Source organism: Gluconobacter sp. Dm-44, from assembly GCF_018256175.1.
GTDB classification, from domain to species: domain Bacteria; phylum Pseudomonadota; class Alphaproteobacteria; order Acetobacterales; family Acetobacteraceae; genus Gluconobacter; species Gluconobacter cadivus.
This window is the reverse complement of the sequence record NZ_JAERLZ010000010.1, coordinates 56,713-110,530: the sequence shown is the minus strand read 5'-3', so window position 1 is coordinate 110,530 and position 53,818 is coordinate 56,713. Positions and strand designations below refer to the sequence as shown.

Genomic DNA, 53,818 nt, shown 5'->3' with positions numbered 1-53,818 from the left:
GTATGTGCCCGTCGCCGTGGCCTTTCCGTCATACGATCCGGTCTGGCTGATCGTGACGGTCTGATCCTGCATCCACTCACGGACACCAAGGATTTTCGAGCCCATCTGGCCGTCAGTCGTCTGGCGGGAGACAGTGTTGCCAGGGTTGAACATGCCCATCATGCCCGCAACCGTGTTGGCGTCCGTCATCGGGTCCAGAACGGCGAAGCGGTCATCAAGCGGCGCGTTGCATGCCGTCAGGATTGCTTTGGCCTGAAGCCACGTCTGCGAGGAGGGCGCGATCAGATTGCCGTTGTCGTCGGTGTTGACCACCATGTTCGACGCCTGAAGAGCGAGCGTCATGGCGTCAGATGCGACCTGACCGACGAGAGCGTTCACCGCAGGCGCGATGTAGCGGCCCGAGAAATCGTCCATGTTCAAGGTCCGCTCCTGCGTGGAGAAGGACATCGGGACGTTCTTGCGGAAGTTGATCGTCAGCGGAATTGAGCGCTCAGCGGTCGCTTCCGGGTTCACGGTCGGGCCGTCCTGAACGACATAATCGTTCGGCAGGCGGACGTTGATCGTGTCGCCGATCTTGGCGCCACGCTGCGCGAACTGATCCTGATATTCGCGCGAGACGTTCTGAATGAAATCGTTGGTGTTACGGCGGAGCATGAGCGCTTCGCGCGTGATCATGCTGTTGTTGATCAGATTGTTTGCCACGGATAGGGCTCTCACACATGGCGCTCTTGCGCCTCATGACCCGCTCTCGGCATTGCCAGAACGTGTGCCGGTTACGACCGGAAACCGCCCGTGGCTATCGCGCCAGTCAGCGCCCGGTTATGCGACACCGGGAAACGCCAGCTTAGAGCCCTTCGGCTTACTTCTTGGATCTCAGCTTGATGTAGTCTTCCATGCTGAGATCGCCATCATAAATCGAGCGGCTTGAGGTCGTCCGTCCAGAGCCAGACGTTGCGGCGACAGGAGGTGGAGCTTTCGAGATGGCCGGTGCGGTCCGAGGAGCAGGTTGTGCAGCCTGTTCCTGTTCCTTTGCGGGCACCTTGTCAGCAAACCTCTGGAGCATGGCGAACTGCTTGCGCTCGGGAGCTTCGAGTAGTTCGCTTGCCGCATCTGGATCGTTGGCGAGAGCATAATACACCGCGCCACTGTTCGGCAACTCCGATATGTCGCGAATAATCTGCTGGTGTGACTTGTTAGCAAAATCGAGACCAGCACGCGCCACGAGCGACTGCGTAGCCGTTTGGATCGCCTCTACACCATGCAATGCAGTGAGGGATTGCGCCACGCGCTGCGTAGCTGATCCAAAGTCCTGCGCCTCAGCCTGTTGTGCCTGCTGGCGCGCAAAGTTCTCGCGCTCCTGCTGACGGATCTGGTCCGGCGTCAGCTCGGGTTCCGGCTCCACCTCACTACGCGAAGCGGCTAGGGCGCGCTTGTATTCTGCAAGCTCCTGCTCGGCGCGGGATGCGCGTTCCTCGGCCTCTTTACGCTTAGCCGTGACGCTGCCGATGCGCTTGACGTACCAGGTCGGCTCTTGAGGCTCGGCTTTTTCTTCCGGCTCAGGCTTCGACTGTTCACCCCCTGGCAGCTCCGCGGGCAGGGGTGGCGCGTCGGTCTTCGTCTCGCTGCCGAAATCCACGCCCGCAAAACGGTCGGTCGGGGCTTCTGGCGTCTCGACAATGGGGGCTTCTAGGGTTTCGCTCATGCGTCAACGGCTCCTGTCACTGGATTGGGGGCGTGGATAGGGCCGCCCGGGGGATTGGTGGAGGGAAGGCGGCGCAGGTCTTCTGGCGCCGCGTCCGGCTGTGCTGCGGGACCGTGATAGCCCTGCTCCTGAAGGACCTCCCGGACGAGAGCCGCCAGCACGGGGCGAAGCTCATCCGGCGCGATGGAACCAAGAGCGGCCATGCGATCCGTCTCTGCCTTGTCGCGGTCGGAATGCGCGTCCATGAGGTCAATGACCTGATCGTGGCGCTGTTTGTCAGCGCGCAACGCGAGATCCGCCTGCTTGTCTTTCAACTGCTGCCCGACCTGCTGCAACTGCGCCTTTAGCTGCTGGATCGTCTGCTCCGCCTGTCCAAGGCGCGGATCATCCGACGCAGGCTTGAGCCGGTCGGCAATCTCGTCAGCAAGCGGGAAGTCAGCGGCCTTGAAGAACAGATCACCGATCTGCGCCATGATGGCGGGATTGGCTTGCAGGACCTGCATCAGGCTATTGAACGTATCCTGGCGGCGTGTGGCGAAGGCTGGTCCAACGTCTGCCTCGACATCATAGCGCCCGATCGTCGGATTGACCGCGAGGATCGCGCCTTCCTGCGCAAGCTGCTGCTCGAACGTCAGGTTCTGCTGCGGCTGTGCGGGCTGACCATCGGGTCCGGGGGGCAGGACAACCTGCGCAGCCTGTGCGGCCTGAGGGTCCACAATGGCACTGGACTGCGTGCCATCCATGCCGAGCACCTGAACGGCGCGGGCCGTGTCGTACACGAGCGGAATGGCGGCAATCAGGATGCGGCCCAAGAGACGGAGTGCCATGCCCTGATTGTCGGTGTAATGATAGTTCGCAGTATCGGACTGGCGCTGGCGCTCATTGATTGCCTTGCCGGATTTCTCATTCCCCGGCGCGCCCATCTCGGCCTGATACTGACCCGTGACCATCTGCATTTGCAGATCGGCGTTCTGCATGGCCTGCATGTGGCCCGTGCTGCCGGTTGGCGGGTCAAGCCGTTGCGGGGCCTGCAATGCTTCTGATGTGTCTGGATCTATGGAGCGATACGGCAACCACGCCTGATTGGACGTGTTCGCGTTGGCCCATTGGTTCTCGTATCCCTCAATAGACCGCTCATCGACCAGCCAGGGCGATTTCGTCTGTGTGGCGATGCTCTCCACGAACGCCGACGCGCTGTAATTGAACATGCGCTGTGGATCGATGAGGGAACGGACCAAGCCACAGCGGTCTAGGCGGCCATCGATCACGCTTTCGACGCCGACGAACGGCACCAACGGAATATGCTGGAACACGGTCAGGCCGGAAGAAATGACCTCATTCCCTGCGATCAAGAAGAACTCAACCTGCGGACGCGTGATGGAACGTGACTGCGCCTTCATCACCCGGCACATGTCCACCATCTCAGGCGGCATCTCGCTCTCGCGCATCGGCTGCGTGACGACGGAGCCATCCGGCTGCGGGATCGGACAGGCCCAGAGCGTGTCTTTCTCTTCGCTTCTTCGGTAGTAGCGAAACACCCGCACAATATCGCGCTCGGTCGCATCCGTCCGATCATCACTGTCCGTCGCGATAGACAGCGGTGCGCCCTTGACGTCCTCATGCCCGGGATAAAGCCGCTCAAACTCAGCGCGCGGCATTTCTTCCACAATCATCGCCCACTGCATGTCCGAATGATCGGGCTCTTGCGTGTTTGGATCTGAATAGACTGAGCGTGGGTCAGGCACGGACTTGATGAAGAAGTCCTGGTCGAAGCTGTCTTGCCCACGCACGTAGTCTGTGACGACATGGACCCAGCCCATGCCTTGGCGAACCTGCCCTTGAATGGCGCAGTTATAGGCATTCTGCTGAGCATTCGACTGGTACTCGATATGCCGAATAATGCCTTCGATCACGTCGGCCGCTTTTTCGGTCGAGCCAAAGCCGGTCGCATTGACCTTCATGCCCATTTGCGACTGCCGCGCGTCGTTCTCGATCTGGAAGACGTGCTGCTGAACTTTGTTGATCGTCAGACATGGGCGAGGGGAGCCGCCAAACGTGCCGGAACGCGCCTGATAGACTGCGCTGTCCCATTGCGCATGATTATAGGCATCCGCATGGAAGAACCGCAGATCCTCAAGCGCACGCTTACGCCACTGCGCCTCGAAATCACGAGCTGCTTCAAACCGCTCCTGTACTTCGTGGAGGACGTCATCTGTTTCTTGGAGGCGTGCGCTCATGAGGTATTCAAATACCACATGAGATTCCGTCAGTACAACCAAATTCAATAGGCTGAGACGATTACATTCCCATCCATCCGCCAGAATTCCCTATGAACGATGGACGCGCGATCGGTTTGCGTTCTGCTCGTGGTTTCGGGTCATTGATCGCCACAGCCAACTGCCGGAATGCGTCGGCTCCATGTGAGGCATCATCGTGCAGCGGCTTCTTGCTGAACTGCCCCGTCTGCTGGTCCACATCGTAGCGGTACCGTCGCAGGGCGTTCATTCCGTCCGCTGTGGCTTGCTCATCAAACCACACGCGAGGAAACAAGGTACGAGCCGCGCTTATTCCTGCCGATATAGGAAGCTGAGGCAGAACCGTGATCGGCATCGAACGCGCACGTAGTTGGGCCGCAATCGTTTTTCCGGCCGCCGAGAGCTGGCCTTGATTAGCATCATGCGGAAGGAAATGCCGCTCGTACTTGTAGCCGCGCCGCTCCAGCACGCTGACGTAATGGTCGAGGCCTTCCATTCGGTTCTGATAGAAGTCGATCACCCGAATATCGAAGCCGATCTTCTGCCAGAACCAGATGCTGGTCATGTCAGACCAACCCAGATCCCAAGCTGTGAAGACAGGCGCAGAAGGGTCATATTCCACGCGGCAAATGCGCTGCTCGTCCGTGGCCTGTCTGATCTCGCTGGCATAGATCGCGCCCTCAAGAACCTGCTTGGGATTGCCCTGCCAGACGTTCAGCCATGCGTCGTAATCCGCGGCCTTGAGCTGCTCCATTTCTTCGCGCAACACGGCAGGGAAGAACGGGTTCTGATCCCAGTTCACCTTCCGAACAATCGCATTGCGCGGAGGGTTCAGAACGAACCGACGATAGACTTCATCCTCAGCAAGCTCGGGATTGAAGCCAAGCCAGATCTCAGAGCCTTCCTTACGGATCGTCGGAATGAGAATATCGAGGCTGCCTTTGGTGATCGTCTGCGCTTCCTCGATCCAGCAACGATCAATGCCTTCGATAGATTTGATCGATGCGATGTTGTGCCGCAGACCCGCGAAGATGAACTCCGTCCCGTTGCGCCCGATGATCGTCGTGTTCTGGACCGTGTAGAAGCTCGCCAGGGCGGGATTACGCGCAATATGGTCAGCCAGCAGCGAGTGAACAGAGTCAGAGATGGACTTCTGAAACTCACGCGCGCACAGAACGCGGATCGGCTTCTCAGCACCTTGGATCAGCAGAGCAAGAGCCATGCCCCAAGACTTGCCCGATCCTCGACCGCCATACGCGACCTTGTAACGCGCAGACTCGAACAGGAAGGCGAGGCTCTCAGGGAACTGGACCTCACTCACTCGGTCGAACCACGGTCACGACGAGGCCGAGCGGGGCGCCATCCTGTCCACTGATCTCGACAGTCTCTTTCGCCTTACCCCAAGCGCGGTCGAGCAGAGCATTGGCGGCAGAGACGCGCGCACTTTCCGGAGAGGCCGGACTGCCAGCAATTTCCGCAAGCGCCGTAATGGCCGTGACTGTGTGCGAACGGGCGAGGGCGATCACCTCGCGAATGTCTTTTGGAAGGCCCGAAGGATTGCCGCTCTGGCCTTTCTGAAACGGCCGACCAACAGGCATTTTCTTCCGCTGCTTACCGCTGTTGGCAGGGGGTTTGTTCATAGGTCCAGCCTATCATCAGGCTGGGTTTGGTACAAGCAAAACCGGTAACAGGATACCGCTGAATGGCAAATCGTAGATCGACTATTCATCTACATGTTTTTTCCAAATCACGTCTTCATCTATGCTGCTCATGTTGCTGACCCATTCTACTATTTCCTTCGCCGTCATATTTTTTTTGTAAGGAGTTTCTGCATTTTTTTTGGCTTTGATATGAGCTGTGGATTCATCTTTGTAATTTCCACTAATCATATTTTCTTCTAATAAATTCATTCTGTGAGATAATCCGCGAGTTGATGCAAGTATTTCCTTAAGTATGTCAGAGTCAGATCTTACAGGTGATTGTGTTGATTTTTGATTTATAGATATAGATTTCGCTAGCCTATCTTTGAATTTTTCCCAAAAAACTTCGAATGTCGCGTCTAAAACAGTTGGCTTCAAAAACTCTGACGGAGAATGACTATTAATGGCTTGAAAAAGTCTTTTCATTCCTTGTTGATCTGGAGTTATACAATTAAATTGAGATAATGGCGGCTGGATATCCGAAGAAGATAAATCGCACAACAAAACAACAACCTTGTTATTGGATATTCCTTTAGCGAGAGCTCCGGCTTCGAATAATATCCAAGGTTTATCTTTATTTTCATTTGTAAGGCATATTATTCCTATCGATGTATCAGCCAGTTGGGTTTGAATTTCGCTAAACCAGACAGAGCCGGCATCTATATTGTTTGAGGATAGCCACGGATCGCTTGACTGTATGACGCAAGCTATCCATTCTTGTAGTAATTTTGCTACCTCGTGGCTTTTTTTTCCAGACCAGCTTAAAAATACCTTCATTTGAAATATCCCATACGGCAATAAAATTATGTAAAAAAACGTATACCGTGACCGCAAAGAATCTCAATTGTCGAATCAAGTTTCCTGGTCGAATAATTCCCGCCAAACAAAAGGGAATATAATATGCCTCAGATCACGCCTGAATGGATATTCGGTGCTTTGTGCGTTCTGATCTACGCCGTTTATTATGCGGGAAGTAGAATTGAAAAAGCCTTATTGAGGGTTCAGGCCGAAATATCCAATATAGATACGAACATGCGAAAAATATTCTATGATCAGACAAATGGGAGCGCGCTAGAGAACATACACGAAAGCATTCTCGACCTACAAAGTCGCGTCGAAAAAATTGACAGGAAAATCGAAGAACCATTCAGACTTCCGCCTGAGCCGAACCTCTAGCCTTCCATTGTCTCTAACCCTTTCTGGATCAAGCGGCGAATAGCTTCAGAGCGACTGACGCCTTTCGCAGCCGCCCACTCAGCCACAGCCTTGATCATTTCGGCAGGAACTCGGCCAGCCAACATCGGGTCGGTTCCCGTCGGCGGCCGCCCCTTTTTACGTATTACGTTTTTTGTTGACGTATTCATGCTTTTACGTCTAACGTAAAAACAGGCCGGAGGGAAGCACCACCTTCCAACCGGCCCTAACCACCAACCGGAGGCTCCCGGCCATGGCTAAGGCCATTCATACCACAATTGCGACTTTTCGTCTTCTGTTCGACCGGAAGTTTTCCGTGTCGATCATGCCGATCATGGTGAAGGGAGACGAAGCATGAGCGCGTCTCTCGCCAATATCGCCGTTACGATGTCCTCCCGCGAGATCGCGGAACTGACGGGAAAACCGCATCGCCACGTCCTGCGCGATATTCGGAAGATGCTTTCGGATCTGAATTTGGACGAAAAGGGGTATGCCCAAACTTGGGCAGACCCCCAGAACGGGCAGCAATACGAAGAATATGCCCTCCCCAAAAACCTGACCATGAACCTGATCACCGGCTATAGGGCCGATCTGCGCCTCAAGGTGATTGACCGCCTGATGGAACTAGAAACCGCTACCTCTCAGATCGCCGTCCCGAAAACCATGACCGAGGCACTCCGTCTCGCGGCTGAGTTGTCCGAGAAGAACGACATCCTCCTCAACACAGTTGCGATCCGGCAGCGGGAGTTGGCAGAAGCAGCGCCCAAGGTAGCCGCCCTGGACCGGATCAGCACGGCAGACGGCTCATACGGCCTGACGGAAGCGGCGAAGATCCTGCAAGTGAAGCCCAAGGCGCTGATCGCGTTCATGGCGACGTCGCAGTGGATCTATCGTCGGAACAACGCGAAGAACTGGCTGGCCTATCAGGCCAAGATCGACGCCGGGTATCTCTGGCACAAGATCGGCACCTACACAGATCCGAACGGCGAGGAAAAGACCCGCGATACGGTAAAGGTCCTGCCGAAAGGTCTGGCAAAGCTGGCCCAGATCGTGCCGGGCGCGAAGATTGATCCGAACCTGATGCAGATGGAGACCCGCTCCACGGTGGCGCGGGGTTCCGAAGTCATGGAATACGTGCCGCTCGACACGACTGAACGTCAGCAGGAGCGCGCCCAAACCAAGGCCCCGTTCATCACCACAGACATGATCCTGATGACGGCCATGGATCGCTGGGAAGCCATGCGATGGTCAGGTGCCCCGCAGTCTCAGGAAGACGCAGACATGTGGTACGAGATCAATGATTACACACCGAAAACACCCTACGCTCAGAAACGAAAAGAGCGGTTTCTGGGGCTTTTTCCTCATACCGCAATCAAGCGAAGCATTATCCCGGCATGAATACCTTAACCGCCCTTCGGGGCATTTTTTTGTAGATATTTTCTACGAAAATTATAGGCTCATTTGCGCTAATTGAAATTTGAAGGAATTGTCATTCATGAATGAAGAAATTCTCGCTCCGGGTAATTACCGCGTCACTTTCAAAGCAAACGACGAAGAAATGAATAATACAATTTGGCTAGATGACATTGCCATGTATGGAAAAAAGCAAATTCCGGCTGTGGATGATAATATATTGCGACATACACGCAATTATTTGATTCAGAGTGCATATGAAACACTACCTGTCACCGGCGAAGCTGAGAAACTTCCACTGGCTGACTACGAGGTAAAAGTAGAGAAAGTAGGGTGAAAGCGAGGCTATCCGCTGCACATCCACCCTGGCCTCGGAAACTCATCTACCACGTGACGCCGCACACTTCTCCTGAAGCCGCTGCATAGCGTCTGGCGGCATAGGCGCGGTCATCATAGCCCGGTAGTTCATGCAGGCCGCCGTTTCATGGTGCTGCGGCTTGTGTGAATTGCAGGTGCATCCTGCGAGAATTACCACGGTTAGCGATGCAAGAATGAGGCGCATGAAGCTTTCCCAAATTTTCTGTTTTTTGTAAGAGCGCAAGATCGTCCGTAGAGTTTGAAATCAACAGATTTTATGACTTTGGAGCGCCTTTGCACGCCTCAGAACAATATCGGACCTGATTCCAGTCCTTCGCCCGTTGCTGCCTGCAATTCCCGGATCACGGCGTCGGCCAGCGCACCAGCCCGAGCCATCTCCTGCGCATCAGGCCGCTTGCGCTCCGGCTCATGCGGCTGTTCCGCCATGGCGAGTATTTCCCGCAGGCCAGTGACCTCGGACCGGATCTGCTCGGCATAGGGGCGGAGATGCGCATACAGCTCGCCCGGTGCAGGCCAGCGTGATCCGACGGGATAGCCGTTGCGGTCTGCCTGCCGGGTCCATGCGATCCGGGTTTCTGGCGTCCAGGCGCCGTCCGGAATGTCCGAGCAAACCTCCGCGAAAACCGCGCAGATTTCGCCAGACGGGACAGGGGCGTTCGACACCAGCGTTGCGAGCTTGGCCAGCCAGGTCTTGATCCCCTCGAACGGAGGCGGGTTCGCGGCGGCTTCGGCCCTGGCAAGCTGCTGACGGACCGCTGCAAGGCGATCGGGCGTCAGGTCGGACCGCCAGAGATACCCTTCGCGCTTTGCCGAGATCAGGGCCCTGAGGTCGCCGCTTACCGGGACGTAGGCCGCAGTCTTGGCGATGGCCCCACGGTGGATTTTTGCGATGTCTGCCATGGTCAGTACCCCTCCAGCATCACGCCGGATTTCCACGCTTCCGCGTTGTCAGCCCGTTGCTGCGCCTTGCTCGGAGCGGCCGGAATCCGCATTCCATCCTCACGCCGAACCCAGTTCCGCCACGTCGCGTTCCAGTCAGTTTTGCGGCCTTTGGGATCGGGAACTCCGAGCCAATAATCGCGGAAAACTGCGGCTGTTCGCTCAGGATCGACGCCGTTTGATCGGGCAAACTCGGCCATCTCCAGCGATGGCTGCCAGCCGGCAGGGAGGCGGGAAGCGCGTTTCGACTTTTCCGATTTCGGTGCGGGGGCGGGCGGCGCGTCGGCAGGCGCGCTTTCTAACTCACGCAGTGAGTTCTTTCTTTCTGTATCTGCTTCTGCTTCTGTTTCTTGGTGTTTAAGGGGAGGGGTTGCGTTTGCCTTAAGGGAGGGGGTTAACCCCTCTGCGTCTTCACCCTTAACCTTGCGCTTTGCCTTTCCGGTAATGTTGGGATTACCCCCTTTCTTACCGTTGGCGGCGGCTTCATCACTGATGGCCTTATCCCTGACCATGCGGCGGCTGAAGATTGTTCCGGCATCTGTACGGCTGAAAACTCCGTTTTCTTCGAGTTCAGCCACCAGCTTTGTGGCCTCACGTTCGGAGCATCCCAGCACGGCTGAAAGCTGCCGCATATTTGGCGAACGTCCATTGACCAGTAGGTGTCCGACCGGATCAGCGTCTGCCATCAGGCAAAGCATCTCGATCCAAGCGCCGCGTGCTGCGAGCGAGCACATTCGCAGCGCCGGATCGCGTTGCCAGTCCTGCCACCAGAATTTTGCCCATCTGCGTGCGCTCATGCCAGCACCTCCCCACGCAAAGAAATGCCCTCGCGGGACAGGAAGCCGATCACGTCATCCAGGCACCGGCACACAGCGACAGGTGCGCCCGTGGACTTGAGGCGCTTGTGCAGCGCTCGCTGCTCTTTCGATACGGTGCCCGTAGGCGTCTTGATCTCGACGTAGAGCGTGCGGCCTGCGTGCGTGAACTGCATGTCCGGCACACCCGCGATGCAGCCGCGCGCCTTGCGTCGTGCACCTTCGCGCTGTCCGTTGCGCCGGTTCTCATTACTCCAGGCCACAACGTCCTCCGGCAGAAGGATCTGCAGGGCGCGCCAGATGTGGGTATGGAGCCTATCCTCTTCGTTGCTCATGGCGTCACATCCCCAAAGCACGGCGGTAAACGTCGAGCAGCGTTTCCTGCTCTTCCACATCGGCAGGTTCCTGCTTCCGGATACGGATGATCTGCTTGATGACTTTCACGTCAAACCCGGCAGATTTGGCCTCGGAGAAGATGTCCTTGATGTCGCCGGAGAGGGCTTTGCGCTCCTCTTCCAATCGCTCAACCCGCTCGATGATGGAGCGTAGGCGATCGGCAGCGATACCGCCCACGGCGGCGTCAGAATTATGGCCGGTCATGTCAGACATGTTCGATGTCCCGTTCAGAGATTTTCTTGCATTTCGGCATATGCACCGAGGAATTCCGTGATGAAGGCCGCTGCGACTTGCGGGACGATGGCATTGCCGTAACCGCGCAATCGTCCCACTCGGGCGGGTAGCCCATGAGCCAGCGGCTGTGTGCCGGGTTCAACTGGCCGGAACTTGCCGTCCCTGCATCCGAGCCAATCAGCACTCTCCCAGCCGCCGTTATGCGGAGGGGCTGGTCTAGGTTGATCCCGAAGGTCACCAGGTAGTCGCATCGATCGAAGGTCCGATCCGTGCCGTCCTTGCGGATCAACGTCGGGCCTGATCCCTTCCAATCGTGAGCGGTCGGTGTCGGCCAGCCTGCTCTCTGCACCGCCATGTTCAGCGTCATGTTCGCAGCGAAGGGGTTGTATTTCTCGCCTCGGCTTGCATCCGTTTTTGTAGTCGTCGGCCAGCCAGACAGCTTGCTTTGTCCAGCCAGGGTGCGAAGCCCGCGCGCTGTTTCTGGTTGGTTGAACACGTTGCAGGTGGGCGTGTTCCACCCTGACTGCTCCGAAGAACAATCGCTTACGGATGTGCGGCGCGCCGACGCTACAAGCTGGCAATACGGCCGCTCCGCAGGCGTAACCTTCTCGCTCCAGCGCATCGAATAGATCGTCGAGCCATCCTTTCCCAATCGCGTCCGCAACCTGTTCGCCAAACAAGAGGACAGGTTTGCACTCACGGATGAGATCGAGCCAGACGGGCGCAAGGTGCCGCTCGTCGGATTGGGCGAGGCCTTTACCCGCAACAGAGAATGGCTGACAGGGAGGTGAGCCGGTCCAGATACCAGGCACGTTCTCAAGACCGGCCCATCGGAGTGCGAGCGGCCATCCACCAATCCCGGCGAAGAAATGACACTGGTCGTATCCGGCGACGTCATCGGGATGAACATCTCGAATTGACCGGGTATCGATGTGCCCGGGGAGCAGATGACGTCCAGCGCCAAGCTCTTGGAGCCATGCGGCCGTGGGTGCATCCCATTCGTTGTAATAGGTTCGCATTTCAACGGTTCTGCCCCTGCATTGGGATGCACACGGTCTGCGTGACGTAGCCGAGCGCGTTAAGGATCGGCTGTGAGATTTCACGGTGTCCGTTGAGTGTCAGAGATACGTCGGTCTGGCTGATCCCAGTCTTGCGCGACCACGCACGCTGACCGCCCGCCAGATCAACGGCATCCGCAAGAACTGATTTCATGGCTGCAATCGGGCGCCCGCTGATGTCTTGGCTCATTTCCGAAGCTCCTCACGGGCAGCATTGAGAGCGCGCTGATACCGGGCCATCTCGGCCTCAGCCCAAGAGGACCAGGCATCCCAATCGCGCCAAAGGATGCGCAGCCAAGCGAACCGGTATGACGGAGGCGGCCCCGCGTGATGGCCGAACCCAAACCGGCCTAGTTTAAGGGTGAACCAAGGCATTGTGTGTCCTCACGCGCCTTGCGGCGCTCTGCGACGAGGCGTTCAACCTCGTCCGCAATGGAGTTGCAGGAGGCCATCAGTTCAATCAGCGCCTCAATGTCGGGCGCGCTTGATCCTGAGAGCCAATTCTTCGCAGTCCGGGGCGTCTTGTTCGACGCGCGGGCCAACATCTCTTGAGCAAACCGATACGGCTTGAACTCGCGCGCAATGACGTCGAGTAAGGAAGCACGTATCGGGCGGAGGGCAGCGCTCATCGTGGCCCTCCTTGTGTCTGAAAAGGACCAACGTTGGTCTGTCTTGGACCAAGCATTACGCATCTGTTTTCTCCATTCTCTGCCGTGTCACCGAGCAGAGAAGGAGCAACAGCAATGGAAGGAGACGCGCCCCAGACACCACAATTCGAGATCGATGCGGACACGCCGCATCTAGCCGTTGCACTGTGCAGGGATGCCCAGCTCTGGGGCACTCTGCACAGCCGACAGCCGCAGGAGGTCAAAGACCACCTGGCACTCAAACTGGCGATGTTGGTTGGGGCGGACATCTGGGGCTGAGGCTCAGTGCAACCCGCGATCCCGACCGAACGCACAGTCCGGCACAGGAGGCGCATGACCACCGAACAACGCACGCCACGACACGTCCGAGAACGGTTCGAGCGGGCCACGCAGGACCGGTTCGGCACGCCCCTTCTTGGGATGCGTGGCTTCGTGGCGCGCCATCTTCCATTTGGTGCGGATGGCTTTCGGCACCTGTCGATCCATCGCAGCCGACAGCGAAGCCGGTGAGACGCCGAGCTTCTTTGCGATGACGGTCGCGCTTTCATTGCGCTCCATCATTTCAAGAAGCGTCGGCATCAGCGGCTCCCAGTCGATGCGGTTGTGCGTGTTCTGGAGAGACGATCCACCTGTTGCGCTGCCGTTCGGCGACAGGCCCGCAAGGCCATGACGGCCGATCATCGAGGAGAGGGAAGTCTCCTTCACCCCCAGATGGCTGGCGATCTCACGACGGGTCTTCCCGGCCCGCAGCATCGTCTCGACCTCGGGGATGTATGGGGTCCAGTCGTGGCGGGCGGTCATTGTGCGACCCTCCCGGCGAAGTGCACCCGGATGAACGCGGCGAAGGACAGGGCGCAGAAGGCAATAGAGGCGAAATCAACCATCGTCCCGGACTCCCTTCGCGGAAGTATCGGGCGTAGCGTCATTGCGGGGATCGGCGGCAACCGAGTCCCCGATTTTGTTTTCCATTACATTGGATGAATTTGATGTCTGTTCGTAAAATTGTTTCCCTACAAACTCAGCCTGTTCAGAACCAAATTCTTGGTCGCTCTGAACACGAAGTGCGCGTCGTACTAAATGTCTCAGGCGTGAATACACCCGGTCAACCTGTGTACCCCGACAATGCGTTGATAACTTTGGAGTTCCGCGTTCAGGATCTTCCTGCTGTTCCGCTCGCTGATGCAGAGAAGTGGGTGTCGTCTGTATTGCAATTAACTGCTCAATAGCCTGCCTGCCTGTTTGCCACATAAAGGGGCGAACAATCCCCTCGATGCCGGGCACGATGCGATCCAGCCTGGCGTTGAGGGTTCTAAGCTCAGCCAAGATGAGGCGATTAGTTTCGTCTCCCATCACGCCACCTCCTTCCGCTTGGCGCGGGTGGGGAGGGGCGGAAGGCAGGCCTTCAGCAGCTCGCTCAAAGGCATTCCCGTGACGGTTGCAATTGCAGGGACCCGGCTTGCCGGGATGCTTCCCTTTCGCTTCCACGACTGAACGGTGGACGGCGAAAGTCCGAGCTTGCGAGCCAGTGAGCGTGTGCCCCCTTGCTCCTCGATGATAACGAGTGCGTTGGTCATGTGCGATATGTGCGACACCTTCACACAAATAGCAATGACTTTTTCGCACAGACATGTGCATCTATTTCGCACATAGTGGAGAAATGACAGATTTGCCCGTCAATGACCGATTAAAGGCGTTGCGCTTGCGCGGCGGCTATACCGTACGCGAGTTCGCCCAGGCTTTGGGGTATGGAGAACGGTACTCGACGTATGCCTCCTACGAGGGGAAATACAAAAAGCCCTATCTGCCAGTAGATCTGGTCAAGACCATGTTGCCGCTTCTCCTTGACCGTGGCGACCCGCCGATAACTGCTGGCGAGGTCTGGGCATTGGCGGGGGTGGCGCCTGGAACTGACGGCATCGCTCCCAGTATCGAACGCGCAGAACGCATGGAGCGAACCAAAAACCCCAAGCATGGCGAAGTCGTCATCAACGAATTTGACGTTTCGCCGCAAGCTGGAGGTGGGGCTCTCGTGGCTGAAAACGGCGGGGAGGGGGACATGCACACTTCTCTCGCCACATGGACGCTGCCAAAAGCATTTCTTGAAAACTATGTGCCTGACAGCTCAGGCCTTGCCGTGGTGCGGGTAATCGGGAACTCGATGGAGCCCGACTTCATGCCGGGCGACCGGGTGCTGGTTGATACGCACCACAAGCTCATGAGCCATGATGGCGTCTATGTGCTTTGGAACGGTCATGGCGTCGTCATCAAGCAGCTTCAGCTAGTGCCCCGCAGTGACCCTGAGCGCGTTCGCATTATCAGTGTGAACAAGACCTATGACACGGACGAGGTTCTGCTCTCTGAGATTGAGATCAACGGCCGCGTCGTTGGGAAGTGGACTTGGAAGTGACTGGAACCCAACCAAAAAGCACACATGTAGCACTTAGCGAACTAGAATGCGTTGGATCCAACTTGCAAAGCGCGCCAGAAGTGCAATATATTGCAAGATCAGTGGATGTTTTTTCAAGTTTAGGATTGGAGAGGTTCGTGCCAACTCCTCCATTGAAAGACGGCAGTCTCAGGGAAATATGGGCCACGCCAAATTTCTTACATTGGTTTGGGAAGGAGTTGGAACAGATCACACCTGATGATCCTGACGATCCGACGCCAATTGCGCAGGTCTATGCAAAATTTCACAGATTTTGTGAGGGTAGAAAGATGGTTTACCCCCATGACATAAGGAACCTCAGGCCAGTACATAAAGCCGTCTGGGAGCTGAAAACTACGGATGTGCGCCTTTTCGGCTGGTTTCCGTCTAGAAACTGCTTAATTCTGCACAGCGGCGCAGATGCCAACTTTCTGCATGCTGCCTCCGAAGAGGATAGATGGCTGCCCTATGTCGACGCTATTGAGCAATACATTTTAGAACTGGATAACCCTGCAATAGTGCCAATCACAGGAACGGAGACGGAACATGTCCTTTCAAATCGAACTTTCTCCTGAACAAAAGACGCACTCTCTTCTTGTCGAGGATCTTTTTGAAGCACTGCAGAAAACTTTTGCTGAGGAAGTAGAGCGTCGAGGACTTACTCAAGCAGAAATGGCAAAAGAAATTGGTGTAGATATAAGCACCATTAATAAGTGGATGAACTTGAAAGGAAATCCTACGCTAAAAACTATCTCAAAACTATACTGCGCAATGAAACGACAAGGATGGTCAAATTTAATTGTTCCGGAATCCTTGAATAATATTTTTATTAATATTGAGGCCAATTCCGGTAGAGTTGGTTTGGACGAAAGAATAGTTACAAACGAACTTTTAACAAATTCTCGAACAAATATAGTTCAAGAAATAAATAGAGAACCTTGTAATGTTTAGTAATTTTTTTAAATCTGTTACGTTTTCGGAAGATGTTAGGTATGAAGACAGTGGCCTAACATTTATAATCGGTGCAAACGCGGGCAGAATTGTCTCTTACCAAGCTCCATTAGTTATGAATAAATTTTGTATAAGGTTTGAAATAAACACCAAAGGTCTAGAATTAAGAAGCTTTAGGGTTAGAGTGGTAAATGAGCAAGGATTTCCCATCACCGACACTATAGCGTATCTAAATCTTATTGACTGGTCACGCCCGGGTATTGCTGTTCTTTCTGCATCAAATTTCATTTTTCCGGAATTCGGGGTATACTATTTACAAGTTAGCCCAATGTACTCAATCGATTGGATGACTTTAAGGGAATTATATGTAGATCAGGTCCAATAATTGAGATCAGGTTTAAGCCCGGCTCTGGCCGGGTTTCTTTTTACCCAGACCGAACCCTCACGACAGACAGGCTTTGAACAATCGTCACCCGCCAATGGAGATGGAGAGGGTCGTGCCTCATACTCATGCCGCCTGCGGACTGCCTGTGCCTTATCCAGTGCCACCTGTTCAGCCTCCACCGCTTCCGCCCCTGAGTGACGAGCCAGAGCCCATACAAGAGCCTCCTGAACCGCTGAACTGACAGAGACCCGGTGAGAGCCGGGTTTCTTTTTGTGCGACAAAATCGATAAAATCATACATGTGCGATTTTATCGCTTGACGCCTGTGTGACGATATCGCACATATAGTCCCACACCGCACGAAGCGGCGAGGAAGAACCACAATGGCGAACCTGCCTGACAATTTCTCACAGAGCGCACGCGCCAACGCTGAGCCTCTGTTGAGCGACTTCGGATTTCCACTTGTCCGGACCATCAATTTCGAGAAGTGGATCGCGTTGTATCCTGGCCCGTTCGGCACGGTCCGCAAGCTCCACGACACACCCCACTTTGCAGTGTTCGAAGAACAGACGGGCCTCGGAATTTACGAGAAGATGGCAGATGGCCAACTCCGCAGAGGCCAGATTGCACGTCATAGCAACAGCGACGCGCGCGCCCTGGAGTGGTGCAAAGACTGGGTCGCAAAATATGAGGCAGTGATGTGATGCCTGATATCACCGCCCATGATCTGTCCACGGCTGCGGCCTTACTGCTGAAGGTTCAGGAAATCGCATATCGGATCAGTGACGATCCGGGCGCGGCAGAAGAGCTGAGGCGACTTTCATTTCAATGCGGGGAAGTAGCGCGAACGCTGAAATATCCTCTGCATCAGATCAACTTACCCATCGCCGCTTGACCAGCAAGTAAACGACAGGAATTTCTGAAATGCGTGAAACAGCAAACGCCCGAACTGTGTCCAAAGCATCAGTTCCATATCTGGAAATGAAGCGCCGTCAGTTCCGCAAGGCCGCATGCGTGAGCCTGAATGCCGCGGGCCGGGCCGATATGGCGGGCGACCGTGCAGAGCATGACCTGCACTGGCAGCGTTATCTCGATGCCGCGAACCTTGCACTCGATACTGACCGGCAGCTCAAGAGCCAGACCGTAGCGGGCCTGTCCCGGATCGTGGCGCGCGTCCTGCGCACGCCTCCTGTCATCGCAGGAAGGGCTTGAGACGATGAACGCAGTTACGACGACGCAGGCAGGCGGCTTCGCGATCGAGGGAATGACGGGGGCCATGCACCTCGCCAAAGCCATGTCATCCGCAAAGATGGTTCCGAACCACCTACAGGGCAGTCCGGGTGATTGCCTGATGGTAATCGAGCAGGCGATGCGTTGGCAGATGTCACCTTTCGCGGTGGCCCAGGCGACGGCTGTGGTCCGTGGCAAGATGTGCTTCGAGGGCAAGTTGGTCGCAGCAGCCATCCAGACGAGCGGCGTTCTTGACGGGCGCCTGAACTACGAGTTCGAGGGAGACGGGCAGGGACGCAAGGTTATCTGTTCCGGCCTGATCCGCGGCGAGAAGAAGCCGCGCACGGTCGAAGTCCTGTTGAAGGACGCCAAGACGGACAATCAGTGGTGGACGAAAACACCGGACCAGATGCTGTCCTATCATTCGGCTCGGGTCTGGGCTCGTCGCCACACGCCTGAGGTCATGCTTGGCGTTTACGCGCCGGAAGAGTTTGACGCTCCCTCTGGTCATGTCGTGGACGTGACGCCTGAGACGAAACAGGATCCGCGCCAGCAGATCCAAGAAGAACGCCCGGTGGATTACGTCGCGTTCTTCACCAGTCGTCTCAAGGCTTGCTCTGACACCGGCTGCATTCTCGCCCTTGAAAAGAAGTGGGAGCAAACGCAGGCCAAGGCGCGCGATGCGGGACGCCCGATTTCTGAGGAAGTTCTGGCTGACGTCACCGACCTGTTCGCAGATCGCTACGGCTTCCTTCATGAGCAGGAGCGCCAGCAGGCCGATGCCAACGCGGAAGTCCCGGCTGAGGAGATGCCGGCATGAGCATTCTCTTCTTTGATACGGAGACGACTGGCTTTGCAAAGCCCGGACTTCCAACCGGCCATGAGGATCAGCCGCATTGCGTGCAGCTCGCAGCCATCCTGACGGACGATCAGGGGCGGGAAGAGGCGTGCGTGAACGTCATCATCCGTCCGGAGGGCTGGACAGTTCCTGATGCGACCGCCGCCATCCACGGTATCACGACGGAGAAGGCCGCGCGCTACGGCATCCGCGAGCAAGTCGCCGCGGTCCTGTTCTATGACCTGACGAGCCGGGCTGATCTTCTGGTTGCGCACAACATCAAGTTCGACCGGCAGATCGTGGCGACGATGTTCGCCCGAGCAAAGCGGACTGAATGGAAGCTGCCGGAAGCACAGTTCTGCACGATGGAAGCGGCCACACCACTCGTGAACCTGCCGCCGACGCCTCGCATGCGGGCGGCCGGGATCATCAAACCCAAAGCGCCGAAGCTCGAAGAGTGCATTCAGCACTTCTACGGCGAGACGCTTGAGGGCGCGCATGACGCCCTGGTCGATGTCCGGGCCTGCGCCCGGATCTACTTCGAGATGAAGCGCATGGAAGAAGCGGCATGACCCACCCCAGCGAGATCAACGAGGACCTGAGCGACGTGATTGCACGCTCTCTCCTCATGGAGCGGATCGAGCGTGCAGCGGCCCTGCCGTGCCTCTCCGACCTCCGACACGATGACAACGAAATCCGCCGTGAGAGCGGCTTGTTGAATGCTGAGAAGTGGAGCGCGTGATGGCTGATTTTCTTCTGGTTTATCCCGTACATAAGAATGGTTCTTCTGAAGCAATCCTGCTGCCTGTCTCTGAAGTCGGTCCTGCATTTCCTGTTATGGGCACAGGCGATATGCGCGGGATCGGATCATGGCTGCACATGGCCGACTACATCACGCCGTCCGGCCGCATGCTGGTCCACGGAACGCCCGTGGAGATCGCAGAGGCCATTGCCGCCGACGGCCGCGTCGCCGCTCTGACACCCAGAGAATACCCGACTGAAGAGGTTGCAGCATGACCTCCCAAATCCCCACCCTGATCGAGGCGCTGGCCCTCGTGATCCTGCTCCAACTTGCGGCCGGTTCGCGGCCGGGGAGTGTTTGAGATGAGTGAGATTAAGCCGGTTGCCCGCGTAGATGGGAGATGGTCAGACGATCGAGCGATGATTCGCACGCTCGATGCTGGGGCTGATATGCGTCTTGGTACGATCCTCTACACATCCGAACAACTCGCCGAGGCTGTAGCAGCGGAGCGGGAACGGTGCGCGAAGGTGTGTGAGGATAAAGCCCAAACCATCGTGCAGGAGCAGGGTTCTTTGCCTGATTTTGAAACAGGTGAAGTCACTCTTGGTGAACTCAGTCAGGAAGCCTTTGAGGCTTTCGAAAATGCCGCCGAAGCCATCCGGAGCGCCGCGAAATGAAGAACCTCCTCAAGAAAATCCGCCAGCTCTTCACTCTCTCCACCAACGAAAGCCCGGAAGACTGGGCACAGAGGATCACATAGTGATGACAAACCTATTCCGCCCGGTCCTGCTCGCGGCGCGCTGCATCCGTGACCTGTGGCGCTGGCTCACGAACGATCATGACGACTTTAATCCTGACCGCGATGACATGGGGCACTATCGATGACGCAGGAACAGAAGGTGCGGACGCGGGACGGGCAGGTCATTTCCCTATCTCTACTATTAACTGCACTGGCGTCTGGAATCCCGGCAAACGACGACCCAGATGCTGCGATGAAAACTGCCGAGCACCATATCCTCGAAGCTGAATCCCGAGACGCAGCGGAACAGCGCCGGAAGGATGCGGAGGGGCAGCAGCCTGTTGGATGGCAATGGCTGGACGCTAAAAGTGGCTGGCTCCAGATCATACACGATGACCCGGCCACTCATGCTCAAGAAATGGAAGAAATGGGTATACCTTGCCGTCCCGTTTATCTTGGCCCCGCCAACGTCGCCGCGCTGGAAGCTAGGGTTAAGGATCTGGAGGCCGCACTCGCCGCATCCGCTAAAGTAGCTGTAGAGCATGGAAACGAGAAGGTCCGCATGGAAACGGCTCTCGTGGAAATCCTTCAGAACCCAGCCAGGGCCAAAGAGATCAGCGCCGCTGCCCTCACACGTGAGGGAGGGGTGTGATGGCTATGCCAATGAAAGGTGACGGTTGCACATACCGCCCAAAGGCTGGCGAGCGCGCCCTAATTTCTGGGCCGCATTGCGATAACGAGCATGGCTACACTTATGCGGAAATGGAAGTTCTTTGGACTGATGCGCTGTTTTGCATAGCTCGAATTCCCGGTTTCTGGCCGTGCGTCTGGAAATGGGAACACATTCGATCGAAGCCCATCGCAGGAGACCCCGCATGACCCAGCGCACTGACACGGAGCGGCTGGAGTGGATCGCCAGAACGCCGAATTTTCTTTTGGAAGTTATAGTCGATCAACCCGAAGATGGCAGCTACATGGATATGGCGCACGACCATGCCTACACCGGAAGAACATTCCGATCCGCCATCGACGCAGCTATGGACGCGGAGGAACGGGGATGAGTGAGACGCTGGACCAACTGCTCACAGCACAGGAAGTGGCCGACAAGCTCCGGACCACGCCAAGCAATCTCTACCGCAAGATCAAGGCCGGACGTTTCCCGGCCCCGATCCAGTTGAGCGTCCGTTGCGTTCGATGGCGCGAAAGCGACGTGGCCCGCTGGCTCAATAGCTTGCCGACCTCCGTACCGTCTGAAGCAGATCTCGAGACGGCATAGCGTCTTTCAAAAGCAGATCGGCCCATTCCTGGCTGATCTGCTTTCTGCGATCTATGTGCTGGGCTCGATTGTAGGCAGCTTCAACGGCATCTTTCGGCACGTGGGCCAGCATCAGGTCAATGATCGCCCTGTCTTCGGGACGCCTTTCGTTCATGATGGACGAGAACGAAGCCCGAAAGCCATGCGGAACATGCTGCCCCGCATACCCAGCGCGATTTATCAGATAGCCCATCGCATTCTCGGACATAGGCTTATGCGCCCATCGCGCATTAGGGAACACAAGCGGACCGCGTCCGGTAAGAGGGCGAATGATCTCAATGATCGCCCGCGCCTGCGTCGAAAGCGGCACGATGTGTTCCCGACGCATCTTCATGCGCTCAGATGGGATGATCCACATATCGCCTTCCAGTTCAGTCCACAGCATACCCCGAACCTCTCCAGACCGCACGGCGGTCAGGGCAAGGAAACGCAGCGCAAGCTGAGTGACGGGATGGGAGGGAGTGTGCTCAATCCGGCGCATCATGCGCCGCAACGGCTCAAGGTGGATGATGGCTGGTTGCTGCCCTTTCTGGAGAGGGGAAAGAGCACCCTTGATCTGCTCGGCAGGATTGGATGTCCCGAGACCACAGGCGATCCCATAGGCGAATATCGCCCCCATGCGTTGCCGGACGCGTCGTGCGGTCTCGCCAGCCTGCTTCTTCTCGATGCAATGCACCACGTCCAAAGCGATCGGGGGCGTAATGGCATCGAGGGGAAGGCTTCCAATCTTCGGAAAAGCAAAGCGTTCGAGTGTGCTCTGAACTTCGGATCGGTGTTGAGGCGTCCACTGCTTGCCGTGTGCTGCGATCCACGCCAGAGCCACAGTGCGGAACTGATTGTCTGTCCGGACGGCTTCAGCACGTTTCTGCTGCCGGGTGAGGGAAGGGTCCTGCCCATTGCGTAACTCTTCACGGGCACTCTCCCGCGCGCGCCTGGCATTGATGAGACTGACCTCAGGATAGGCTCCGAAGGACAGGGCCTTCTCTTTGCCCCCGAAGCGATATTTCAGCCGCCAGAGCTTCGTCCCGTTCGGCTTTACCAGCAGATAAAGACCCTGCGCATCGCTGAGCTTATACGGCGATTCTTTCGGCGCAGCCTTGCGCACAGCGACGTCTGTCAGCACCGATACCCCCAGCTCTCAAACGATACCCCCATTGATACCCCCATTGATACCCCCATTCGCATTGCGGTTCATGGTTTGTTCTCGTCATTAATGGACGCAAACCAGATAGAGGAAAAGGGCAGATTTGGCTGCTCTTGGTCAATAACGGTCACTAATGGTGGGGGTATCGCTGGCGGAGAGAGTGGGATTCGAACCCACGGTACGCTATTAACGTACACACGCTTTCCAAGCGTGCGCCTTAAGCCGCTCGGCCATCTCTCCTGTCGAGCGAGGCGGTGTTTACGAAAGGTTTGACCTCAGATCAAGCCCCTTTCGGGCATTTGCGACAAATTTCTCAATCAGTTCAGCAGATTTATAGCCCGGTGAGGCTTCAACCCCCGAAGAAACGTCCACTGCCGGGGCCTGACTTTCTCGAATTGCGTTTCGGACATTCTGGAGGGTCAGACCGCCTGCAAGCATCCAGAATGAGGGAGAGGTCCAGTTTTGCGTCAGGGACCAGTCAAAGGTTCGACCAAGCCCTCCCGGACGGCTGTCCTGTGCCTGTTTCGGGGCTTCGATAACATATCCTGACATTTGCGGATCTGTCGGCAGATCCGCGCGTGAGGCGATGCCGCAGGCGCGCCAGACAGGACGTCCAAAGCGGGACTGGATTTCGAGCGCACGGTCAGCAGTATCGTAAATCTGCAGGATATCCAGCGGAACTGCCTTCAGAACCTGTTCTATCGATCTGTCATCTGCTCTGACAAAGAGGCCGACCCGAAGGGGGCCGTTTTCCTGCGCGGATGGTGCGCTATCGTGCAGCCGTGATGCCTGATCGGCCGTCACAACTCTGGGAGAGGTTTCGCAGAACACGAACCCGACCCAGTCCACTTTCAGGCGGGCACAGAGCGCCATCGTCTGAACGTCCCGAATGCCGCAGATCTTGACCCCCGTCATACGCTGGCGAGGTCTTCCATGATGGCTCTGGCAGCCAGAATAGGATCGGCGGCTTTCGTGATGGGTCTGCCGACAACGATCCAGTCCGCTCCTGCCTCGGCAGCCTGAACAGGGGTCATGATCCGTTTCTGATCGTCAGCCGCACTCCCCGCAGGACGAATACCGGGAACGACCAGAATGGGATCGTCACCCAGAGCATCTCGCAGAGGGGCTATTTCATGTGCAGAGCAGATCAGACCATCTGCGCCGGCCTGAACAGCCAGTTTTCCGAGCCTGAGCACCTGTTCCTGAGGCGTTGCATTCACACCGGTCTCAAGCAGACCTTCCGCATTCATGCTGGTCAGGACAGTAACCGCCAGCAGTTTCGGGCGCTGTGTCTGTTCGGGAAAAGCCGCTTCAAGAGCCTCTCTGGAGCGCGAAATCATTTCCGTGCCACCACTGGCATGAATGGTCGTCAGGGTCGGCTTCAGCGGGGCAAGGGCGGCAAGACCCGATGCGACCGTATGGGGAATATCGTGCAGTTTCAGATCCAGAAACAATCGATGCCCCTCGGACACCGTTTTCACGGCATCCAATCCGCAGGCATAAGTAAATTCAAGCCCGAGTTTGATGGCGTCGACGTCATTTCTCAGACTGTCTGCCCAATGCTGGGCCTGAGTACGCGAAGCGGTATCAAGAGCTACGATCAGTCGTGTGCGGCGCGACATGCTGGAAGTCAGACCTTTGTTTCTGGAGAAGCAACGGAAGAGGAGAGGGGAGATGTCGGGTTCTGCAGACGGTCGAGACGCTGATGAAGGTCCACAAGCTGGCTCTCCAGCGTGCGGACATGCTGTTCGGCCCGACGCGCACGCGAACGCTGTTGCATGTCACCGATCAGGCCGATCAGAAACCCGAACAGGAGCGCAATCACACCGACACCCAGAACAAGTGTGCCAATCGAAAGATGCCAGCCGAAGGAGACCAGCCAGATGGGTTCCAGATCCGTATTGCTCAGGGCAAAAACGATCAGGACCGCAAGAAGAATAACAAGAATGAGCAATCTGAGCATGAACATGGTCCTATCGTGCTGTCTGCAGCGCAACAAGGCGTGCGGGCAGGAAGAATGTTTCCCTGTCAGCAGTCATGATGTTCGTACGAGGACACATCATGCGCCCGTGCTGACCGTTTGCAGGAGGGCGATATCGTTGCCAGCATATCTCAAAAGATCCATGGCTACACGGGGGAGGGAATAAAGCCCCCCACTTTTCCCTGAAAACTGAGGAGCTTTTCCAGAAACAGGTCTGTTGGACAAAAGATGCATTGAAATCGCCCCGCTGGTCAAAACTGCGACATCGTGACAGAGTGCATGGCACCACATTTCATTGCATTTCAGTGCAATACGGAATGAAAAAGGTCATGACCGCATGAGGATGCTAGCCAATGGATCAGACATACACCGATACCGTGACAGGCAGTTCGGCCAGCCTTGATGTATCGGATTCCCTGCCTTCCTCCTCATCCCTGATTGTAGGGTCGCAGTATCTCCGTGCCTTGAACATTGACGTCCAGAATACTCCGGATGTCTATCGCGACCTTCCCTCGCAGCCTCATATTGGCATGACGGTGGATGTCACAGGGCGTCAGCTTGGAGATCAGCCGACATTCGAAGTCAATCTGGTCATCCGGGCACAGGGCTTCGAGAGCGCACCGACACAGGATGCGCCCACACCCCGGGTGCTATACGAAATCAGTCTCGCTTATGCGGGTCTATTCGGTCTGACGGGACGCATTCCGCAGGAGGCAGTAGAGCCTCTGCTTCTGGTCGAAGCACCGCGTTTTCTGTTCCCACCCGCACGAAGTGCTTTGCTGAATACAATCCGCGAGGCTGGATTTCCGTCCCCAAACATCCAGCCCATCGATTTTCATGCGCTCTGGCAGAGCCGACGCGCTCAGCAGCGGTAAAGACGGAATAACGGCTCGGCCGTTCAGCAAAAGGCTCCAGAGGGTTCAGCGTCAATGAAAGATCATATCCTTGAATCCCCGGCTTTTGCTGGAGACCGACCGCCTCTCTGGGCGGCATTTGACGCCGAATGGTATCGGACGCGTTACGGGCAGCGGCTTCGGCAGGACGCCAAAGACGGAGCCGAGGCTTCCGAACTCGATCTGAGCGACGACGGGCTGGAGCGTCACTGGAAACAGCATGGCGCCAGAGCCGGGTTTTCTCCCAATCGGTTCTTCGATGAAGAATGGTATCTTCGCCAGAACCCTGACGTCAGGGAAGGGATCCGGCTTGGAATTTTTGACAGTGGCTTTCTGCATTATTGCGAAAGTGGCTTTCGGAGCCGCTCTCCGCACTGGCTGTTTTCCGAAGAGAACTATTTCAGCTGCAATCCCGACCTGAGCCCGCATGTTCTCAAGTCCCAGGGTTTCTGTAATGGTTACGATCATTATCTTGCGATAGGCGATCAGGAACACCGCAAATCCCACGCGTTTTTTGATCCCGAAGTTTTCCGTGCTGCCAGCATGACCGAACGGCAGCATTATGATTTCGGCATGGGAGACTTCTTCCAGTTCATCAGATTTTCATCTGCCGGACGTCGACGCAGTTCGTGGTATTTCGATCCGCAATGGTATCTGGACCGTTATCCTGACGTGATCGAAGATCTGAAGAACAACCGTTACCAGAGCCCGCTTCATCATTATCTGACCAATGGAAACCCGACAGCCTACGACCCCAATCCATGGTTCAGTGAAGCTTTTTATGCCGAGCAGTATCCTGATGTCCGCGAAGTCGTGGCTCAGGGAAGCTTCCGCAATGGTTATGAACACTTTATCCGGTTTGGGATTTCAGAAAAACGTCAGCCTCAGGCAGATGTCGATCTCGCAGGCTTTCTAAGGCAGAGCGGAATACAGCGCCTGCTGCGCCAGCCTCATATCCCCGACGTTTTTGCTCTGTGGGTTCAGTCTCAGGGCAGCCCTACGCAGAACGAAGCTCTGGAGGCCTCGGAAGAGCAATACCAGTTGCTTGATCTTCAGCGAGCGCAGACTCTCATTCCTTCTCTGGTTCGTGCACCGCTGGATTTTCAACCGCTCACAGCGCCGGACATGACGGTTATCCTGCCTGTTTCAAACCAGTTTCAGGAAACGCTCTCCACCCTTGCGGCACTCCACGCAAATAATGATCGCAACCTTCAGGTTATTCTGGTCGATGCGGGCTCCACCGATGAGACTGCCCAGATCGAAAGGTTCGTCCGCGGGGTACACATCGTCCGTCCTCCTTATCGCACGACCCATGCCGAACAGATGGGGCTCGGGCTTGAACTTGCACGGGCGGAGATCATCCTGCTGCTTTCCGCCGGTGTCCAACCGTTCCCCGGTGCTCTGAAGATCGGGCTTGAAGCCTTCGCAGATCCACAGGTCTGGGCCGTAGGCGGCCAGTCTCTGGGGCTGGACAGTAAAGTTCGAGAAGCCGGTAGCGTCGTCTGGAGGAATGCGAGTTTTACGCCTTTCGGGTTCGGAATGCGGGCCAACGAACCCGAAATTGCTTTCCGACGTTGGGTGGACGCTTTTACCGGGGGGCTTCTGTTCTGTCGCCGCTCCCCGCTGCGGGAGCATAATCGCCTCACCCTGGGGTGCATTGGCCTCGAAGCTGAGTTGCTGGCGATCTGCCTCTCCCTGCGTCAGGCGGGCGGGAAAATCCTTTACGATCCGGATGTGATCGATAGATCACCCTCCGAACCTGCAATCGCGGCGGATCTGCGAGCGCGCAATGAATCCTGGCTGAAACGCCGTTTTGCAGGGCTGCTCTCCAGACAGCCATTGCCCGGAACCAGCCTCATGCGGGCACGCTCCACGTTTGGGACGTCAGCGATACTGTTCCTGTGTCAGCGACTGCCTCATCCTGTGCTTGGAACGACCTGTCTGCGTCATCGGGACATGATTGTCGGACTGAGCCAGCTTGGATATCGGGTCACGGTCTTCCCGCTGGAGGGCACGCTGCACGATTGCGTGGCAACAGCTCTGGATTTTCCGCCTGATATTGAGCTGATGGATGACTGTGATCTGTCCGAGCTTCCGGGCTTTCTGCAGGACCGCGCGGACTGTTTCGATGGCGTCTGGATTGGCGGATTACAGACACTCCAGCAGGCCGGTGCGATCCTGCAACAGCATTCCGGCTTTTTGCCGAAGCTCGGAATAGTCGCGGATATTCATGCAAGCCCGGCCAGAGAAACCCATCTGCGCAGGCGTGTCGGTGCTGTTAATGACCGGGAGCTGTTTCTGGACGATCTGGAACTTGATACCGATCAGGTCTGGCTGGCCCAAGCTGTCGCTGTCGGAAACGAGGACGAAAAAGCGGATCTGGAAGCGCTCGGCCTGACCAATGTGCGCGTCATCGGGCATCCTCCAATTCCGTCAACGCCTTCTCCATCCTTTGAAAAACGTTCAGGCATCCTTCTGGCTCTTCCGGTCCATACCAGCGGCGATGCCATACATGATGGTTTGCATTTCTTCATTCATGATGTCCTTTCAAAACTGGACCGTGACCTTCCACCTGATGCAACCGTTCTTCTGGCAGGCTACCGCTCGGAGCAGATCGACCTTTCGGCCTTCACAAGATACCGCCGACTGGAAGCCTTTCCGGAAGACGTCGATCTGGATACGCTCTACAGATCCCGTCGTATTCTCGTAGAACCTGCACGTGTCCTGGCCGTCGCTCCACGCGAAGTTCTGGATGCCGCAGCAGCCGGATTGCCCGCAGTGCTCTCGGAAACCGTCTGTCACACATTAGGCTGGGAGGATGGCCAAAACTGTCTGTCGGGCGGCTTCTGTGACCCGGAGAGGTTCGCCAAAGCTGTCATACGCCTGTATACCGACGTCGATCTGTGGAACGCGATAAGCCGACAGGCGCAGGCCAGAATGGACGAAGACGCCACTCATTCGAGTTTTTACAAAGACCTGAAGGATGTTCTTTCCGTCTCGGCGGGGATTACCCCCCTCACACCGTCGACCGTGACTTTGCGTCCACAGAAAAATCCCGAAACCCAGATCGCTTTTGCTCCGGCTCCGATCCGGCTGCAACCGCGTCGACTGACGACGGATGACGCCTAAACGAACGACGCTCCCGCCTGACTTTGTGGATCTTAACCAGCCTGAATTATGGACAATACAATGACTGCCTATTCCGAGAAACTTGATGCCGTTCTCCAGAATGTCGACACCCATCTGGAGGCGTCGGTATCACGTCTTTTCGAGATCCTGCGTATTCCGAGCATTTCAACCCAGCCCACACATGCCGCCGATTGCCGCAAAGCGGCCAACTGGATGCAGAATGAACTCGAAAAGCTGGGCATGACGGCGGATGTTCGCGACGTTCACTGGGCAGCCCCCGGTCATCCGATGGTTGTCGGCCATGATCAGGGCTCAGTCGAAGACGACAATCGCCCGCATGTTCTGTTCTATGGACACTATGATGTTCAGCCGACAGATCCGGAATCGCTCTGGACGGCACCTCCCTTTGAGCCTCGCCTGATCGAAGAACCGTCAGGCCGCAAGGTGATCGTTGCCCGTGGCGCCAGCGACGACAAGGGACAGGTCATGACCTTCCTTGAAGCGTGCCGGGCATGGAAGCAGGTTACGGGATCACTGCCAGTCCGGGTCAGCGTTCTGCTGGAAGGCGAAGAGGAGTGTGGCGGTGCCAACCTGCTCCCGTTCCTCAAGGAAAACGCCACAGAACTGAAAGCGGATGTCGCACTCGTCTGTGATACGTCCATGGCTGACCGCACGACACCGGGCATCACGACATCCCTGCGCGGCATGATGGCGGATGAAGTGGTCATCCAGTGCGCCAGCCATGACCTTCATTCCGGCCTGTACGGCAATGCTGCGGCCAACCCGATTGCCGTTCTGTGTCAGGCTCTGGCCACATTGCGGAATGCGGATGGCAGCGTGACGCTTGCAGGGTTCTATGACGGCATTCAGGATCCGGCTCCCGCAACACGCGCGCAGTGGAGCAAGCTCTTTCCAGACGACAGTTCTCTGCTTGATGAAGCAGGTCTGTCGGTTGCTGCTGGCGAGAAGAACTACAGTGCGATCGAGCAGACATGGTGCCGTCCGAGCTGCGAGATCAACGGAATTTCGGGGGGCTATGAAGGCGAAGGCTTCAAAACCGTCTTGCCCGCCAAAGCCATGGCAAAAGTCTCGTTCCGTCTGGTTCCGGGACAGAACCCGGACCGCATCCGCGAGGCTTTTCGCACGCATATCCGTGCAGCCCTGCCAGCAGACGCCCGCGTGACCTTTACGGCGCACGGCGGATCTCCGGGCTTTGAAGTTTCCCGTGACAGCCGGTTTCTGGCTCCAGCCCTTCAGGCCCTGAGCGATGAGTGGGGCGTTCCGGCCGCCATGGTTGGATCGGGTGGCTCCATTCCCGTGGCCGGAGAAGTCCGGGATGCCCTGGGGCTGGATGCGCTCATGATCGGCTTTGCCCAGAACGACGACCGGATCCATTCTCCGAACGAACAATACGGGCTGGACTCCTTCCACAAGGGAATTCGCTCCTGGGTTCGGGTGCTCGCCGCGCTCGCTGAAGCAGGCTGATGATGCCGCCCTCCAGACCATTGGCACTGACGCTGGGAGATCCTGCGGGTATCGGCCCGCAGCTTGCGGCGGAAGCATGGCGCAGGCTGCGGCATTCGGAGGAGGGGACGTTCTTCTGGCTGGGCGATCCGCGTCTGGTCGAGGCCGCAGTGCCCATCACTCTGATCAAAACACCGGAAGAAGCCAGCGCGGTCTTCGCCGACAGCCTGCCTATCCTGCCAGTTCTCTGTGAAGCCGACGTGATTCCGGGACAGCCTGACCCGCGTAATGCCGCAGCCACGATCAGCAGCATCCGTCTGGCCGTTGAATACGCACTTGCAGACCGGGCTGGCGGCGTCGTCACCAACCCGATTGCCAAACATGTTCTGGCGGCGGCAGGTTTTCGGTATCCGGGGCATACGGAGTTTCTGGCAGCACTCTGTGGAATGACAGGGGAGGAGATCATGATGCTCGTCTCACCCCAACTCAGGGTTGTGCCGGTAACGGTGCATGTTTCGCTGCGAAAGGCTCTGGAAACGCTGACGACCGACCGCATCGTAAGCGTTGCGGAAACGGCAAATGCGGCTCTGAAACGTGATTTCGGGATTGAATCGCCCCGTCTGGCAATTGCAGGGCTCAACCCTCATGCCGGTGAACAGGGATTGATGGGCGAGGAGGAAATCACGATCATCCGCCCTGCGATCGAGCGCCTGCGCGCACGAGGGATCGATTGTCAGGGGCCGTTCCCCCCGGATACGATGTTCAGCGCCACGGCCCGGCCAAATTATGATGCTGCCATCTGCATGTACCACGATCAAGCCCTCATCCCACTCAAAACGCTCGATATGGCTGAGGGCGTGAACGTCACGCTGGGGCTGCCCATTATCCGCACATCGCCCGATCACGGCACGGCCTTCGATATTGCAGGCCCTGTGACGGAGACATGCCGCGCCGACGTCTCAAGTCTTCTAGCCGCCATCGGTCTGGCAGATGGGATGAGCGCTTATCGGGAAGGAAAAAGACCATGATCCGCCTTGGTGTGAACATCGACCACGTCGCCACGTTGCGGAATGCCCGAGGCGGCACGTTTCCCGATCCGGTCGCCGCAGCGGAACTGGCGATTGCCTCAGGAGCGGACGGAATAACGGCGCATCTGCGGGAAGACCGTCGCCATATCCGCGACGCTGACATGCCGCGTCTGAAGGCACTTTCCGCGCCACTGAACTTCGAAATGGCCGCAACGGACGAAATGGTCCGGCTCGCCTGTGATCTTCGTCCGCATGCCTGCTGTCTGGTCCCGGAAAAACGGCAGGAAGTCACAACCGAAGGCGGACTTGATGTCGTCGGGCAGCGTGAAGCCCTGAGTTCCAAAATCGATCGCCTGAAAGACGCGGGAATACGGGTCTCCCTGTTCATCGATCCCGATACGCGACAGATCGAGACGGCAGCAGCTTTGGGAGCGCCCGTCGTGGAGCTTCATACGGGCGCCTATGCGCTGGGAGGATCGCATGAGCTGGAACGTCTGCAAAAAGCCGCACATACGGCTTTAACCTGTGGGCTGGAACTTCATGCAGGGCACGGGCTGACCTACGACAACGTCGAAGCCATTGCCGCCCTGAAAGGTCTTGCCGAACTCAATATCGGCCATTTCCTGATCGGACAGGCCATTTTCGACGGCCTGGGACCAGCCGTGCAGAAAATGAAGCGTCTCATAAACTCCTGAACAACAAAGGACCGGGACAAACTCTGTCCTGGCCCTTTTTTAACTCACTTGACCGGCTGAATAACCGGCTGGGTGTCGTCCTTGCTGAACTTCGGAACGTATTTGCCGGACTGATCGGAATAGGTGGCCGTAGCGCTCTGGGGCGGGGTCCGTGGCGGATGGAAAGCCGACACAGGACCGAACGGACCCGCATTCACACGGCGCATCGTCGATTCACGCTGACGGGCACAACCCCGCGTGATGATGGAGCAGATGCCGTCCGTTCCGATATATTCATCGTCATTGCCGGTATAATGAACTTCCGAAACCCGATCATGATCCACGCGGACCAGCATCCGGCAGGTCGTGCCACCGCCACCCAGAGCGGACTGGTAAATGCTGATTGCGGACTGGACGGGAATGAAACCGGAATCAGCCGGCATGGTCGGCAGCGCCATGCTTCCGTCATACTGCCAGAGCTCGGTGGTATCGTTCAGTTTCTTCGTGCTGGCCGGAATACCTGCGCAGGACTGCAGATCGTAGCTGGTCATCCCGATCATTTCGTACTGCGCCTTATGCGCGTTCCGGGAATCAAAATATCCACATCCCGAGAGGGCGGCGGTGGAGGTCAGGGCAACGATCATTCGGAGGAAAACCGGGCGCATCATGTCTCCTTTGCGCGGAAGGGGAAGCAGACTGCGGACCCTGAACGATTCATGGCGAACAGGACACAATCACATGTGAAGTGCCCGGTTTCTACAACAGCATCCCTGACGGGGATAGAGGAGGCGGGTTCCTTTGTACGTGTCGATGGGTTACAGGGCAGTTCCCTTGCAGCACAGGAATGCCACCAATGGCCGATATGACCCTATCCGAGGTGACACGCCTCCAGACCACGCTCCAGCGCCTGCTGGGCTCTCCGAAACTGACCGTCAACAAGCCCAGCCGCAAGGGCATGAGCGTTGAACTGGCCGTGTCGGGAGAAGTTATCGGAACGGTTCACCGCGACGAAGACGAAGGCGAAGTTTCCTACGCCATTCACATCACGGTTCTGGAAGAAGACCTTCCCGCAGCCTGAAGCGTCAGGCTGCGTGCGCCGGAGCAGGCATCTCGAATCGCGTGATCTTCCAGCCCCAGTGCTCGAATTTCATGTGTAGGACGAATGGTGTCTGCCCCGGCTGATCCAGACTGGCCTCGAACTTTCCCGCGCTTACGAAATGGGCATGCACGCCATGCCAAACCCCGAGCCAGCCGGGTGTTGATACACCATGCGGCATGACCTGATGGGCTGTGCTCATCAGCGTCGCAGGCGTCAGATGGGTGTCGATCGCGTTGGACACGACCTGTCCGGCAAAGGAACTCCCAAAACCAGGCAGGTCATCATCGGCGGGAGCTGCCGGTGTGAACTGTTCCTTCAGACAATGGCTCAGCGACGACCAATCCACATGGGGCGCCAGACGTGACGCATTGTTGCCGTGCAGGGCCCGGTCGATGTCCCACAGGGCAAGATAAGGGGATACGGCATAGGCGGCCAGAACGGCACCGGCCGTAACGCCCAGACCCTGCCATGCACGGGGCATGGCTCTGCGAAATCCTTTTCTCATGACATTTCCCTGCCTCGGGTCCCGCTAATGCAACCCCACGGTGACGGACGATTATCACGCTAACGTCTTTCAAGAGCGAAAGTCAGCAATTATCATCGTTCCATGGACATGAATTTTTCCGACCAGGAACTGGAACGGTATTCCCGCCACATCCTGCTGCCTCAGGTGGGCGCGACCGGACAGGCGCGGCTTCGACAGGCTTCCGTGCTCGTCGTCGGCGCAGGTGGTCTCGGAGCGCCTCTGCTCCAGCAGCTTGCGGCTTCGGGCATTGGACATATCGGAATTATGGATCATGACCATCTGGAACTCAGCAACCTTCAGCGGCAGGTTCTTTATGGAACAGACGATCTTGGACTGCTCAAGGTCGAAGCCGCAGCCCGACGCCTGAAAGCGCTCAATCCAATGGTCAAAATCAGTCCCTACGCGGTTCGCGCAACGGAGACGACGCTGGACGATCTTGTACCGCAATACGATCTCGTCTGTGACGGCACCGATAATTTTCCGACCCGGATTGCAGTTTCCGATGCCTGCGTCCGGCACGGACGCTCTCTGGTTTCTGGCGCTGTACAAGGATTTTCGGGGCAACTCGCCGTCTTTCGGCCTCAGAAGGGCGGTCCCTGTTATCGCTGTCTGTTCCCCGAAGCCGAACAGACAGCGGCTCCGGACTGCGGAATGTCGGGTGTGCTGGGCGCCGCCACAGGCATTATGGGAAGTCTGATGGCCGTCGAAGTCATGCGTGAAATCATCGGCCTCGAAGGGCGTGACGAAACGCGGGTGAGCATGTGGGACGCGCTGTCGGGAACGATGACCGGTTTTACGCTCAGACGCGATCCCCGCTGTCCGGCGCATCATGAGGACACCGCCACACCATGAGCCGTCCCCTGTTTCTGACGCTGGCAGATGATTCATGGCAGCGCGCCCATTACGCGATGGTGGTCGCGGCAGGGGCGCTCTCGCTCGGGCGTGACGTCACAATTTTCGCAGGTGGACGCAGCGTTCTGGCCCTGACGCCGGATTGGTCCGGGCTTCAGGGTGTCCTTGCCGATAGCGTGCTTGAAGCACGGGGGATTGCAGGGTTCGGCGAATTGCGGGCGGCGGTACTCGATTTTGGCGCAACCGTCATGGCCTGCGAAACCGGTCTGACGATGGCAGAACTGGCCCCGGAAGACCTTCTGGAAGGCGTGATGGTGAAAGGAATTGTCAGCTTTCTCGAACTGGCGGGAGACAATCCGCTCCTTGCGCTGTAAGTTTTTCCTTAAAGATTACGGGTTCAGGATATCTTTCCCGTTTTGATGACTTGCCCAAACCGTCGGCCCTTGGCAGGGATGCGCTCATGAGAATGTCAGTCTTCCTTCCGCGTTCCGCCACAGGCCCATCCGCTTTTCTGCGTGCGCTTCTGGCCGGCACGATCCTGCTTGCCGCTCACGGCGCGCAGGCGGCCCACCATCATAAGAAGCATGCAGAAAGCGGCGCAAAACCCGCGGACAAACACACTTCTGCGAAAAAACATCACAAGGCCGACGCGGCAAAGCCGACATCTCCGGCGCTGCACCACAAGGCAGCCCATCATGCCGCCCTGAAACATGCGGCTCCCGTCGTCGCCGGGGCGGCTGTGGCAGGAGCCGCGGCTTCAACGGCAGCCGCTGCGGACCAGGCCGCCACCGCCGCCGTTCCTCCCGCGCCCGAAAATGCGGACAAAGGCAGCAATACCGGCCTGCCCCTACCGCGTTACGCCGCGCTGCGGGCCGACAAGGTCTATATGCGTCGCGGGCCCGGAGACCGTTATCCGATCGATTGGGTCTATCATCGGCGCGGGCTTCCGGTGCAGATCGAGCGTGAGTTCGATGTCTGGCGGCTCGTGGAAGACTCCGACGGCCAGAAGGGCTGGGTCCATCAGGCAACGCTGTATGGAAGCCGAACCTTCGTGATTCCGGGCCTTCCTCCCGAAGGTGTGAAAGCCCAGACGGGCGAGGCGAGCGCGCAGGAAGGCGACCATATTGGCAAGGCCGACGCCCGGATCCTTGCCCGCGTCGCAACGCAGGATGAGGCGAGGGCACATAAAAATGATGTGCTTCTCATGAGCCATCCGGAAGAAGATAGCACCGTGGTTGCGGTTCTGGAGCAGGGAACGGTGGGCAACATCAAGCTGTGCCCGCAGAACTCCCAATGGTGCCATGTTAGCGTGAAGGGCTACGACGGCTGGCTGCCACGCCGTCTTTTCTGGGGCCTGCTCCCGGGCGAGACGATTCAACCAAACTGATTTTTTCCGATCGAGGACGCCGTATATGACATCGAGTTCCCATCACCGCCGCACGCGGATCGTCGCCACACTGGGGCCGGCTTCATCGTCCCCCGAGATGATCCTTTCTCTGGCGCAGGCCGGTGTGAATGTCTTCCGGCTCAATTTCTCTCATGGTGCGCATGCAGATCATGGCGAGCGTCATGCCGCCATCCGTGCCGCCGAGGAGAAAGTCGGGCACCCGCTGGCAATCCTTGCCGATCTTCAGGGCCCCAAACTCCGCGTTGGCGTGTTTGAAAACGGACCGGTAATCCTGGAGGAAGGCAAGCCGTTCCGTCTGGATCTGGACCGCACGCCGGGCACGATTTCCCGGGTCTGCCTGCCGCATCCGGAAATCATTTCCGCTGCGAAGCCGGGAAGCCATCTTCTGCTGGATGACGGGAAGCTCAAGCTGCGTGTCGTCACAGTCGGGGAGGGCTTTCTCGAAACGGTTGTGGTGGTCGGCGGCAAACTGTCCGAGCGCAAGGGCGTCAACGTTCCCGACGTGACGCTTCCCATTCCGGCACTCACTGAGAAAGACCGCCGCGACTTCGACTTCGCCCTGTCGCTTGGTGTTGATTTCGTGGCTCTGTCCTTTGTGCAGCGCCCGGAAGACGTCCAGGAAGCGCGCGATATTGCAAACGGCCGCGCAGCGATCGTGACCAAGCTCGAAAAGCCTCAGGCGATGGATAACCTTGAAGCCATCGTACATCTTTCGGATGCGCTCATGGTGGCGCGCGGTGATCTCGGCGTCGAATTGCCCCCCGAGGAAGTCCCGGTTGCCCAGAAGCGCGCAATTACCGAAGCCCGCAGACAGTGCCGTCCGGTGATTGTGGCGACGCAGATGCTCGAGAGCATGATTGAAAGCCCGACCCCGACACGAGCCGAAGTCTCTGACGTCTCCAATGCCGTTTATGACGGTGCGGATGCAGTCATGCTGTCTGCGGAAAGTGCTGCCGGCAAATATCCGCTCGAGGCCGTATCAATGATGGTACGGATCGCCGAGCGGGTCGAGCAGGACCATGAATGGCGGGTCCGCATGGACCGTCTGCGCCCCACGCCGGACGAGAGCGTTCAGTGTGCGATTGTTCAGGCAGCTTGGCAGGTCAGCCGTACGCTGCATGCCGGTGTGATTGCGTCCCATACCCGTGGTGGCGGCGGCGCAATGCGCATGGCACGTGAGCGGCCGCATTGCCCAATCATTGCCCTGACACCGGAACTGGACGTTGCGCGTCGCCTCTGCATCGTGTGGGGGACATTCCCGCATGTCGTGGATCGCGAACAGACGGCTCATGGCATTGAGGATCTGGCTGGCCCTGCCGCAGAACTCGCCCGCAGCATGAACTTCTGCAAGGCCGGAGACCGGGTTCTGGTTCTGGCTGGACTGCCTTACGGCCATTCCGGCAGCACGAATACCCTGCGTGTTGTCACGGCCTGAAGAAACGATCTGCTGCCGGGGCATAGCCCGGCAGCAGATTCATGCATCTTAAAAAATCTCAGGCCTGACGGTTTTCGATCAGGGTTCGGCGGATCGCGCGTCCACGTTCGATCTTGCTGGTTATAGTTGCTTCGTCACCATGACGGATCGCATCCGCCATGGCCTGTGTATCAGCTACGAACCTGTCGAGTGTGCCCAGCAGGGCCTCACGATTGGCGAGAAAAATATCCCGCCACATAACCGGATCTGAGGCTGCAATCCGGGTGAAATCCCGAAATCCCGAAGCCGCGTAGTCCAGTACCGCTGCGCGAATTTCGTCCGACAGATTATCGGCGGTATCGCAGATCGTGAAGGCCAGAAGGTGAGGCAGGTGACTCACCATGGCACAAATCTGGTCGTGCTGTTCGTCAGACAGGATTTTCGTTCGGGCGCCACACAGATTCCAGAGTGCCTGGATTTTGGCGATCGCTTCCGGAGCAGATCCTTCAGGTGGCACGAGAAGCGCCCATCGATCTTCAAACAGAGTTGAAAAACCGGCGTCCGGCCCGGAATGCTCGGTTCCCGCCATGGGATGGCCCGGAACATAGGATATGCCTTCGGGCAGGATCGCCTGGATCGTCGGCCCAAGCTGGCCCCGCACCGACGCCACGTCCGTGAGGATGCTGCCGGGCTTCATGTATGGAAGCACCTGTCGTGCGACGTCTTCCACTGCACCAACAGGAACACAGATCATGACACAGTCCGCCTGCGCCGCAACGGCTAAATCAGGCGTCGTGACATCCGCAATCCCCAGTTCCTGAACCCGTTCGCGAACATGCGGCTTCGAGTCCGCTGCGATCAGGGTTCCGGCAATCGTGCAAGTTTCTTTGGCACGTCGAAGGATGGACGAGCCGATCAGTCCCGGACCGATGACACAAAGGGAACTGAAAAGCGGCGTCATAACACGCGTCTTGCTGTCGCAAAGGAGCTGTCTTCGGGCGTTTTTCCGTCTCGGGACACTCCTTCTTTCTTGATATTCCCGGTAAGGGCCGTCACGGCTGGCGCAATAACTTTTTTGCGAAGAGAGGCAGCGGCTGGTTCGTTTTCCAGCTTTGCCGCAGAGCGTTCATGACGAAGACGCCGCATCTCAACGAACTGCCAGATCAGCAGAACCGGAATACCAATCAGGATATCCCGGCCGCGACGCAGAAGCGAAAGGCTAAGGGACACTTCCGCATCCACGCCGAAGATCATCCCAAGCGCGACATAAGCGGCTTCCTGAACCCCAAGTGCGCCCGGAACCAGAAAACCTGCCGACATAATGCCGCAGACTACGCCTTCAATGGCAACGGACGAAAAAAATCCGACATGCGCGCCAAGAAGCTGAAGTCCCAGCCACGTCATGGCAGCACTGCCCGTCCAGCATACCAGATGACAGAGCGCCCCCAGAGAAATCCGGTCCGGGCGGCTCCAGAGTTCCTCCAGTCGGGACTGGAAAGCAGCGGTATTTCCGATTAGCGACTCACGCCACTCCGCAGCGATATGCCGTCCAAGGAATGTCGCAACCTTGCTGACCGTCGCGCCACCGCGCTGCTGGGTCCAGATGAAACCGGCAATTCCGAGGCTGAGCAGCGCCATTCCGCCAATGAGAGGCCAGACAAATCTGGCAGCGTCATGATGACCGATAAGGCAAAGCAGTGCGATCAGCACGAAGGCAATCTGCCCCAGAACTTCTGTTGTGATGTCCACAAGATTGGCGGCGACAGCTTCGGGCCAGTGCAGTTCTTCGCCCTGTTCAGTTCTTGGGTCCACACCTGCCATTGTTGCGCGAACACCAATGACCATTCCGCCAAGCTGGGAGAAGGGCAGGCAGGCTCCAGCACTGTCACGGACAAGGCGTGCGGCCATCAGGCGTTTGACGCTGAGAATGGGAACGGCTGCATGCCAGGCAATCCCGAGGCCCACATCCACCACAAGCTGACAGGCCGCAAGGAGCAGGAAGCCGCCAAGCCCGACTTTGGAGAGCGCTTCCATGACAGGATGGATACCGGCTCTGGCCGCAATGAAGGTGAACAGGGCCACCCCGAGAAGGGAAAGGAGAACAGGGAGAGTTTTTTTCAACGTCTTCGTCACATGCCGTTTGCACACGATCTATCGCAGGTATCGTTAATATTCCACCCTCACAGACGCTTTCCCCGAAAAGCCGGGAGGATTATGCTGTCATAAATTGCAACCATCTGCTGATGACCCAAGGAGACACTGCCACCATGAACGATGTCACACTCGTGACGGGGGCTACCGGGTTTGTCGGCTCTGCCGTCGCCCGCGTCCTTGAAGAACGCGGACACCGCCTGAGACTTTTCGTCCGCCCGACATCCGACCGTTCAAATATTGCGGAGCTCGACGCGGAAATCGTTGTCGGAGATCTCGCCGATCCGGACACGCTCGCTCCGGCACTAAAAAACGTCAAAACCCTTTTCCACGTCGCTGCCGATTACCGACTCTGGGTTCCGGATCCGGAAATCATGATGAAGGCCAATGTGGAAGGCACACGCAACCTGATGCTGGCCGCTCTGGAGGCCGGGGTAGAAAAAATCATCTACTGCTCGTCGGTTGCGGCGCTTGGCCTGTGCAAAAATGGCGAATCAGCTGACGAAAACACTCCGGTGACGGAAAGTCAGGTCATCGGGATCTACAAGCTCTCGAAATATCGTGCGGAACAGGAAGTCCTGCAGCTGATCCGCGAAAAGAACCTGCCCGCGATCATCGTTAATCCGTCCACCCCCGTTGGCCCCCGGGATATCAAGCCAACACCAACCGGGCAGATGGTTCTCGACTGCGCCAGCGGAAAGATGCCGGCCTATGTGGAGACGGGTCTGAATATCGTCCATGTCGATGATGTCGCGGAAGGCCATGCTCTGGCTCTGGAGCGGGGCAAGATCGGCGAGAAATACATCCTTGGCGGCGAGAACATCATGCTGGGAGATCTTTTCCGCATGGTCAGTCAGATTGCCGGGGTGAAGCCGCCGGGAATCAAACTCAAGCAGTCCTGGCTCTATCCCGTGGCCCTTGTCTCCGAATGGCTGGCACGCGGGTTCGGCATTGAACCGCGGGTGACGCGTGAAACACTGGCCATGTCCAAGAAACTGATGTTCTTCTCATCCGACAAGGCCAAGAGAGAACTCGGATACACCCCGCGCCCGGCCCGCGATGCCGTGACAGATGCGATCGTCTGGTTCCGTCAGCATGGGCGGATGAAATAATGCTGTTCGGAAGCGCACTGACCAGCCTGGGAGCCTGGATCTATCTTTCGCTGTTTCATGGGAATTTCTGGCAGAAAGGCCCCATTCTGGACCAGAAGCCCGCTCCAGCTTCGGCGCCTGATGTTGCGGTTGTCATCCCAGCGCGTGATGAAGCCGAGTCCATCGGAGCCTGTCTGACGTCTCTTCTGGAACAGGATTATGATGGCAAATTGTCCATTATCCTGATCGATGACGAGAGCACGGATGGAACGGCCGATATTGCCCGTACCCTGCCTGATCCGCATGAGCGCCTGACGGTCATCACAGGCGCTAAACGTCCGGCAGGATGGAGCGGCAAGCTCTGGGCCGTCCATCAGGGAGAACAGGAAGCGCTGACGCGGATTGGTCCTTATGGATACGTCCTCCTGACCGATGCCGATATCATGCACGCGCCAGAGCATCTGGCCTCTTTGGTCGCCAAGGCACGGGAAGATGATCTGGACCTTGTCTCGGAAATGGTGGCGTTGAACTGCGAGAGTCATGCGGAGCGCTTTCTGGTTCCAGCGTTCGTCTATTTCTTTGCCATGCTCTACCCGTTTTCGCGGATCGCCAGCGAACACTCCCGCATTGCCGGGGCTGCGGGAGGAACCATTCTCCTGCGTCGTCGGGCCTTGGACCGGATCGGCGGAATCAAGGCACTGCGCGGCGCACTGATCGACGACTGCACTTTGGCTGCTCATGTCAAACGGTCCGGTGGGCGGCTCTATCTGGGACACAGTGCGCTGGCATGGTCGATCAGGCCGTATCGCGGCATGAAAGATGTCTGGCACATGATTGCCCGCACGGCCTATGTGCAACTCCGCTACTCGCCACTCCTCCTGTTGGTGACCGTTCTGGGAATGGCCATGATCTGGCTGCTTCCCATCGGACTCACATTGTTTGGCAAGGGACGGGAACGGCGGATCGGACTTCTGACCTATCTCCTGTCGTGCCTGACCTTTGTCCCCACACTCCGCCGTTTCGGCCTGCCGCTGTGGCGCGCCATTCCTCTTCCACTTGTTGCGGCTTTTTACATGGCCGCAACCATCGGCTCTGCCATAGACCACCATCGTGGTGTTGGTGTGCGGTGGAAAAATCGTTCCTACACGGATGAAACATCGTGACAGACACCATCTGGGGGACGAAAGACGTCACCTCCGCCAAAGGCAAATCCGACGAAAATTTTCCCGTTGGATCATTTCTGATCGCCCCGCGTCTGCGGCCTTACGTTCACACCTATTATAATTTCGCGCGTGTCGCGGATGATATGGTGGACACGACTGAGCTGACGCCGTCTGAAAAGATTGCACGCCTCAAGGGCATGGCAGCCGTTATCCGGGGTGAGATCACAGCTCCTCAGCGCGCGGACGCACAAACAGCGGTCAAACTTCGCGACGTCCTGCTCCAGACAGGCGTCCCGCTTGAAACGGCAACGGATCTTCTCGAAGCGTTCTGCATGGATGCCGAAAAGAACCGCTACGAAAGCTGGGACGAACTGCTGCATTACTGCAAATATTCTGCCAACCCCGTGGGGCGGTTTCTGCTCCTGCTACACGGCGAGGCCGAAGAAACACTCGCTCCATCCGATGCGCTCTGTTCCGCACTTCAGGTCATCAATCATCTTCAGGATGTCGCGGGCGATCTGAAGGATCTGGACCGCTGCTATGTCCCGCTACCTTGGCTGGAAGAAGAAGGCGTCTGTCTGGATGACCTGCGTCTGGTCCGAAGCAAGCCGGGCGTGCGTCGCGTGTTCGATCGGATGCTGGATGGTGTGGATGTTCTTAACAGGAACGCAAGAACCCTGCCGCTGCTCGTCCGGGATCGTCGGATGCGACTGGAAGCTGCCGTCATTGTGGAACTATGCCACATCCTCACCACTCGCCTGCGCCATCAGGACCCGCTTTTAGAACGCGTCGCCCTGACGAAAGCAGACGGTGCAAAGGCTCTGCTGCGGGCCCTGCGCCATTTCCCTGCCGTCGGCTGAATCGCAACGGCAGGGTTATCTGGACCAGATCAGGTGTAGATCTGGTCCAGTGCGGTACAGAAGGTCTTCATTTCATCCATGGAGCCAACCGTAATCCGCGAAGCATTTGGCCAGATAGGCCATGAGCGACCGATCAGAACATTCTGCTTCAGGAAGGCATCCTGAATGGGCTTTGCCGGCTTCTTCCAGTCGATGATGAACATGTTTGCATCAGACGGAATGAAATGAATGCCCCGCTTGCGAAGATGCTGGAACGTCATGTTGCGCGCCGCAATCATCTCCTCCTTGCGGGCCGCGATAGCGGACTTCATGGTGAGGCTCATCGTACCACAGGCCATGGCCGGAACCGGAAGCATGGAGGTGGCGCTTCTGCCATCATAACGCATCATGCTCTCGTGCAGGTCAGGTCTGGCAAATGTCAGACCAAGACGCATCCCCGCCATGGCAAACATCTTCGAGAAAGTCCTAAGGACGACAACGTCCTTGTTCTTTGCGACCAGTTCCACAGCACTCGGCGCATTCGAGAAATGGATGTAAGCCTCATCCACCAGTACGACCGAACCCTTGGGTTTGTTCTCGACCAGCCATGCGATATCGCGCAGCGGCGTCAGCGTTCCCGTCGGATTGTTGGGGGAACAGATATAATAAACACCCGCATTGGGATCAGCAGCCAGCATGGCCCGAACATCCGTCTTATAGCCGTTTTTCGCTGTCAGCGGCACACGGGCCAGAGGAATTTTCAGCCAGTCTGCAGCGACCCATCCGGCCTCATAGCTGGGGTCAGCCGTCACAAGCCCGCGGGTGGGCGAGCAGAACGTGACGATGGCACGGGCGAGGGGATCGGACGAGCCACACCACGTCATGACATGGGTCTGGGGAAGTCCTTCGACATCGGAAGCCGTCTTGATAAGGTCATCGCGCATATGACCGGTCGGATCGTAACGGTTGCTCTGAAAAACCGAGGATGCGCCAGCCTGTGCAGCTTCCGGGAAGGGACCAGTCCAGCATTCATTGCTACCAAGACGGGTAACACCCTCGAAATTGATCCCCGACGGAAGAATATCCGCGCGGGCTGAGTTTGTCAGGGCCTTTACGGTCGCACCTGCGGCCAGAAGTGTGGCAATTCGCCCGAAGCTGCGCCGGGAATATCCCCGGGCAAGAAGGTCGCTACGGGCGGCGGAAGAGAGGGGACTGGTCATTGTGGGCCATACTCCAGACTAGGGCCGGAACATGTTAGTTCCGAAACGTTTTCCCTGTCAAAGCACACCCGAAGATATTTTCAGTATTCTTTCTGCTGACCAGGCAGAGGGATGGACGTCGGCTTTCCGGGCGAACCGGCATAAGTCAACAAAAGAACCGTCTGGCCGTCGCCCGTCACGCCACGATGAACATCATTGACTGATTCCGCGAAGGCTTCGCCCTGATGAAACGTCCGCTTTTTGCCGCTCTGCCGATCTTCGATCGTGAGCGTTCCTTCCAGCACATAACCCGCATTCGGATACGGATGAACATGCCAGGGAAGGGCGGAATGCGCCGGAATGGTCAGCTTAATCATACTGAGCATCGGTCGCGTCGTCGGATAGTGGTCGTAGGGCGTACCATTCCAGGAATGATCTTCCGCAAGGAGATGCTCCGCATGCCCGCTGGCCGTTGTGGGAGGCGCTGTCTGGGCAGAGGCGAGGGGGGCGATCAGCATTGCGGCAAGAAAGGCAGCGTTTTTCAGAGAGAGAAGACGCATGACGAAAGACTCCTTTTCAGGTGTTGCCTTTTGGCATCATATTAACACAGGGCAGCCCTTTCGGTTCAGGTCATCTTTGTCTCGCCGGGATTTGGGTCTAGAACCCTGATCTTCTGAAACGAGACAGGGGACAGACATGGTTTTCAGCAGGATGCGCGCTTCTTCAGGTCTTCCCTGCGCGCAGGCCGATCTGGATCATGTCGAAAGGATCGTAACCGCCTCGGGAACATCCTTTGCCCGTGGAATGCGTATCCTTCCGGCGGACCGCCGTCAGGCGATGTTCGCGGTCTATGCGTTCTGTCGTCAGGTGGACGATATCGCCGATGGAGATGCAGGCGTTGCAGACCCTATGGCCGCCCTTCAGGACTGGCATCGTCGCGTCGACGGCCTCTATGAAGGGATCGCGACGGATGCGCTCGACCGGGTTCTGATCGTGGCAATCCATCGTTACCAGCTTCAGCCACAGGACTTCCACGACGTCATTGACGGCATGGCCATGGATTGCGGAGCGCCAATCGTGGCGCCGGATGAGACGACGCTGGATCTGTACTGCGATCGTGTAGCGTCTGCTGTCGGACGCCTGTCGGTCTGTGTGTTCGGAGATTCGTCCGAAAATGCCCGGCGCGTTGCCTATCATCTGGGGCGCGCGCTTCAGCTGACCAACATTTTGCGCGATATTTCCGAAGATGCGGGCCGCGACCGGCTGTATCTCCCGTCCGAACTCCTGACCCGGTTCGATGTCCCGAAAAATCCGCACGAAGCGCTTTACGCTCACGGTCTGGATCAGGTGGGGCGCATCCTTGCCCAACGTGCACGGGACCATTTCCGGGAAGCGCGGAAGGCCATGCAACTGTGTGACAGCAGCGCAATGCGCCCCGCACGCATGATGGCCGCGTCCTACGCGCCCATCCTTTCAGCCCTGCAAAAGCGCGGCTGGAAAACACCCGACATCGCCCCGAAAGTCTCCAAACCCCTGAGACAGATTCGTACCCTCGCAGCGTATGTGAAGTAACCCATGAGCCACGTCCACATCATCGGCGGTGGTCTGGCAGGCCTCTCCGCCGCAATCGAGCTTGCGGCACAGGCCCGCGTCACCGTTTACGAAGCAGGCCCGGCCTGCGGCGGCCGGGCGCGTTCCTTTCACGACCGCTCCCTCGACGCCCGGATCGATAACGGTAACCACCTGATCCTGTCCTCGAACGATCTGACCTTCCGCTATCTGGACATTATCGGCGCGCGTCACACCCTGACGGGGCCGGGATTACCGATCTTCCCCTATTACGATCTGGAAGACAGCCTCGCCTGGACGCTGCGCCTGTCGAAGGGAAAGCTCCCTTTCTGGGCTCTTCCGGGCGGGCGGCGCGTTCCGGGCATGAAGTTGTCCGAACTGGCCTCTCTCGGACGTTTCCTGCGCGCAGGCGACAGAACGACCGTTGAAAGCTGCCTCAGCTCCGGCCAGTTGAGCCGCAGACTGCTGATCCCGTTCGCCATATCGGTTCTCAATACGGACGTCCATACAGGGAGCGCCAAACTCCTTGGCAACGTGATCCGCAAGTCTCTTGCCAAGGGAGGCATGGCCTGCTGTCCGTGGTTTCCAGCCGTCGGTCTGTCCGAAACCCTGATCGATCCGGCAGTAGCCTATCTCAAACGCTTTCATGGCGACGTGCGGACAGGCGTCCGTGTGAGCGCTGTCGAACAGCAGAACGGTCGCGCCACGGCATTGGAAACCGGGGAAGGGCGGATTGAACTCGGCCCTGAAGATCAGGTCATTCTGGCCGTTCCGGGACCGGTGGCGCAGTCCCTGCTGCCGGGACTGACAGCGCCTGACGCCTTTGAAAGCATTGCCAACGCACATTTCCGTCTTCCTGAGAAAGTTCAGGCACGAGGCGTTGTGGCGCAGGCCGGTTTCGTAGGACTGGTCGGGGGCATTTCGGAATGGATCTTCCTGAAGGGGGATATCCTCTCCGTGACCGTCAGCGCAGCCAACCGCTACGCAGATCGCAGCAACAACGAACTGCTGGCCACGATCTGGTCAGAGATCCGACGCGCGCTCGATCCCGTTCTGTCGCAGCCACTGCCAGTCGCCATCCCACCGTCGCGTCTGGTTTGGGAAAAACGGGCGACGTTTGCGGCAACCCCTGAGCAAAACCTCCTGCGTCCGGGAGCTAGAACCGATCTTGTCAATCTGGCACTGGCCGGAGACTGGACGGAGACCGGACTGCCCTCCACAATCGAAGGCTCCATTCAATCCGGACTTCAGGCCGTCTCCGCGCTGGGCTTCCGCTCCGCCGTAGAGAACACAGGATCGTGATGAGCGATCATTCTGTCATGATTGTAACACAGCTCCCGCCTTTGAGGACTGCCTGCGTCGGAAGAGCCGAACAATGCTGATCTATTCTGATATTCTGGAAAAGGAGGATCGCGTGAGCGAAACCTTGTCCCGTCAATCGGTCGAACCCGATGAGATCAACCATGCCATCGAAGGCGCACAGGACGCGCTGGGCGGGAAACAGAAATCAGACGGTCACTGGGTTTACGAACTCGAAGCCGACGCGACCATCCCAGCAGAATATGTCCTGCTCGAACACTATCTCGACCGGATCGATCCGGAAAAACAGACCAAGATCGGCGTCTATCTGCGTCGGATTCAGGGCGATCATGGGGGGTGGCCGCTTTATCATGATGGCGGCTTTGATCTGTCGGCGAGCGTAAAGGCTTACTTCGCCCTCAAGGCGATCGGGGATGACATCAATGCGCCCCACATGCGTATTGCCCGGGAGGCCATTCTCGATCACGGCGGGGCCGCACGAACCAACGTGTTTACGCGGATCCAGCTTGCCCTGTTCGGGGAAGTCCCCTGGAATGCAACGCCCGTGATGCCCGTTGAGCTGATGCTCCTGCCACGCAAGGCGTTCTTCTCGGTCTGGAACATGTCCTACTGGTCCCGCGCCGTGATCGCACCGCTTCTGGTCCTCAATGCACTCCGCCCCAAAGCGATCAATCCGCATGGCATCCATGTGCAGGAACTGTTCGTCAAGCCGCCCTCCGAAGTCACGGACTGGATCCGTGGCCCGTACCGCTCGGTCTGGGGACGCTTTTTTAAGCATCTTGATTCTGCTCTGCGCCCCGTCCTGCCGCTCATTCCACAGAGCGTGCATAAAAAAGCCCTGAAAGCCGCCAGCGATTTCATCGAGCCGCGTCTGAGCCGCGGAGGGCTGGGTGCCATTTATCCCGCGATGGCGAATGTCGTGATGATGTATCGCGCGCAGGGCGTCCCCGATAGCGACCCACGCGCCCAGACTGCATGGGAGGCCGTTCAGGACCTGCTGGTTGATCATGGCGATGAAATCTATTGCCAGCCCTGCGTCTCGCCGGTTTGGGATACTGGCCTGTCCGGTCTTGCGATGATCGAAGCCGCGTCCGGCCCCGCTGGCACCAAGCATGAAGAAACACTTGCAGCCCTGAAGAAGAGTGCCGAATGGCTTCGGGAGCGCCAGATCCTGAACGTCAAGGGCGACTGGGCCATCAATACGCCGGACCTGCGCCCCGGTGGCTGGGCCTTCCAGTACGAGAACGACTACTACCCGGACGTCGATGATACCGCCGTTGTGGGCATGCTGCTGCATCGTGTTGATCCCGAAGGCAGCCGCGAGGCGATCGCACGTGCGCGGGAATGGATCATTGGCATGCAGAGCACCAATGGCGGCTGGGGTGCCTTCGATATCGACAACGATCTTGAACTGCTCAACCACATCCCGTTCTCGGATCACGGCGCACTTCTGGACCCGCCGACGGCTGACGTTTCGGCCCGCTGCATTTCTTTTCTGGCCCAGCTCGGCGATCCGGACGACCGTCCTGTCATTCTCAAGGCACTGGAGTATCTGCGCTCCGAGCAGGAGCCGGAAGGCTGCTGGTTTGGTCGTTGGGGCACCAACTACATCTATGGCACCTGGTCGGTCCTGTGCGCGCTGAACATCGCCGGTGTGCCGCATGACGATCCGATGGTTCTGCGCGCTGTAAACTGGCTTGAAAGCGTCCAGCGTCCTGACGGCGGCTGGGGTGAAGACTGTGCGACCTATGAAGGCGGCACGGCGGGCGAATACAACAAGAGCCTGCCCTCCCAGACGGCCTGGGCTGTTCTGGCCCTCATGGCCGTCGGGCGCCGCGAGAGCGACGCCGTCAAGCGCGGCGTTGCGTATCTGGTCACTCAACAGAACGACAAGGGGGAGTGGCAGGAAGATGCCTATAATGCCGTTGGTTTCCCGAAAGTCTTTTACCTGCGCTACCACGGCTATAAGCAGTTCTTCCCGCTGACCGCACTGGCCCGCTACCGTAACCTCGGCGCAAGTAACAGCGGCAAGGTGGAGTACGGGTTCTGATGCTGGGTATTCTCGCAGGTCTGAAACAGGAAGCTCGTCTGATCCGGCGCTTTCTGCCGGATGCTCCTCTCGCCCTCAGTCATGCGACGCCTGAGGGCGCACGACAGGGCGTGGAGCGCCTGCTTCGCGCGGGCGTTACAGAATTCCTGTCTTTCGGCTGTGCGGGAAGTCTTTCGCCAGAAGCGCCTCCCGGTACGGTCATCGTGGCCGATCATGTGCATCATGAGAACCGGAATATTCCCTGCGATCCCGCTCTGAGTCAAAGGTTTGGCTCTGCCTTCGCACGCCGGGGCGGCATTCTGCATAGCGATGCGTTGGTTGAATTCGCCTCTGAAAAGGCACGCTATTTTACCGAAACGCACTGTCTTGCAGTGGATATGGAAAGCGGCGTCGTGGCGCAGAGTGGCGTCCCGTTTGCTGTCCTCAGGGTTGTTTGCGACGATGCCACACAGGACCTGCCTCATGCTGTGAAGACCAGCGTGAAGGACGGTGCGGTATATATCCCCGGACTGATCGGCTCGCTTGTCCGGCACCCGTTGCAGATCGGCGGTTTGATCCGCCTCGGCAAAGAAGCTGCCCTCGCGCAGCGCGCGATGGCGTCATTTCTTCAGGCTAATTCGCCGCAAACCTGAAAAGACCTTCGCTCCAGCGAACGTGGCCGTAACTCCCGCAGGAACGAGCCAGGGAAAAGCGATGGCATGTCCTTCGATCCTGACGAAGGACATGAGACCCAGCGTGCCAACAGCCGAGACAAAGCCGAAAATTGCCGCCTTCTCATCCCGCGAACGGCCAATCATCGCCAGCAGGAATACCCCAAGCGTCGCACCATAGCTGTAGGATGCGATGGAAAGTCCAAAGACGACAGCCGATCCATTGGGCCGTGAAAACAGCAGCGCGGTCAATACAAGAAGGCCGGCCCAGATAACCGTCAGACCCCGCAGTGAAAATTTCGCGCGCGACAGGAAATCGGCCTTGGTCGCCGCCGCCATGGCATTCATCGCGCTCGACAGAGATCCCATGGTCGCAGCCAGAATACCCGCAACCAGCAAACCGCTCAGAACGGGAGGCAGCGTCAGGATAAACTGCGGAAACAGAGCATCCGGCTTCGCACCCTGACCCGGCAGGAGATCACGCAGCGCAACCCCGATGCATGACAGCAGAGCGAACAGCAGCCCCACGATAAAGACACTGCCGATCATCGCCGCCCGCGCGCCATTGAGTGTTTTTGCCGCAAGACAGCGTTGCAGCATCAATTGGTCCGTTCCATGCGATGCCAGAGCCAGAATAGCGCCCCCGACCACAGCGCCAGCTATGGAAAACGGATCCGTAAAAGGCGGCATCCCATGGCTGAAAACAGGCGCCCAGTGAAAAGGGGCCACGCCTGCACGAGACCAGATCACAGCCAGACAGGCGATGCTTCCGCCCAGATAAAGTCCCAGTTGCAGGCTGTCAGACCAGACAACCGCCCTCAACCCACCCGCAACGGTATAAGCCAGCGTCAACAAAACGATCAGAACTAACAGAAGCAGATCCGGGACGGCGTAGCCCATGCTGACAAACAGTATCGATACGGGAATCATCCCGGCGTAAAGTCGAACACCTTCGGCGACGAGACGGGTTGCAAGGAATGTTCCGGAAAGAATTTTCTGAAGTTTCGTGCCAAATCTCTGACCGATATAGCGATAGATCGACGTTGCACCGCGTTCGTGCAACGGCAGGAACCAGAGCGCAACCGCGATACGCCCGACGAGATAACCCGCGGCCAAACCAACGAAAACATACCCTTTAAGGTAGGCAACCCCCGGAACGCTGACGATAGTCAGGGTGGATGTTTCGGTCGCGACAAGGGATAGACAGATCGCCCAAGGAGGAAGATCCTTACGCGGCTGGCGGGCCAGCGTAATCGAAATGACGGGCAGCAGGCAGAGATACAGGAGAATAACAAGCAAACTTACAGTCATTGAGAATTATTACTTTTCCGGAATGGTGTTCCTGTAAGAAAAGGGAGGCAAATACCTCCCTTTTCTTCTCCTCATTTTCAGCCCGTCAGGAAGGATTAGTCAGGCGTTCAGGCCGAAACCCTGTTGCAACGACGTAAAGCTCGCTTGATTCCTTGCGTGACGCAGGAGGTTTGACATGCCTGACGCTGGCAAATGCGGTTTTCATCGTCGCCAGCATGTCTTTTTCCGAGCCGCCCTGAAAAACCTTGGCGATAAAGCTGCCACCTTCGGCCAGAACCTGAAACGCAAAATCCAACGCGCCCTCAGCAAGACCCATGATCCGCATATGATCGGTTGCGGCGTGCCCTGTCGTGTTGGGCGCCATGTCAGACATGACCAGATCAGCAGGACCGCCCAGCATCTCTTTCAGCCGATCAGGCATCTCGGGATCCGTGAAGTCTCCTTCAATGATTTCTGCTCCGGCAACAGGATCAACCGGAAGCAGATCAAGTCCGACAACATGCTTTGCGCCCCGCTTGACCGCAACCTGCGTCCAGCCGCCCGGAGCAGCGCCCAGATCAATGATGCGGGTTCCTTCTTCAATCAGCTTGAAGCGGTCGTCGATCTCAATCAGCTTGAAAGCCGCACGAGACCGCCAACCCTGCTTGCGGGCCGCCGCGACATACGGATCGTTGAGCTGACGGTTGAGCCAGCGTTGCTGGGCCGTCGTGCGTCCACGCGCTGTTTTGAGCGAAACGGTCTTGTTGCGGGCCGTTTTTGACGTTGCGGAATCACGTGTTGCGTCGTTTTCACCGGGATTGGAAGCACTTTTCAGAGCCTTTCCCGGAATACGCTTCGGTCCCGTATCCTTACTGGAACCGGAACGGGATCTTGGCGACTTCATAGTGTGGCATATGTCCCGAATGGGCCCCTTGGACGGGGCGTGGCATGACGACTGGTCGTGTGGCGCCCCTTGCCGGAACGCTGACCATGATCGCGGGCCATACGCAGCAACATCCCATCGCGCAACCCCCGGTCTGCAATCGTGACGTCTTCGACCGGCCATAAACGATGGATGGCTTCGAAGATTGCGCAGCCCGGCAAGACGAACTTCATACGCTCAGATCCCACGCAGGGATGATCCGCCAGTTCTTCATTGTTGAGACGCCGCAGACTTCCAATGGCATCCACCATGCTCGCCCCCGGAAGCGTCAGTCCATCAATCGCCGCACGATTATAGCGGGGCAGGGAGAGAGCCACTCCGGCCAGAGTCGTTACGGTTCCAGACGTCCCGATCAGACGCGTCTTTCCGTGCGTAACCTCACGTCGGATACGATGTACGTTCTCAAAGCCGTTCAGATACTCCTGAACATGGCTGACCATCGTCTCATAAGAAGGGCCATGACCTTCACCGAACATTTCCTGCAGCGTGATCACGCCCACAGGAACGCTCGTCGTACCAATGAGTGTCTGCGTCTGCCGTTCGGGGTCAATCCGCACCCATGCGACTTCGGTAGACCCACCACCGATATCAAACAGAACGCCCCGATCGGCGCGAACAGGTAGCTGTTCCGGCTGACGGAAAAGCGGGGAGCAACTCTCAAGAGCCAGCTCTGCTTCTTCACGGGCCGTGATAATGTCGATCGTCAGACCAGTCTCATGCTGTACACGCGCCAGAAACTCGCGGCCATTGGCAGCCTGACGACAGGCTTCTGTCGCAACCGCACGAACATGGACCAGAGGCCACTGTCTCATACGCTCCGCACAGACGCGCAGGGCATCAAGCGCCCGCTTCATGGACTCTTCGGCAAGCCGCCCGCTGGCACGCAGGCCCTCACCAAGCCGGACAGAGCGGTTGAAACTGTCCACGACACGAAAACCAGTCGGCGTTCCCGCGGCAATCATGAGGCGGCAGTTATTGGTGCCAAGATCAATGGCGCCAAAGAACGGACCCGTACGTCTTGCAGACGCATGAACAGGCATCGGGCCTGACAGGTTGTGATCCGTTCCGTACCTCATCATGTGTTTCGGCTCCCGCTTGCCCGTGATCTGGGACCTTGGAAATGTAGCATGGGGCGCGGGGGACCCTGCTCGCAAGAAAAATATGTATTTTTTCAAAAAAATGTCCTGATCGCTCTTGCGCCCTACGGGGTCGATTGATAAACACCCTCTCACCGCTTGGGAGATAGTTTAGCGGTAGAACTACCGGCTCTGACCCGGTCAGCCCTGGTTCGAATCCAGGTCTCCCAGCCAAGAAAATCCTCAGAAAATACCGCAAAAAAGAGACTTCCCCTCAGGGGGCAAAGTGCTCTATGAGGACCCGCCAACGGCCGGTCGGCCTTTTGGCCTCCGGTTCACACACATCGCGTCTTTCACGACGCATGACGTAACGGGGGCACGCGGCTCATGACTTCATCTTCCCACACAACAAATCTGAATGAGCGCATCCGCGAGGCGCTGGCTTTCGACGATGTTCTCGTCGAACCGGCAGAATCGTCGGTCCTTCCAGCCCAGACTTCGACGCGCACACGCCTGACACGCTCCATCGAGCTAAACATCCCCCTGATGTCTTCCGCAATGGACACCGTGACTGAAGACGGCATGGCCATCGCCATGGCGCAGCAGGGCGGCATGGGCGTCATTCATAAAAACCTCTCGATTGAAGAGCAGGCCGAGCAGGTCCGTCGCGTCAAGCGCTTCGAATCAGGCATGGTCGTCAATCCCGTCACGGTCGGCCCCGACCAGACGCTGGCAGAAGTTCAGGCCATCATGGCGCGTCACGGCGTCTCTGGCCTTCCGGTTATTGAAGACGGCAGTGGCGTTCTGGTCGGTATCCTGACCAACCGCGACATGCGCTTCACGACCGATCCAAACACCCGCGTCCGTGACCTGATGACGCATGAAAACCTCGTGACGGTCCTTAACGGCGCGGCACCGGACGAAGCACGCACACTTCTGCACCGCCACCGCATCGAAAAACTGCTGGTGGTTGACGAAGCACAGCGCTGCATCGGCCTGATCACTGTCAAGGACATGGACAAGGCCATCGCACACCCGCTGGCCATTAAGGATTCGCAGGGGCGACTGCGTTGCGCCGCTGCTGTCGGTGTGGGCGAAGACGGCTTCCGGCGCGCCGCCGCACTCGCTGAAGCTGGTGTGGATGTCATCGTAGTAGATACGGCCCACGGCCATTCACACGGCGTTCTGAGTGCCGTCGAAACCCTCAAGAGCCGTCATGGCGGATTGCAGGTCATCGCCGGCAACGTCGCCACCCCACAGGCCGCCCGTGCCCTGATCGCTGCCGGAGCCGACTGCGTGAAGATCGGTATTGGACCGGGCTCCATCTGCACCACGCGCGTCGTCGCCGGTGTGGGTGTGCCGCAGTTCTCGGCCGTTATGGAAACAGCCGCAGCCTGTCATGAACTGGACATCCCCGCTATCGCGGATGGTGGCGTTCGGACATCAGGCGATATCGTGAAGGCTTTGGGTGCAGGCGCTGATGTGGTCATGGTCGGCTCGCTTCTGGCGG

66 protein-coding genes and 2 tRNA genes (2 of these 68 running past the window's edge) are annotated in these 53,818 nt (G+C 57.7%); 37 read left to right on the top strand and 31 right to left on the bottom strand.

What is annotated here, in order from left to right; genetic code table 11:
- The 7 genes from JK213_RS12260 to JK213_RS15935 form a co-directional block, all read right to left on the bottom strand.
- On the bottom strand, positions 1-702 hold the 5' portion of the coding sequence (locus tag JK213_RS12260) for a P22 phage major capsid protein family protein (protein ID WP_211571696.1). It extends 576 nt beyond the left edge of the window; only the first 702 of its 1,278 coding nucleotides appear in the window; its start codon is at positions 700-702; its stop codon lies beyond the left edge, outside the window.
- Between the two features lie 157 nt (positions 703-859).
- The gene (locus JK213_RS12255) at positions 860-1,702 is read right to left on the bottom strand and encodes a hypothetical protein (protein WP_211571695.1); all 843 of its coding nucleotides are present in this window, start codon (positions 1,700-1,702) and stop codon (positions 860-862) included.
- Positions 1,699-3,939, bottom strand: a complete 2,241-nt coding sequence (locus JK213_RS12250) for a portal protein (protein ID WP_211571694.1) — start codon at positions 3,937-3,939, stop codon at positions 1,699-1,701. Before JK213_RS12250 ends, JK213_RS12255 begins: the two co-directional genes overlap by 4 nt.
- 61 nt (positions 3,940-4,000) lie before the next feature.
- On the bottom strand, positions 4,001-5,278 hold the full coding sequence (locus tag JK213_RS12245) for a PBSX family phage terminase large subunit (protein WP_211571691.1): 1,278 nt from the start codon (positions 5,276-5,278) through the stop codon (positions 4,001-4,003).
- Positions 5,271-5,597 carry a DUF5681 domain-containing protein gene (locus tag JK213_RS12240; protein WP_211571690.1) on the bottom strand — a complete coding sequence of 109 codons (327 nt, stop codon included), beginning with the start codon at positions 5,595-5,597 and terminating at the stop codon, positions 5,271-5,273. Before JK213_RS12240 ends, JK213_RS12245 begins: the two co-directional genes overlap by 8 nt.
- Before the next feature lie 81 nt (positions 5,598-5,678).
- Positions 5,679-6,434 carry a toll/interleukin-1 receptor domain-containing protein gene (locus tag JK213_RS12235; RefSeq protein ID WP_211571688.1) on the bottom strand — a complete coding sequence of 252 codons (756 nt, stop codon included), beginning with the start codon at positions 6,432-6,434 and terminating at the stop codon, positions 5,679-5,681.
- A 395-nt stretch (positions 6,435-6,829) separates the two neighbouring features.
- On the bottom strand, positions 6,830-6,958 hold the full coding sequence (locus JK213_RS15935) for a ribbon-helix-helix protein, CopG family (RefSeq protein ID WP_283091840.1): 129 nt from the start codon (positions 6,956-6,958) through the stop codon (positions 6,830-6,832).
- Between the two features lie 247 nt (positions 6,959-7,205).
- On the opposite strand from JK213_RS15935, the gene JK213_RS12225 reads away from it, so the two are divergent.
- Positions 7,206-8,249 carry a phage regulatory protein/antirepressor Ant gene (locus tag JK213_RS12225; RefSeq protein ID WP_211571685.1) on the top strand — a complete coding sequence of 348 codons (1,044 nt, stop codon included), beginning with the start codon at positions 7,206-7,208 and terminating at the stop codon, positions 8,247-8,249.
- Between the two features lie 97 nt (positions 8,250-8,346).
- Positions 8,347-8,601 carry a hypothetical protein gene (locus JK213_RS12220; RefSeq protein ID WP_211571684.1) on the top strand — a complete coding sequence of 85 codons (255 nt, stop codon included), beginning with the start codon at positions 8,347-8,349 and terminating at the stop codon, positions 8,599-8,601.
- Positions 8,602-8,924: 323 nt separating this feature from the next.
- On the opposite strand, the gene JK213_RS15930 is transcribed toward JK213_RS12220, so the two are convergent.
- The 7 genes from JK213_RS15930 to JK213_RS12185 form a co-directional block, all read right to left on the bottom strand.
- On the bottom strand, positions 8,925-9,542 hold the full coding sequence (locus JK213_RS15930; protein ID WP_249200616.1) for a hypothetical protein: 618 nt from the start codon (positions 9,540-9,542) through the stop codon (positions 8,925-8,927).
- Positions 9,543-9,544: 2 nt separating this feature from the next.
- Positions 9,545-10,378 carry a hypothetical protein gene (locus tag JK213_RS12210; protein WP_211571682.1) on the bottom strand — a complete coding sequence of 278 codons (834 nt, stop codon included), beginning with the start codon at positions 10,376-10,378 and terminating at the stop codon, positions 9,545-9,547.
- Positions 10,375-10,791 carry a VRR-NUC domain-containing protein gene (locus JK213_RS12205; protein ID WP_211571680.1) on the bottom strand — a complete coding sequence of 139 codons (417 nt, stop codon included), beginning with the start codon at positions 10,789-10,791 and terminating at the stop codon, positions 10,375-10,377. The genes JK213_RS12210 and JK213_RS12205 overlap by 4 nt, the downstream gene beginning before the upstream one ends.
- Complete coding sequence (locus tag JK213_RS12200) at positions 10,736-11,005, bottom strand: DUF2312 domain-containing protein (protein ID WP_211571678.1); 270 nt, start codon at positions 11,003-11,005, stop codon at positions 10,736-10,738. The genes JK213_RS12205 and JK213_RS12200 overlap by 56 nt, the downstream gene beginning before the upstream one ends.
- A gap of 14 nt (positions 11,006-11,019) precedes the next feature.
- Positions 11,020-12,045 (bottom strand): DNA cytosine methyltransferase, encoded by a 1,026-nt coding sequence (locus JK213_RS12195; protein ID WP_211571673.1) that lies wholly within the window; start codon positions 12,043-12,045, stop codon positions 11,020-11,022.
- A gap of 1 nt (position 12,046) precedes the next feature.
- On the bottom strand, positions 12,047-12,274 hold the full coding sequence (locus JK213_RS12190) for a hypothetical protein (protein WP_249200615.1): 228 nt from the start codon (positions 12,272-12,274) through the stop codon (positions 12,047-12,049).
- A 160-nt stretch (positions 12,275-12,434) separates the two neighbouring features.
- Positions 12,435-12,713, bottom strand: coding sequence for a helix-turn-helix domain-containing protein (locus JK213_RS12185; protein ID WP_211571671.1), 279 nt, complete (start codon positions 12,711-12,713; stop codon positions 12,435-12,437).
- A 114-nt stretch (positions 12,714-12,827) separates the two neighbouring features.
- Between JK213_RS12185 and JK213_RS12180 the strand changes: the two genes are divergently transcribed.
- Complete coding sequence (locus JK213_RS12180; protein WP_211571669.1) at positions 12,828-13,010, top strand: hypothetical protein; 183 nt, start codon at positions 12,828-12,830, stop codon at positions 13,008-13,010.
- A gap of 3 nt (positions 13,011-13,013) precedes the next feature.
- Here JK213_RS12180 and JK213_RS12175 read toward each other — a convergent pair whose 3' ends face one another.
- From JK213_RS12175 to JK213_RS12165, 3 genes are all read right to left on the bottom strand, one after another.
- Positions 13,014-13,532 (bottom strand): hypothetical protein, encoded by a 519-nt coding sequence (locus JK213_RS12175; RefSeq protein ID WP_211571668.1) that lies wholly within the window; start codon positions 13,530-13,532, stop codon positions 13,014-13,016.
- Positions 13,533-13,607: 75 nt separating this feature from the next.
- Complete coding sequence (locus JK213_RS12170; protein ID WP_211571667.1) at positions 13,608-14,081, bottom strand: hypothetical protein; 474 nt, start codon at positions 14,079-14,081, stop codon at positions 13,608-13,610.
- Positions 14,081-14,305 (bottom strand): carph-isopro domain-containing protein, encoded by a 225-nt coding sequence (locus JK213_RS12165; protein WP_211571666.1) that lies wholly within the window; start codon positions 14,303-14,305, stop codon positions 14,081-14,083. The genes JK213_RS12170 and JK213_RS12165 overlap by 1 nt, the downstream gene beginning before the upstream one ends.
- Positions 14,306-14,358: 53 nt before the next feature.
- Here JK213_RS12165 and JK213_RS12160 point away from each other — a divergent pair, with 53 nt between their 5' ends.
- The 15 genes from JK213_RS12160 (at position 14,359) to JK213_RS12095 (ending at position 21,316) form a co-directional block, all read left to right on the top strand.
- Entirely contained in the window at positions 14,359-15,138 is a 780-nt protein-coding gene (locus tag JK213_RS12160) for a S24 family peptidase (protein ID WP_249200614.1), read from the top strand.
- Complete coding sequence (locus JK213_RS12155) at positions 15,135-15,731, top strand: hypothetical protein (protein WP_211571662.1); 597 nt, start codon at positions 15,135-15,137, stop codon at positions 15,729-15,731. The genes JK213_RS12160 and JK213_RS12155 overlap by 4 nt, the downstream gene beginning before the upstream one ends.
- On the top strand, positions 15,703-16,107 hold the full coding sequence (locus tag JK213_RS12150; protein ID WP_211571660.1) for a helix-turn-helix domain-containing protein: 405 nt from the start codon (positions 15,703-15,705) through the stop codon (positions 16,105-16,107). Before JK213_RS12155 ends, JK213_RS12150 begins: the two co-directional genes overlap by 29 nt.
- A gap of 767 nt (positions 16,108-16,874) precedes the next feature.
- Positions 16,875-17,195, top strand: coding sequence for a hypothetical protein (locus tag JK213_RS12145; protein ID WP_062107343.1), 321 nt, complete (start codon positions 16,875-16,877; stop codon positions 17,193-17,195).
- On the top strand, positions 17,195-17,386 hold the full coding sequence (locus tag JK213_RS12140; protein WP_062107345.1) for a hypothetical protein: 192 nt from the start codon (positions 17,195-17,197) through the stop codon (positions 17,384-17,386). The genes JK213_RS12145 and JK213_RS12140 overlap by 1 nt, the downstream gene beginning before the upstream one ends.
- A 29-nt stretch (positions 17,387-17,415) precedes the next feature.
- Entirely contained in the window at positions 17,416-17,703 is a 288-nt protein-coding gene (locus JK213_RS12135; RefSeq protein ID WP_211571657.1) for a hypothetical protein, read from the top strand.
- Between the two features lie 4 nt (positions 17,704-17,707).
- On the top strand, positions 17,708-18,541 hold the full coding sequence (locus JK213_RS12130; RefSeq protein ID WP_211571654.1) for a recombinase RecT: 834 nt from the start codon (positions 17,708-17,710) through the stop codon (positions 18,539-18,541).
- Complete coding sequence (locus tag JK213_RS12125; RefSeq protein WP_211571651.1) at positions 18,538-19,131, top strand: 3'-5' exonuclease; 594 nt, start codon at positions 18,538-18,540, stop codon at positions 19,129-19,131. The genes JK213_RS12130 and JK213_RS12125 overlap by 4 nt, the downstream gene beginning before the upstream one ends.
- Positions 19,128-19,301 (top strand): hypothetical protein, encoded by a 174-nt coding sequence (locus JK213_RS12120; protein ID WP_211571649.1) that lies wholly within the window; start codon positions 19,128-19,130, stop codon positions 19,299-19,301. Before JK213_RS12125 ends, JK213_RS12120 begins: the two co-directional genes overlap by 4 nt.
- Entirely contained in the window at positions 19,301-19,576 is a 276-nt protein-coding gene (locus JK213_RS12115; RefSeq protein WP_211571646.1) for a hypothetical protein, read from the top strand. The genes JK213_RS12120 and JK213_RS12115 overlap by 1 nt, the downstream gene beginning before the upstream one ends.
- Positions 19,577-19,663: 87 nt before the next feature.
- Positions 19,664-19,978, top strand: a complete 315-nt coding sequence (locus JK213_RS12110) for a hypothetical protein (RefSeq protein WP_211571644.1) — start codon at positions 19,664-19,666, stop codon at positions 19,976-19,978.
- Between the two features lie 85 nt (positions 19,979-20,063).
- The gene (locus tag JK213_RS16100; protein WP_283091839.1) at positions 20,064-20,186 is read left to right on the top strand and encodes a hypothetical protein; all 123 of its coding nucleotides are present in this window, start codon (positions 20,064-20,066) and stop codon (positions 20,184-20,186) included.
- Complete coding sequence (locus JK213_RS12105; protein ID WP_211571640.1) at positions 20,183-20,692, top strand: hypothetical protein; 510 nt, start codon at positions 20,183-20,185, stop codon at positions 20,690-20,692. Before JK213_RS16100 ends, JK213_RS12105 begins: the two co-directional genes overlap by 4 nt.
- Positions 20,693-20,915: 223 nt before the next feature.
- Positions 20,916-21,101: a hypothetical protein gene (locus JK213_RS12100; RefSeq protein ID WP_211571637.1), complete on the top strand. Its 186-nt coding sequence runs from the start codon at positions 20,916-20,918 to the stop codon at positions 21,099-21,101.
- Positions 21,098-21,316: an AlpA family transcriptional regulator gene (locus JK213_RS12095; protein WP_081105857.1), complete on the top strand. Its 219-nt coding sequence runs from the start codon at positions 21,098-21,100 to the stop codon at positions 21,314-21,316. Before JK213_RS12100 ends, JK213_RS12095 begins: the two co-directional genes overlap by 4 nt.
- On the opposite strand, the gene JK213_RS12090 is transcribed toward JK213_RS12095, so the two are convergent.
- The 5 genes from JK213_RS12090 to JK213_RS12070 form a co-directional block, all read right to left on the bottom strand.
- Entirely contained in the window at positions 21,264-22,478 is a 1,215-nt protein-coding gene (locus tag JK213_RS12090) for a phage integrase central domain-containing protein (protein WP_211571635.1), read from the bottom strand. The genes JK213_RS12095 and JK213_RS12090 overlap by 53 nt on opposite strands.
- Before the next feature lie 170 nt (positions 22,479-22,648).
- A tRNA-Ser gene (locus JK213_RS12085) sits at positions 22,649-22,739 on the bottom strand.
- A gap of 18 nt (positions 22,740-22,757) precedes the next feature.
- Positions 22,758-23,414, bottom strand: a complete 657-nt coding sequence (locus tag JK213_RS12080; protein ID WP_194263078.1) for a phosphoribosylanthranilate isomerase — start codon at positions 23,412-23,414, stop codon at positions 22,758-22,760.
- Positions 23,411-24,121, bottom strand: coding sequence for an orotidine-5'-phosphate decarboxylase (gene pyrF / locus JK213_RS12075; protein WP_194263077.1), 711 nt, complete (start codon positions 24,119-24,121; stop codon positions 23,411-23,413). Before pyrF ends, JK213_RS12080 begins: the two co-directional genes overlap by 4 nt.
- Positions 24,122-24,129: 8 nt before the next feature.
- Positions 24,130-24,462, bottom strand: a complete 333-nt coding sequence (locus JK213_RS12070; RefSeq protein ID WP_194263076.1) for a lipopolysaccharide assembly protein LapA domain-containing protein — start codon at positions 24,460-24,462, stop codon at positions 24,130-24,132.
- Between the two features lie 371 nt (positions 24,463-24,833).
- On the opposite strand from JK213_RS12070, the gene JK213_RS12065 reads away from it, so the two are divergent.
- From JK213_RS12065 to JK213_RS12045, 5 genes are read left to right on the top strand one after another with little or no spacing between them, the layout of a single operon-like run.
- Positions 24,834-25,355, top strand: a complete 522-nt coding sequence (locus JK213_RS12065) for a protein-export chaperone SecB (RefSeq protein ID WP_194263075.1) — start codon at positions 24,834-24,836, stop codon at positions 25,353-25,355.
- 54 nt (positions 25,356-25,409) lie between these two features.
- A complete protein-coding gene (locus tag JK213_RS12060; protein WP_194263074.1) occupies positions 25,410-28,502 on the top strand; it encodes a glycosyltransferase in 3,093 nt (1,030 codons plus the stop codon).
- A 60-nt stretch (positions 28,503-28,562) separates the two neighbouring features.
- Positions 28,563-29,987 carry a M20/M25/M40 family metallo-hydrolase gene (locus JK213_RS12055; protein WP_228125598.1) on the top strand — a complete coding sequence of 475 codons (1,425 nt, stop codon included), beginning with the start codon at positions 28,563-28,565 and terminating at the stop codon, positions 29,985-29,987.
- Positions 29,987-30,994: a 4-hydroxythreonine-4-phosphate dehydrogenase PdxA gene (gene pdxA / locus JK213_RS12050; RefSeq protein WP_194263072.1), complete on the top strand. Its 1,008-nt coding sequence runs from the start codon at positions 29,987-29,989 to the stop codon at positions 30,992-30,994. Before JK213_RS12055 ends, pdxA begins: the two co-directional genes overlap by 1 nt.
- Positions 30,991-31,689: a pyridoxine 5'-phosphate synthase gene (locus JK213_RS12045; protein ID WP_194263071.1), complete on the top strand. Its 699-nt coding sequence runs from the start codon at positions 30,991-30,993 to the stop codon at positions 31,687-31,689. Before pdxA ends, JK213_RS12045 begins: the two co-directional genes overlap by 4 nt.
- A gap of 44 nt (positions 31,690-31,733) precedes the next feature.
- Here the strand turns inward: JK213_RS12045 and JK213_RS12040 are convergent, their stop codons facing one another.
- Positions 31,734-32,333, bottom strand: a complete 600-nt coding sequence (locus JK213_RS12040) for a hypothetical protein (protein WP_194263084.1) — start codon at positions 32,331-32,333, stop codon at positions 31,734-31,736.
- 188 nt (positions 32,334-32,521) lie between these two features.
- Between JK213_RS12040 and JK213_RS12035 the strand changes: the two genes are divergently transcribed.
- Entirely contained in the window at positions 32,522-32,746 is a 225-nt protein-coding gene (locus JK213_RS12035) for a DUF3126 family protein (protein WP_062107861.1), read from the top strand.
- A gap of 4 nt (positions 32,747-32,750) precedes the next feature.
- Here the strand turns inward: JK213_RS12035 and JK213_RS12030 are convergent, their stop codons facing one another.
- On the bottom strand, positions 32,751-33,248 hold the full coding sequence (locus JK213_RS12030) for a DUF2939 domain-containing protein (protein WP_228125597.1): 498 nt from the start codon (positions 33,246-33,248) through the stop codon (positions 32,751-32,753).
- A gap of 126 nt (positions 33,249-33,374) precedes the next feature.
- Between JK213_RS12030 and JK213_RS12025 the strand changes: the two genes are divergently transcribed.
- The 4 genes from JK213_RS12025 to pyk all read left to right on the top strand — a co-directional run bounded on the left by JK213_RS12025 (position 33,375) and on the right by pyk (position 36,988).
- On the top strand, positions 33,375-34,145 hold the full coding sequence (locus JK213_RS12025; protein WP_194263069.1) for a HesA/MoeB/ThiF family protein: 771 nt from the start codon (positions 33,375-33,377) through the stop codon (positions 34,143-34,145).
- Complete coding sequence (locus JK213_RS12020; protein ID WP_194263068.1) at positions 34,142-34,519, top strand: DsrE family protein; 378 nt, start codon at positions 34,142-34,144, stop codon at positions 34,517-34,519. Before JK213_RS12025 ends, JK213_RS12020 begins: the two co-directional genes overlap by 4 nt.
- 86 nt (positions 34,520-34,605) lie before the next feature.
- Complete coding sequence (locus JK213_RS12015) at positions 34,606-35,532, top strand: SH3 domain-containing protein (RefSeq protein ID WP_194263067.1); 927 nt, start codon at positions 34,606-34,608, stop codon at positions 35,530-35,532.
- A 25-nt stretch (positions 35,533-35,557) separates the two neighbouring features.
- Positions 35,558-36,988 carry a pyruvate kinase gene (gene pyk / locus JK213_RS12010; RefSeq protein WP_194263066.1) on the top strand — a complete coding sequence of 477 codons (1,431 nt, stop codon included), beginning with the start codon at positions 35,558-35,560 and terminating at the stop codon, positions 36,986-36,988.
- 58 nt (positions 36,989-37,046) lie between these two features.
- Here pyk and JK213_RS12005 read toward each other — a convergent pair whose 3' ends face one another.
- The gene (locus JK213_RS12005) at positions 37,047-37,928 is read right to left on the bottom strand and encodes a prephenate dehydrogenase/arogenate dehydrogenase family protein (RefSeq protein WP_194263065.1); all 882 of its coding nucleotides are present in this window, start codon (positions 37,926-37,928) and stop codon (positions 37,047-37,049) included.
- The gene (locus JK213_RS12000; RefSeq protein ID WP_194263064.1) at positions 37,925-39,100 is read right to left on the bottom strand and encodes an HpnL family protein; all 1,176 of its coding nucleotides are present in this window, start codon (positions 39,098-39,100) and stop codon (positions 37,925-37,927) included. The genes JK213_RS12005 and JK213_RS12000 overlap by 4 nt, the downstream gene beginning before the upstream one ends.
- Positions 39,101-39,234: 134 nt before the next feature.
- Here JK213_RS12000 and hpnA point away from each other — a divergent pair, with 134 nt between their 5' ends.
- Genes hpnA through hpnC form a run of 3 tightly spaced genes read left to right on the top strand, consistent with a single transcriptional unit; the run spans position 39,235 to position 42,232 of the window.
- Positions 39,235-40,230 carry a hopanoid-associated sugar epimerase gene (gene hpnA / locus JK213_RS11995; RefSeq protein ID WP_194263063.1) on the top strand — a complete coding sequence of 332 codons (996 nt, stop codon included), beginning with the start codon at positions 39,235-39,237 and terminating at the stop codon, positions 40,228-40,230.
- A complete protein-coding gene (locus JK213_RS11990) occupies positions 40,230-41,372 on the top strand; it encodes a glycosyltransferase (RefSeq protein WP_194263062.1) in 1,143 nt (380 codons plus the stop codon). Before hpnA ends, JK213_RS11990 begins: the two co-directional genes overlap by 1 nt.
- Positions 41,369-42,232, top strand: coding sequence for a squalene synthase HpnC (hpnC, locus tag JK213_RS11985; RefSeq protein ID WP_194263061.1), 864 nt, complete (start codon positions 41,369-41,371; stop codon positions 42,230-42,232). Before JK213_RS11990 ends, hpnC begins: the two co-directional genes overlap by 4 nt.
- A gap of 29 nt (positions 42,233-42,261) precedes the next feature.
- On the opposite strand, the gene JK213_RS11980 is transcribed toward hpnC, so the two are convergent.
- Both JK213_RS11980 and JK213_RS11975 read right to left on the bottom strand, forming a co-directional pair.
- Positions 42,262-43,431, bottom strand: a complete 1,170-nt coding sequence (locus JK213_RS11980) for a pyridoxal phosphate-dependent aminotransferase (RefSeq protein WP_194263060.1) — start codon at positions 43,429-43,431, stop codon at positions 42,262-42,264.
- A gap of 80 nt (positions 43,432-43,511) precedes the next feature.
- A complete protein-coding gene (locus JK213_RS11975; protein ID WP_194263059.1) occupies positions 43,512-43,970 on the bottom strand; it encodes a cupin domain-containing protein in 459 nt (152 codons plus the stop codon).
- 136 nt (positions 43,971-44,106) lie between these two features.
- On the opposite strand from JK213_RS11975, the gene hpnD reads away from it, so the two are divergent.
- The 4 genes from hpnD (at position 44,107) to JK213_RS11955 (ending at position 48,981) form a co-directional block, all read left to right on the top strand.
- The gene (gene hpnD, locus JK213_RS11970; protein ID WP_194263058.1) at positions 44,107-44,982 is read left to right on the top strand and encodes a presqualene diphosphate synthase HpnD; all 876 of its coding nucleotides are present in this window, start codon (positions 44,107-44,109) and stop codon (positions 44,980-44,982) included.
- 3 nt (positions 44,983-44,985) lie between these two features.
- Positions 44,986-46,281 (top strand): hydroxysqualene dehydroxylase HpnE, encoded by a 1,296-nt coding sequence (gene hpnE / locus JK213_RS11965; RefSeq protein ID WP_194263057.1) that lies wholly within the window; start codon positions 44,986-44,988, stop codon positions 46,279-46,281.
- Positions 46,282-46,354: 73 nt separating this feature from the next.
- Positions 46,355-48,349: a squalene--hopene cyclase gene (gene shc / locus JK213_RS11960; RefSeq protein ID WP_194263056.1), complete on the top strand. Its 1,995-nt coding sequence runs from the start codon at positions 46,355-46,357 to the stop codon at positions 48,347-48,349.
- Positions 48,349-48,981 carry a hypothetical protein gene (locus JK213_RS11955; RefSeq protein ID WP_194263055.1) on the top strand — a complete coding sequence of 211 codons (633 nt, stop codon included), beginning with the start codon at positions 48,349-48,351 and terminating at the stop codon, positions 48,979-48,981. Before shc ends, JK213_RS11955 begins: the two co-directional genes overlap by 1 nt.
- Here the strand turns inward: JK213_RS11955 and JK213_RS11950 are convergent.
- The 3 genes from JK213_RS11950 to JK213_RS11940 all read right to left on the bottom strand — a co-directional run bounded on the left by JK213_RS11950 (position 48,949) and on the right by JK213_RS11940 (position 52,311).
- On the bottom strand, positions 48,949-50,310 hold the full coding sequence (locus JK213_RS11950; protein ID WP_194263054.1) for a sodium:solute symporter family transporter: 1,362 nt from the start codon (positions 50,308-50,310) through the stop codon (positions 48,949-48,951). The two genes, JK213_RS11955 and JK213_RS11950, sit on opposite strands and share 33 nt — an antisense overlap.
- An 85-nt stretch (positions 50,311-50,395) precedes the next feature.
- On the bottom strand, positions 50,396-51,193 hold the full coding sequence (locus JK213_RS11945; protein WP_194263053.1) for an RlmE family RNA methyltransferase: 798 nt from the start codon (positions 51,191-51,193) through the stop codon (positions 50,396-50,398).
- The gene (locus tag JK213_RS11940) at positions 51,190-52,311 is read right to left on the bottom strand and encodes a Ppx/GppA phosphatase family protein (protein WP_194263052.1); all 1,122 of its coding nucleotides are present in this window, start codon (positions 52,309-52,311) and stop codon (positions 51,190-51,192) included. The genes JK213_RS11945 and JK213_RS11940 overlap by 4 nt, the downstream gene beginning before the upstream one ends.
- Before the next feature lie 157 nt (positions 52,312-52,468).
- Between JK213_RS11940 and JK213_RS11935 the strand changes: the two genes are divergently transcribed.
- Positions 52,469-52,542: transfer RNA gene (locus tag JK213_RS11935), tRNA-Gln, on the top strand.
- A gap of 153 nt (positions 52,543-52,695) precedes the next feature.
- A protein-coding gene (guaB, locus tag JK213_RS11930) for an IMP dehydrogenase (RefSeq protein WP_099286745.1) crosses the window boundary here: on the top strand, positions 52,696-53,818 show its 5' portion. Its footprint extends 371 nt past the window's final position; the window shows 1,123 of its 1,494 coding nt (coding positions 1-1,123); it begins with the start codon at positions 52,696-52,698; its stop codon lies beyond the right edge, outside the window.

Excerpts from the sequence above, each read along its gene's own strand:
- JK213_RS12095 (WP_081105857.1), top strand. The coding sequence starts at position 21,098 with ATGAGTGAGACGCTGGACCAACTGCTCACAGCACAGGAAGTGGCCGAC.
- JK213_RS12020 (WP_194263068.1), top strand. The coding sequence starts at position 34,142 with ATGAGCCGTCCCCTGTTTCTGACGCTGGCAGATGATTCATGGCAGCGC.
- JK213_RS12175 (WP_211571668.1), bottom strand. The coding sequence starts at position 13,532 with ATGACCGCCCGCCACGACTGGACCCCATACATCCCCGAGGTCGAGACG.
- JK213_RS12070 (WP_194263076.1), bottom strand. The coding sequence starts at position 24,462 with ATGCTCAGATTGCTCATTCTTGTTATTCTTCTTGCGGTCCTGATCGTT.
- JK213_RS12005 (WP_194263065.1), bottom strand. The coding sequence starts at position 37,928 with ATGACGCCGCTTTTCAGTTCCCTTTGTGTCATCGGTCCGGGACTGATC.
- JK213_RS12250 (WP_211571694.1), bottom strand. The coding sequence starts at position 3,939 with ATGAGCGCACGCCTCCAAGAAACAGATGACGTCCTCCACGAAGTACAG.
- JK213_RS11980 (WP_194263060.1), bottom strand. The coding sequence starts at position 43,431 with ATGACCAGTCCCCTCTCTTCCGCCGCCCGTAGCGACCTTCTTGCCCGG.
- JK213_RS12255 (WP_211571695.1), bottom strand. The coding sequence starts at position 1,702 with ATGAGCGAAACCCTAGAAGCCCCCATTGTCGAGACGCCAGAAGCCCCG.
- JK213_RS12055 (WP_228125598.1), top strand. The coding sequence starts at position 28,563 with ATGACTGCCTATTCCGAGAAACTTGATGCCGTTCTCCAGAATGTCGAC.
- JK213_RS11955 (WP_194263055.1), top strand. The coding sequence starts at position 48,349 with ATGCTGGGTATTCTCGCAGGTCTGAAACAGGAAGCTCGTCTGATCCGG.
- JK213_RS12170 (WP_211571667.1), bottom strand. The coding sequence starts at position 14,081 with ATGGGAGACGAAACTAATCGCCTCATCTTGGCTGAGCTTAGAACCCTC.
- JK213_RS15930 (WP_249200616.1), bottom strand. The coding sequence starts at position 9,542 with ATGGCAGACATCGCAAAAATCCACCGTGGGGCCATCGCCAAGACTGCG.
- JK213_RS12185 (WP_211571671.1), bottom strand. The coding sequence starts at position 12,713 with ATGAGCGCTGCCCTCCGCCCGATACGTGCTTCCTTACTCGACGTCATT.
- hpnA (WP_194263063.1), top strand. The coding sequence starts at position 39,235 with ATGAACGATGTCACACTCGTGACGGGGGCTACCGGGTTTGTCGGCTCT.
- JK213_RS16100 (WP_283091839.1), top strand. The coding sequence starts at position 20,064 with ATGACAAACCTATTCCGCCCGGTCCTGCTCGCGGCGCGCTGCATCCGT.
- JK213_RS12195 (WP_211571673.1), bottom strand. The coding sequence starts at position 12,045 with ATGCGAACCTATTACAACGAATGGGATGCACCCACGGCCGCATGGCTC.
- JK213_RS12080 (WP_194263078.1), bottom strand. The coding sequence starts at position 23,414 with ATGACGGGGGTCAAGATCTGCGGCATTCGGGACGTTCAGACGATGGCG.
- JK213_RS12240 (WP_211571690.1), bottom strand. The coding sequence starts at position 5,597 with ATGAACAAACCCCCTGCCAACAGCGGTAAGCAGCGGAAGAAAATGCCT.
- JK213_RS12200 (WP_211571678.1), bottom strand. The coding sequence starts at position 11,005 with ATGTCTGACATGACCGGCCATAATTCTGACGCCGCCGTGGGCGGTATC.
- hpnD (WP_194263058.1), top strand. The coding sequence starts at position 44,107 with ATGGTTTTCAGCAGGATGCGCGCTTCTTCAGGTCTTCCCTGCGCGCAG.
- JK213_RS12145 (WP_062107343.1), top strand. The coding sequence starts at position 16,875 with ATGGCGAACCTGCCTGACAATTTCTCACAGAGCGCACGCGCCAACGCT.
- hpnE (WP_194263057.1), top strand. The coding sequence starts at position 44,986 with ATGAGCCACGTCCACATCATCGGCGGTGGTCTGGCAGGCCTCTCCGCC.
- JK213_RS12160 (WP_249200614.1), top strand. The coding sequence starts at position 14,359 with ATGTGCATCTATTTCGCACATAGTGGAGAAATGACAGATTTGCCCGTC.
- JK213_RS12120 (WP_211571649.1), top strand. The coding sequence starts at position 19,128 with ATGACCCACCCCAGCGAGATCAACGAGGACCTGAGCGACGTGATTGCA.
- pyk (WP_194263066.1), top strand. The coding sequence starts at position 35,558 with ATGACATCGAGTTCCCATCACCGCCGCACGCGGATCGTCGCCACACTG.
- pdxA (WP_194263072.1), top strand. The coding sequence starts at position 29,987 with ATGATGCCGCCCTCCAGACCATTGGCACTGACGCTGGGAGATCCTGCG.
- JK213_RS12015 (WP_194263067.1), top strand. The coding sequence starts at position 34,606 with ATGAGAATGTCAGTCTTCCTTCCGCGTTCCGCCACAGGCCCATCCGCT.
- JK213_RS12065 (WP_194263075.1), top strand. The coding sequence starts at position 24,834 with ATGGATCAGACATACACCGATACCGTGACAGGCAGTTCGGCCAGCCTT.
- JK213_RS11940 (WP_194263052.1), bottom strand. The coding sequence starts at position 52,311 with ATGATGAGGTACGGAACGGATCACAACCTGTCAGGCCCGATGCCTGTT.
- JK213_RS12130 (WP_211571654.1), top strand. The coding sequence starts at position 17,708 with ATGAACGCAGTTACGACGACGCAGGCAGGCGGCTTCGCGATCGAGGGA.
- JK213_RS12115 (WP_211571646.1), top strand. The coding sequence starts at position 19,301 with ATGGCTGATTTTCTTCTGGTTTATCCCGTACATAAGAATGGTTCTTCT.
- JK213_RS12140 (WP_062107345.1), top strand. The coding sequence starts at position 17,195 with ATGCCTGATATCACCGCCCATGATCTGTCCACGGCTGCGGCCTTACTG.
- JK213_RS11990 (WP_194263062.1), top strand. The coding sequence starts at position 40,230 with ATGCTGTTCGGAAGCGCACTGACCAGCCTGGGAGCCTGGATCTATCTT.
- JK213_RS15935 (WP_283091840.1), bottom strand. The coding sequence starts at position 6,958 with ATGTTGGCTGGCCGAGTTCCTGCCGAAATGATCAAGGCTGTGGCTGAG.
- JK213_RS12025 (WP_194263069.1), top strand. The coding sequence starts at position 33,375 with ATGGACATGAATTTTTCCGACCAGGAACTGGAACGGTATTCCCGCCAC.
- JK213_RS12125 (WP_211571651.1), top strand. The coding sequence starts at position 18,538 with ATGAGCATTCTCTTCTTTGATACGGAGACGACTGGCTTTGCAAAGCCC.
- JK213_RS11950 (WP_194263054.1), bottom strand. The coding sequence starts at position 50,310 with ATGACTGTAAGTTTGCTTGTTATTCTCCTGTATCTCTGCCTGCTGCCC.
- JK213_RS12190 (WP_249200615.1), bottom strand. The coding sequence starts at position 12,274 with ATGAGCCAAGACATCAGCGGGCGCCCGATTGCAGCCATGAAATCAGTT.
- JK213_RS12150 (WP_211571660.1), top strand. The coding sequence starts at position 15,703 with ATGTCCTTTCAAATCGAACTTTCTCCTGAACAAAAGACGCACTCTCTT.
- JK213_RS12225 (WP_211571685.1), top strand. The coding sequence starts at position 7,206 with ATGAGCGCGTCTCTCGCCAATATCGCCGTTACGATGTCCTCCCGCGAG.
- JK213_RS12110 (WP_211571644.1), top strand. The coding sequence starts at position 19,664 with ATGAGTGAGATTAAGCCGGTTGCCCGCGTAGATGGGAGATGGTCAGAC.
- JK213_RS12060 (WP_194263074.1), top strand. The coding sequence starts at position 25,410 with ATGAAAGATCATATCCTTGAATCCCCGGCTTTTGCTGGAGACCGACCG.
- JK213_RS12045 (WP_194263071.1), top strand. The coding sequence starts at position 30,991 with ATGATCCGCCTTGGTGTGAACATCGACCACGTCGCCACGTTGCGGAAT.
- JK213_RS11945 (WP_194263053.1), bottom strand. The coding sequence starts at position 51,193 with ATGAAGTCGCCAAGATCCCGTTCCGGTTCCAGTAAGGATACGGGACCG.
- shc (WP_194263056.1), top strand. The coding sequence starts at position 46,355 with ATGCTGATCTATTCTGATATTCTGGAAAAGGAGGATCGCGTGAGCGAA.
- JK213_RS12105 (WP_211571640.1), top strand. The coding sequence starts at position 20,183 with ATGACGCAGGAACAGAAGGTGCGGACGCGGGACGGGCAGGTCATTTCC.
- JK213_RS12210 (WP_211571682.1), bottom strand. The coding sequence starts at position 10,378 with ATGAGCGCACGCAGATGGGCAAAATTCTGGTGGCAGGACTGGCAACGC.
- JK213_RS12030 (WP_228125597.1), bottom strand. The coding sequence starts at position 33,248 with ATGCCCCGTGCATGGCAGGGTCTGGGCGTTACGGCCGGTGCCGTTCTG.
- JK213_RS12135 (WP_211571657.1), top strand. The coding sequence starts at position 17,416 with ATGCGTGAAACAGCAAACGCCCGAACTGTGTCCAAAGCATCAGTTCCA.
- pyrF (WP_194263077.1), bottom strand. The coding sequence starts at position 24,121 with ATGTCGCGCCGCACACGACTGATCGTAGCTCTTGATACCGCTTCGCGT.
- JK213_RS12220 (WP_211571684.1), top strand. The coding sequence starts at position 8,347 with ATGAATGAAGAAATTCTCGCTCCGGGTAATTACCGCGTCACTTTCAAA.
- JK213_RS12165 (WP_211571666.1), bottom strand. The coding sequence starts at position 14,305 with ATGACCAACGCACTCGTTATCATCGAGGAGCAAGGGGGCACACGCTCA.
- JK213_RS12035 (WP_062107861.1), top strand. The coding sequence starts at position 32,522 with ATGGCCGATATGACCCTATCCGAGGTGACACGCCTCCAGACCACGCTC.
- JK213_RS12180 (WP_211571669.1), top strand. The coding sequence starts at position 12,828 with ATGGAAGGAGACGCGCCCCAGACACCACAATTCGAGATCGATGCGGAC.
- JK213_RS12235 (WP_211571688.1), bottom strand. The coding sequence starts at position 6,434 with ATGAAGGTATTTTTAAGCTGGTCTGGAAAAAAAAGCCACGAGGTAGCA.
- JK213_RS12040 (WP_194263084.1), bottom strand. The coding sequence starts at position 32,333 with ATGCGCCCGGTTTTCCTCCGAATGATCGTTGCCCTGACCTCCACCGCC.
- JK213_RS11975 (WP_194263059.1), bottom strand. The coding sequence starts at position 43,970 with ATGCGTCTTCTCTCTCTGAAAAACGCTGCCTTTCTTGCCGCAATGCTG.
- JK213_RS12205 (WP_211571680.1), bottom strand. The coding sequence starts at position 10,791 with ATGTGGAAGAGCAGGAAACGCTGCTCGACGTTTACCGCCGTGCTTTGG.
- JK213_RS12100 (WP_211571637.1), top strand. The coding sequence starts at position 20,916 with ATGACCCAGCGCACTGACACGGAGCGGCTGGAGTGGATCGCCAGAACG.